This is a genomic window from Gluconobacter sp. P5H9_a, assembly GCF_018812085.1.
GTDB lineage: Bacteria > Pseudomonadota > Alphaproteobacteria > Acetobacterales > Acetobacteraceae > Gluconobacter.
Map to the genome: position 1 here is coordinate 115,344 of NZ_JACRVW010000005.1, position 57,671 is coordinate 173,014.

General features: G+C 57.9%; 55 protein-coding genes, 1 tRNA gene and 1 riboswitch (2 of these 57 cut by a window edge). Of the genes, 22 read left to right on the plus strand and 34 right to left on the minus strand.

Annotated elements, in window-relative coordinates:
- From KP708_RS07190 to KP708_RS07215, 6 genes are all read left to right on the plus strand, one after another.
- Positions 1-1,223: the end of a TonB-dependent receptor gene (locus KP708_RS07190; protein WP_202206435.1), read on the plus strand. Its footprint begins 1,309 nt before the window's first position; 1,223 of the gene's 2,532 nt are visible here — the last part of the coding sequence; its start codon lies off the left edge, out of view; its stop codon occupies positions 1,221-1,223.
- Between the two features lie 85 nt (positions 1,224-1,308).
- Positions 1,309-2,532, plus strand: coding sequence for a TIGR03862 family flavoprotein (locus KP708_RS07195; RefSeq protein ID WP_215749015.1), 1,224 nt, complete (start codon positions 1,309-1,311; stop codon positions 2,530-2,532).
- 4 nt (positions 2,533-2,536) lie between these two features.
- Positions 2,537-3,982, plus strand: a complete 1,446-nt coding sequence (locus KP708_RS07200; protein WP_215749017.1) for an ATP-binding protein — start codon at positions 2,537-2,539, stop codon at positions 3,980-3,982.
- Between the two features lie 99 nt (positions 3,983-4,081).
- Positions 4,082-6,460: a TonB-dependent receptor gene (locus KP708_RS07205; RefSeq protein WP_215749018.1), complete on the plus strand. Its 2,379-nt coding sequence runs from the start codon at positions 4,082-4,084 to the stop codon at positions 6,458-6,460.
- A gap of 10 nt (positions 6,461-6,470) precedes the next feature.
- Complete coding sequence (locus KP708_RS07210; protein ID WP_215749020.1) at positions 6,471-7,583, plus strand: glycerophosphodiester phosphodiesterase; 1,113 nt, start codon at positions 6,471-6,473, stop codon at positions 7,581-7,583.
- A gap of 177 nt (positions 7,584-7,760) precedes the next feature.
- Positions 7,761-8,111: an STN domain-containing protein gene (locus KP708_RS07215; protein ID WP_252347237.1), complete on the plus strand. Its 351-nt coding sequence runs from the start codon at positions 7,761-7,763 to the stop codon at positions 8,109-8,111.
- Between the two features lie 9 nt (positions 8,112-8,120).
- On the opposite strand, the gene KP708_RS07220 is transcribed toward KP708_RS07215, so the two are convergent.
- The 11 genes from KP708_RS07220 to tkt form a co-directional block, all read right to left on the minus strand.
- Entirely contained in the window at positions 8,121-8,648 is a 528-nt protein-coding gene (locus KP708_RS07220) for a type 1 glutamine amidotransferase domain-containing protein (RefSeq protein WP_202206430.1), read from the minus strand.
- Between the two features lie 56 nt (positions 8,649-8,704).
- Positions 8,705-10,147: an aldehyde dehydrogenase gene (gene aldA / locus KP708_RS07225; RefSeq protein WP_215749022.1), complete on the minus strand. Its 1,443-nt coding sequence runs from the start codon at positions 10,145-10,147 to the stop codon at positions 8,705-8,707.
- Between the two features lie 143 nt (positions 10,148-10,290).
- On the minus strand, positions 10,291-11,157 hold the full coding sequence (locus tag KP708_RS07230) for a LysR family transcriptional regulator (protein WP_215749023.1): 867 nt from the start codon (positions 11,155-11,157) through the stop codon (positions 10,291-10,293).
- 75 nt (positions 11,158-11,232) lie between these two features.
- Positions 11,233-11,712, minus strand: coding sequence for a YaiI/YqxD family protein (locus tag KP708_RS07235; RefSeq protein WP_215749024.1), 480 nt, complete (start codon positions 11,710-11,712; stop codon positions 11,233-11,235).
- Positions 11,696-12,274 carry a gluconokinase gene (locus KP708_RS07240; protein ID WP_046899915.1) on the minus strand — a complete coding sequence of 193 codons (579 nt, stop codon included), beginning with the start codon at positions 12,272-12,274 and terminating at the stop codon, positions 11,696-11,698. Before KP708_RS07240 ends, KP708_RS07235 begins: the two co-directional genes overlap by 17 nt.
- Positions 12,262-12,954 (minus strand): ribose-5-phosphate isomerase RpiA, encoded by a 693-nt coding sequence (gene rpiA, locus KP708_RS07245; RefSeq protein WP_215749025.1) that lies wholly within the window; start codon positions 12,952-12,954, stop codon positions 12,262-12,264. Before rpiA ends, KP708_RS07240 begins: the two co-directional genes overlap by 13 nt.
- The gene (pgl, locus tag KP708_RS07250; protein WP_046899917.1) at positions 12,951-13,691 is read right to left on the minus strand and encodes a 6-phosphogluconolactonase; all 741 of its coding nucleotides are present in this window, start codon (positions 13,689-13,691) and stop codon (positions 12,951-12,953) included. Before pgl ends, rpiA begins: the two co-directional genes overlap by 4 nt.
- Complete coding sequence (locus KP708_RS07255; RefSeq protein ID WP_252347238.1) at positions 13,688-14,548, minus strand: Cof-type HAD-IIB family hydrolase; 861 nt, start codon at positions 14,546-14,548, stop codon at positions 13,688-13,690. The genes pgl and KP708_RS07255 overlap by 4 nt, the downstream gene beginning before the upstream one ends.
- An 82-nt stretch (positions 14,549-14,630) precedes the next feature.
- Positions 14,631-15,629, minus strand: a complete 999-nt coding sequence (gene gnd / locus KP708_RS07260) for a phosphogluconate dehydrogenase (NAD(+)-dependent, decarboxylating) (RefSeq protein ID WP_046899919.1) — start codon at positions 15,627-15,629, stop codon at positions 14,631-14,633.
- Between the two features lie 2 nt (positions 15,630-15,631).
- Positions 15,632-18,502 carry a bifunctional transaldolase/phosoglucose isomerase gene (locus KP708_RS07265; RefSeq protein WP_215749027.1) on the minus strand — a complete coding sequence of 957 codons (2,871 nt, stop codon included), beginning with the start codon at positions 18,500-18,502 and terminating at the stop codon, positions 15,632-15,634.
- Positions 18,503-18,513: 11 nt separating this feature from the next.
- A complete protein-coding gene (gene tkt, locus KP708_RS07270; RefSeq protein ID WP_215749028.1) occupies positions 18,514-20,571 on the minus strand; it encodes a transketolase in 2,058 nt (685 codons plus the stop codon).
- Positions 20,572-20,692: 121 nt separating this feature from the next.
- On the opposite strand from tkt, the gene KP708_RS07275 reads away from it, so the two are divergent.
- From KP708_RS07275 to KP708_RS07290, 4 genes are all read left to right on the plus strand, one after another.
- The gene (locus tag KP708_RS07275; protein WP_371822661.1) at positions 20,693-21,712 is read left to right on the plus strand and encodes an MBL fold metallo-hydrolase; all 1,020 of its coding nucleotides are present in this window, start codon (positions 20,693-20,695) and stop codon (positions 21,710-21,712) included.
- Positions 21,713-21,747: 35 nt separating this feature from the next.
- Entirely contained in the window at positions 21,748-22,251 is a 504-nt protein-coding gene (locus KP708_RS07280) for an ankyrin repeat domain-containing protein (RefSeq protein WP_215749029.1), read from the plus strand.
- On the plus strand, positions 22,248-23,318 hold the full coding sequence (hisC, locus tag KP708_RS07285; RefSeq protein WP_215749031.1) for a histidinol-phosphate transaminase: 1,071 nt from the start codon (positions 22,248-22,250) through the stop codon (positions 23,316-23,318). The genes KP708_RS07280 and hisC overlap by 4 nt, the downstream gene beginning before the upstream one ends.
- A gap of 133 nt (positions 23,319-23,451) precedes the next feature.
- Positions 23,452-23,736, plus strand: coding sequence for a hypothetical protein (locus tag KP708_RS07290; protein WP_046899925.1), 285 nt, complete (start codon positions 23,452-23,454; stop codon positions 23,734-23,736).
- 19 nt (positions 23,737-23,755) lie between these two features.
- Here the strand turns inward: KP708_RS07290 and KP708_RS07295 are convergent, their stop codons facing one another.
- The gene (locus KP708_RS07295) at positions 23,756-24,547 is read right to left on the minus strand and encodes a glycosyltransferase (RefSeq protein WP_215749032.1); all 792 of its coding nucleotides are present in this window, start codon (positions 24,545-24,547) and stop codon (positions 23,756-23,758) included.
- Between the two features lie 197 nt (positions 24,548-24,744).
- Between KP708_RS07295 and KP708_RS07300 the strand changes: the two genes are divergently transcribed.
- The 3 genes from KP708_RS07300 (at position 24,745) to KP708_RS07310 (ending at position 26,990) form a co-directional block, all read left to right on the plus strand.
- Positions 24,745-25,992 (plus strand): aminopeptidase, encoded by a 1,248-nt coding sequence (locus KP708_RS07300; RefSeq protein ID WP_215749033.1) that lies wholly within the window; start codon positions 24,745-24,747, stop codon positions 25,990-25,992.
- Entirely contained in the window at positions 25,989-26,501 is a 513-nt protein-coding gene (locus tag KP708_RS07305) for a hypothetical protein (protein WP_215749035.1), read from the plus strand. The genes KP708_RS07300 and KP708_RS07305 overlap by 4 nt, the downstream gene beginning before the upstream one ends.
- Before the next feature lie 72 nt (positions 26,502-26,573).
- Positions 26,574-26,990 carry a hypothetical protein gene (locus KP708_RS07310; protein WP_215749036.1) on the plus strand — a complete coding sequence of 139 codons (417 nt, stop codon included), beginning with the start codon at positions 26,574-26,576 and terminating at the stop codon, positions 26,988-26,990.
- Here the strand turns inward: KP708_RS07310 and KP708_RS07315 are convergent.
- The gene (locus KP708_RS07315; protein ID WP_215749037.1) at positions 26,982-27,407 is read right to left on the minus strand and encodes a flagellar FliJ family protein; all 426 of its coding nucleotides are present in this window, start codon (positions 27,405-27,407) and stop codon (positions 26,982-26,984) included. The genes KP708_RS07310 and KP708_RS07315 overlap by 9 nt on opposite strands.
- Positions 27,408-27,427: 20 nt before the next feature.
- The gene (gene fliI, locus KP708_RS07320; protein WP_215749039.1) at positions 27,428-28,804 is read right to left on the minus strand and encodes a flagellar protein export ATPase FliI; all 1,377 of its coding nucleotides are present in this window, start codon (positions 28,802-28,804) and stop codon (positions 27,428-27,430) included.
- Positions 28,805-28,957: 153 nt separating this feature from the next.
- Here fliI and KP708_RS07325 point away from each other — a divergent pair, with 153 nt between their 5' ends.
- A complete protein-coding gene (locus KP708_RS07325) occupies positions 28,958-29,698 on the plus strand; it encodes a response regulator transcription factor (RefSeq protein ID WP_215749040.1) in 741 nt (246 codons plus the stop codon).
- A 10-nt stretch (positions 29,699-29,708) separates the two neighbouring features.
- Here KP708_RS07325 and thiD read toward each other — a convergent pair whose 3' ends face one another.
- The 16 genes from thiD to secA form a co-directional block, all read right to left on the minus strand.
- Positions 29,709-30,518, minus strand: coding sequence for a bifunctional hydroxymethylpyrimidine kinase/phosphomethylpyrimidine kinase (gene thiD, locus KP708_RS07330; RefSeq protein ID WP_215749042.1), 810 nt, complete (start codon positions 30,516-30,518; stop codon positions 29,709-29,711).
- Between the two features lie 3 nt (positions 30,519-30,521).
- Positions 30,522-31,880: a phosphoglucosamine mutase gene (glmM, locus tag KP708_RS07335; RefSeq protein WP_215749043.1), complete on the minus strand. Its 1,359-nt coding sequence runs from the start codon at positions 31,878-31,880 to the stop codon at positions 30,522-30,524.
- Positions 31,881-31,982: 102 nt separating this feature from the next.
- Entirely contained in the window at positions 31,983-33,887 is a 1,905-nt protein-coding gene (ftsH, locus tag KP708_RS07340; RefSeq protein ID WP_064273855.1) for an ATP-dependent zinc metalloprotease FtsH, read from the minus strand.
- Between the two features lie 167 nt (positions 33,888-34,054).
- Positions 34,055-35,299, minus strand: a complete 1,245-nt coding sequence (gene tilS, locus KP708_RS07345; RefSeq protein ID WP_371822662.1) for a tRNA lysidine(34) synthetase TilS — start codon at positions 35,297-35,299, stop codon at positions 34,055-34,057.
- Positions 35,277-36,164, minus strand: a complete 888-nt coding sequence (locus tag KP708_RS07350) for a tol-pal system YbgF family protein (protein WP_215749045.1) — start codon at positions 36,162-36,164, stop codon at positions 35,277-35,279. Before KP708_RS07350 ends, tilS begins: the two co-directional genes overlap by 23 nt.
- Before the next feature lie 155 nt (positions 36,165-36,319).
- Positions 36,320-36,799 (minus strand): peptidoglycan-associated lipoprotein Pal, encoded by a 480-nt coding sequence (gene pal, locus KP708_RS07355; RefSeq protein WP_202206413.1) that lies wholly within the window; start codon positions 36,797-36,799, stop codon positions 36,320-36,322.
- A 596-nt stretch (positions 36,800-37,395) separates the two neighbouring features.
- Positions 37,396-38,760, minus strand: coding sequence for a Tol-Pal system beta propeller repeat protein TolB (tolB, locus tag KP708_RS07360; RefSeq protein ID WP_215749046.1), 1,365 nt, complete (start codon positions 38,758-38,760; stop codon positions 37,396-37,398).
- A 17-nt stretch (positions 38,761-38,777) separates the two neighbouring features.
- Positions 38,778-39,773 carry an energy transducer TonB gene (locus KP708_RS07365; protein WP_215749048.1) on the minus strand — a complete coding sequence of 332 codons (996 nt, stop codon included), beginning with the start codon at positions 39,771-39,773 and terminating at the stop codon, positions 38,778-38,780.
- Between the two features lie 12 nt (positions 39,774-39,785).
- Positions 39,786-40,223 (minus strand): protein TolR, encoded by a 438-nt coding sequence (tolR, locus tag KP708_RS07370; protein ID WP_046899937.1) that lies wholly within the window; start codon positions 40,221-40,223, stop codon positions 39,786-39,788.
- Positions 40,224-40,226: 3 nt separating this feature from the next.
- Positions 40,227-40,970, minus strand: coding sequence for a protein TolQ (tolQ, locus tag KP708_RS07375; RefSeq protein WP_046899938.1), 744 nt, complete (start codon positions 40,968-40,970; stop codon positions 40,227-40,229).
- A gap of 77 nt (positions 40,971-41,047) precedes the next feature.
- Positions 41,048-41,473: a tol-pal system-associated acyl-CoA thioesterase gene (gene ybgC, locus KP708_RS07380; protein ID WP_046899939.1), complete on the minus strand. Its 426-nt coding sequence runs from the start codon at positions 41,471-41,473 to the stop codon at positions 41,048-41,050.
- 29 nt (positions 41,474-41,502) lie between these two features.
- Entirely contained in the window at positions 41,503-42,546 is a 1,044-nt protein-coding gene (ruvB, locus tag KP708_RS07385; protein WP_215749050.1) for a Holliday junction branch migration DNA helicase RuvB, read from the minus strand.
- A complete protein-coding gene (gene ruvA / locus KP708_RS07390) occupies positions 42,543-43,145 on the minus strand; it encodes a Holliday junction branch migration protein RuvA (RefSeq protein ID WP_046899941.1) in 603 nt (200 codons plus the stop codon). The genes ruvB and ruvA overlap by 4 nt, the downstream gene beginning before the upstream one ends.
- Complete coding sequence (gene ruvC, locus KP708_RS07395) at positions 43,142-43,648, minus strand: crossover junction endodeoxyribonuclease RuvC (RefSeq protein ID WP_046899942.1); 507 nt, start codon at positions 43,646-43,648, stop codon at positions 43,142-43,144. Before ruvC ends, ruvA begins: the two co-directional genes overlap by 4 nt.
- On the minus strand, positions 43,645-44,394 hold the full coding sequence (locus KP708_RS07400) for a YebC/PmpR family DNA-binding transcriptional regulator (RefSeq protein ID WP_046899943.1): 750 nt from the start codon (positions 44,392-44,394) through the stop codon (positions 43,645-43,647). Before KP708_RS07400 ends, ruvC begins: the two co-directional genes overlap by 4 nt.
- Positions 44,395-44,426: 32 nt before the next feature.
- Positions 44,427-47,165 carry a preprotein translocase subunit SecA gene (gene secA, locus KP708_RS07405; RefSeq protein ID WP_215749052.1) on the minus strand — a complete coding sequence of 913 codons (2,739 nt, stop codon included), beginning with the start codon at positions 47,163-47,165 and terminating at the stop codon, positions 44,427-44,429.
- 272 nt (positions 47,166-47,437) lie between these two features.
- On the opposite strand from secA, the gene KP708_RS07410 reads away from it, so the two are divergent.
- The 5 genes from KP708_RS07410 to KP708_RS07430 all read left to right on the plus strand — a co-directional run bounded on the left by KP708_RS07410 (position 47,438) and on the right by KP708_RS07430 (position 52,353).
- A complete protein-coding gene (locus tag KP708_RS07410; RefSeq protein WP_099211107.1) occupies positions 47,438-48,358 on the plus strand; it encodes a peptidylprolyl isomerase in 921 nt (306 codons plus the stop codon).
- A gap of 10 nt (positions 48,359-48,368) precedes the next feature.
- Positions 48,369-49,604, plus strand: coding sequence for a bifunctional glutamate N-acetyltransferase/amino-acid acetyltransferase ArgJ (gene argJ, locus KP708_RS07415; RefSeq protein ID WP_046899945.1), 1,236 nt, complete (start codon positions 48,369-48,371; stop codon positions 49,602-49,604).
- A 103-nt stretch (positions 49,605-49,707) separates the two neighbouring features.
- The gene (locus tag KP708_RS07420) at positions 49,708-50,937 is read left to right on the plus strand and encodes an NAD(P)/FAD-dependent oxidoreductase (RefSeq protein ID WP_215749053.1); all 1,230 of its coding nucleotides are present in this window, start codon (positions 49,708-49,710) and stop codon (positions 50,935-50,937) included.
- 52 nt (positions 50,938-50,989) lie between these two features.
- The gene (locus KP708_RS07425; protein WP_211499954.1) at positions 50,990-51,739 is read left to right on the plus strand and encodes a 2OG-Fe dioxygenase family protein; all 750 of its coding nucleotides are present in this window, start codon (positions 50,990-50,992) and stop codon (positions 51,737-51,739) included.
- Positions 51,740-51,792: 53 nt separating this feature from the next.
- On the plus strand, positions 51,793-52,353 hold the full coding sequence (locus tag KP708_RS07430) for a hypothetical protein (protein WP_202206406.1): 561 nt from the start codon (positions 51,793-51,795) through the stop codon (positions 52,351-52,353).
- Between the two features lie 17 nt (positions 52,354-52,370).
- On the opposite strand, the gene KP708_RS07435 is transcribed toward KP708_RS07430, so the two are convergent.
- A tRNA-Gly gene (locus KP708_RS07435) sits at positions 52,371-52,444 on the minus strand.
- A gap of 110 nt (positions 52,445-52,554) precedes the next feature.
- Positions 52,555-52,634: riboswitch (SAM riboswitch) on the plus strand.
- 79 nt (positions 52,635-52,713) lie between these two features.
- Between KP708_RS07435 and metZ the strand changes: the two genes are divergently transcribed.
- The 3 genes from metZ to KP708_RS07450 are packed head-to-tail and all read left to right on the plus strand — an operon-like array spanning position 52,714 to position 55,641.
- Complete coding sequence (gene metZ, locus KP708_RS07440) at positions 52,714-53,907, plus strand: O-succinylhomoserine sulfhydrylase (RefSeq protein ID WP_064273847.1); 1,194 nt, start codon at positions 52,714-52,716, stop codon at positions 53,905-53,907.
- Positions 53,908-53,948: 41 nt separating this feature from the next.
- Positions 53,949-54,422, plus strand: a complete 474-nt coding sequence (apaG, locus tag KP708_RS07445) for a Co2+/Mg2+ efflux protein ApaG (protein ID WP_086634393.1) — start codon at positions 53,949-53,951, stop codon at positions 54,420-54,422.
- Positions 54,423-54,474: 52 nt separating this feature from the next.
- Positions 54,475-55,641, plus strand: coding sequence for a bifunctional 2-C-methyl-D-erythritol 4-phosphate cytidylyltransferase/2-C-methyl-D-erythritol 2,4-cyclodiphosphate synthase (locus tag KP708_RS07450; RefSeq protein ID WP_215749434.1), 1,167 nt, complete (start codon positions 54,475-54,477; stop codon positions 55,639-55,641).
- A gap of 123 nt (positions 55,642-55,764) precedes the next feature.
- On the opposite strand, the gene KP708_RS15940 is transcribed toward KP708_RS07450, so the two are convergent.
- The 3 genes from KP708_RS15940 to KP708_RS07460 all read right to left on the minus strand — a co-directional run.
- The gene (locus KP708_RS15940; protein WP_015072348.1) at positions 55,765-55,893 is read right to left on the minus strand and encodes a hypothetical protein; all 129 of its coding nucleotides are present in this window, start codon (positions 55,891-55,893) and stop codon (positions 55,765-55,767) included.
- A gap of 140 nt (positions 55,894-56,033) precedes the next feature.
- On the minus strand, positions 56,034-56,723 hold the full coding sequence (locus KP708_RS07455; protein WP_215749055.1) for an ATP12 family protein: 690 nt from the start codon (positions 56,721-56,723) through the stop codon (positions 56,034-56,036).
- A protein-coding gene (locus KP708_RS07460; protein ID WP_215749056.1) for an AsmA family protein crosses the window boundary here: on the minus strand, positions 56,720-57,671 show its final stretch. 1,622 nt of this gene lie beyond the right edge of the window; only the last 952 of its 2,574 coding nucleotides appear in the window; the start codon falls outside the window, past its right edge — the gene reads right to left on this strand; it ends in the stop codon at positions 56,720-56,722. The genes KP708_RS07455 and KP708_RS07460 overlap by 4 nt, the downstream gene beginning before the upstream one ends.

Genomic DNA, 57,671 nt, shown 5'->3' on the forward strand with positions numbered 1-57,671 from the left:
GTGCTGTCACCAAGCTGACGCTGACGACAGGCGTGAACCGTCTGATGGTTGGTTACTGGTTCGAATATTCCAAGCAGATCCAGAGCGGCCCTGCCACAGGCATTGGTACCGACGGTACGCCCTGGAGCGTCTGGGGACAGGCTGCGAATTACGTCTTTGATAATGGCGCAACGTATCAGTATCGCTCAAACCTCACACAGACCCGCGTGCACACGATGTTCATCGGTGACAGCCTGTCCCTGCTGAACAACAAGCTCACGATCGAAGGCGGCCTGAAATACGCCATCGTTACCCGTGACGCACACAACATGCTGCCCAACACATCCACGGGCCCTTACATCAAGAAAACCTATTACGAGCCACTGCCAACGGCGTCGATCCGGTATCAGATCAACCCTGAGAACCAGATCTTCATCTCAGGCGCGACCAACTTCCGGATGCCTACGAACTTCTCCCTGTTCGACGCAGGCGCCTATTACAAGGGCAGCGGCTACGCGACACATGGCATCACCAACCTGAACCCGGAAATCTCGATTTCGGAAGAAGCAGGCTGGCGCTACACCGGATCGACCGTCATGGCCTCGATCACCTACTTCCACTACGACTTCACAAACCGCTTCTTCTCCCAGAGCCAGTGCATGGATGATGCCTGCTCCAACTATTTCAGCAACAACATCAATGCTGGTGGACAGACTTCAAATGGTGTGGATGCGGAAATCGGCACACGTCCGATCTTCTACCACCTGCGTCCTTATGTTTCGTTCGAGTATGTCGATGCCCGCACGACCAGCAACCTGAAGGGCGGCAGCAGCAGCTCTGTCGATTATCTCCCAACCAAGGGGAAGTTCGCGCCTGAAACACCCAAGTATCAGGTCGGCTTCAACCTGGATTACGATGACGGCAGCCTGTTCGGTGCTTACAACGTGAAATACGTTGCCAAGCAGTATTCCACATTCATGAACGACGAGGCTGTTCCGTCCTATGTCCGCATGAATCTGACGGTTGGGTATCGCTTCCACAATGTCGGCTTCCTGCAGAGCCCGAACATCAAGCTCAACATCTCCAACATCGCCAACAAGCACTATCTGGGCTTCCCACTGGGCGTGCAGACGAACGCAACAGCAATGAAGGGTATCTTCGGCAACACGGTGAAGGGGACCGCCCCGACCTACGCCATTGCAGCACCCTTCGCAGCAACCGGCTCCATCAGCGCTGGTTTCTAAAACAGTATATTCTGAGGCTGATAACCCCGGCCTCAGACGCACGTAGAACCTGACAAACGACCCGGCTCATGGCAATCAGACAGCCATGAGCCCTTTCCCCACGCCGCCAGTCGTTGCCATCATTGGCGCAGGTCCCGCCGGACTGTTCGCCGCTGAGTATCTTTCCGCCCACGGATGTCATGTCGAAGTCTTTGAGCAGATGCCCAGCGTGGGACGGAAACTGCTCATGGCAGGCCGAAGTGGCCTCAACCTGACCCACTCTGAGCCACTCGACCTTTTCATAACACGCTATGGAACGGCCCAAGACTGGCTGACCCCAGCCTTGCTGAACTTCCCGCCAGACGCCCTGCGTCATTGGGCGGAAAACCTTGGACAGGAGTGCTTTAGTGGAAGTTCCGGGCGTGTTTTCCCCAAAAGTATGAAAGCCTCTCCTCTGCTTCGCGCATGGCTAAGCCGACTTGCAGAGCAAGGCGTTCAGATCAGGACACGCCATCGCTTCAGTGGATGGGATGGTCCGCTCCTTGGCTTTGAGGCCCCTGAAGGCCCCATCACGTTTTCTGCGGATGCCACACTCATGGCTACAGGCGGTGCAAGCTGGTCCCGCCTCGGGTCAGACGGGCGCTGGGCCAGTCTGTTCCCTGCGGAAACATCCCCTTTCAAACCGTCAAACTGCGGCTTTATCCCCAACTGGCCCGATGACATCCTGCAACGCCATGACGGACAGATACTCCATTCCGTCGGACTGTCGTTTCAGGGGACGGAAACCCGTGGGGACCTCACCATTACGCCGCGCGGGCTGGAAGGCTCTGCGCTCTATGCCCTCTCAGCTTCCCTGCGCGACACCATCACATCAACTGGCACCGCCACTCTGTCGCTGGATCTCCGTCCCACTCTCTCCGAAGATGCCATTCTCAAACGCCTTTTGGCCCAGCGTCCCAGAGAGAGCCAGTCCAACCGGCTCCGCAAAGCTCTTTCTCTCGATGGTGCCTCCAGAGAACTTCTGCGACAGGCAACACCAAAACAGGCGACACCTCTACAGCTTGCTCAAGCCATAAAAGCCCTCCCCATCGCCCTGACCGGGACCGACACCCTCGACCGCGCCATCTCGACAGCAGGAGGATTACGCCAGGACGCGCTGGACGAAAATTTCATGCTAAAGGCTCATCCCGGCCTGTTTGCAGCTGGCGAGATGCTGGATTGGGAAGCCCCGACCGGCGGTTATCTCCTGCAGGGATGTTTTTCCACCGGTCTTGCTGCCGCAAAGGGCGTCCTTGGGTGGCTAGAATCGTCAGTTTCGGGTATCCGCTGACGCCATGACATCCATCGTTCTCGGACAGGGCCGCGACGGCTCAGACACCTGCATTGATTTGCCGGAACTGCTGGCCACGCGCCTGCTGGTTCAGGGTAACTCCGGCTCAGGCAAATCCCACCTTCTGCGCCGACTGCTGGAACAGACCGCAACCCTCGTTCAGCAGGTCATGATCGACCCGGAAGGCGACTTCGTCACCCTCGCAGACCGCTATGGCCATCTGGTGATTGACGTGGAAGACCAGTCCGAAGCCAGTTTGCGCGCGGCCGGTGAACGTGTCAGGGCGCATCGTGCATCTGTTGTGCTGAACCTTGAACAGGTGGACGCCGAAATGCAGTTGCGTGCAGCCGGTGCATTCCTGAACGGTATGTTCGAAGCACCACGCGCCAACTGGTATCCGGCTCTGGTTGTGGTGGACGAAGCCCAGCTCTTCGCACCGGTTGCGGGCGGTGACACATCCGATGAAGCCCGCCGCCTCTCACTCGGGGCCATGACGAACCTCATGTGCCGTGGGCGTAAACGTGGTCTGGCCGGTGTCATCGCAACACAGCGTCTGGCCAAACTGGCCAAGAACGTCGCGGCAGAAGCCTCGAACTTCCTGATGGGCCGGACCTTCCTCGACATCGACATGGCCCGCGCCGCCGATCTTCTGGGCATGGAACGCCGGGCCGCAGAATCTTTCCGTGATCTTGCCCGCGGGCAGTTCATGGCGCTCGGCCCAGCTCTCTCCCGTCGTCCGAAGCTGCTGACAATCGGCCCCGTTGAAACGGCCAGCCACAACACGGGGCCGGTGCTCGTTCCTTTACAGCCCATCGATGCCGAGGACCTGCGAGACATCATTCTCGAGCCAGTTCACGAATTCTCACCCCGCCCCCGTCGTGAGACACGTCCGCCGCCGCCGGATCTTCTCGCGCAGCTTGATGCCTATGGCGCAACGCGGGAAGCCGCCGAAGAACCTGCAGCAACGGCCGACATTACTGAAATTGATCCAGCCCAGATCTGGGACATGGTTGCTGGTGTCGCCTCTGAAGATGGCGCCGATTACAAGCCGCTTGCCACCCTTTATCAGGACTTCCAGCTTCGAGCCCGTATTCAGGGTCTGTCACGGAACATCCTTGATCTGGGCCGCTTCCAGCGCATCCTCGCTACGATCCGCGCGGGCCTGGACCGGGAGCGTGCGGAGAGCGAGGAGTGGCAGAAAGCCGAAGCTGTTGCAGTATCCCTGCCGGAAGACGTTCAGGGCGTTTTCCTGTTGCTGGCCCGTACGGCGCTCGATTCGGAAACCTGCCCGGATGACAGTGCTCTGGCCCGCGCCTATGGCACCCATTCCCTGGGACGCGCCCGCCGCCAACTGACATATCTCGAAGAAAGAGAAGTCATAGTGTTGCAGGAAACACCATTCGGCCGCCGCGTTGCGATCGTCGGCTTAGGCTGGCAAACGGCGTCATAAATCTGTCACCCCAGCTTCACACTAGGTTCACACACCCCTCACGATATTGAGACTAGTTTCCGCCCGTTCCGATTCCGCTTCGTTACGGGAAAGCTATCCATGTCATCCAAATCCCAGCGCAACCGCGCGCTGCTCTTTCTTTTCTGTTCTCCGCTGGCAGTGAGCATGGCACTGCCTTCAGCCAAAGCGGCCACCGCGTCGACAAACAGCAAGAAACACACCGCAGCACACAAGGCCGCAGCCGTTTCCGGCGGATCGGAACAGCTGGTCATCACCGCAAAGCGCACCCGCTCCGAACAAACACTTGGCCGCGTTCAGATCCAGCGCATCATGCCGGGCATCAACCCCATCAAGGCGCTGCAGATTCTGCCGGGCGTCGTGTTCAACAATGCTGACCCCTGGGGCAACAACGAGCAGAATTCATCACTGTATGTGCATGGTTTTGCCAAGGAGCAGCTCGGTTATACGCTTGATGGAATTCCCCTCGGCGACCAGGCCTACGGTAACTACAACGGCCTCTCCCCTCAGCGCGCATCCATCAGCGAAAACATCGGATCTGCCTCCATTGCCACCGGCGCAGGCGGTCTGGGCACGGCCTCCACGTCCAACCTCGGCGGTACACTCGAATTTACGACGCAGGATCCACTGCGCAAGCGCGGCGCCCAGATCGAGCAGGTCTTCGGGAGCTGGTCCACATTCCGCACCTTCGCGCGTCTCGACACGGGTGAATTCGGAAATGGCAACTCGGCCTATGTCTCATTCGCCCGTCAGGATGCACGCGCATGGGACTTCGCTGGCCATCAGGGCGGCTATCAGGTCAATGCCAAGTTCGTTCACCACAGCGCCCATGACCGCTTCTCGGTCTTCTTTGACTGGTCCCAAAAGGTTGAACCGAACGAAGACAGCGTAACCCTGCCGCAGGGCTACGGCACATATGTCCGTCCCTTCACGTATCCCAACTTCAATTACGCGAAATCCTATATCAACTCAGCCGAGTACAGGAATGCGGGCCTGAATTACCGCAACTATTATTCTGCCGCCCAGCGGGAAGATTTCCTGGCCTATGCAAAGTGGACGCATGATTTCAATGCGAACCTGCACTGGGATAACTCGATTTATTATCATCACGATCTGGGGGAAGGTGTCGTCGCCGGCCCCATTTCTGCCGCGGGCCTGCCGACATTGTTCGCAGCGTATTTTCCGGGCCAAGACCTTAACACCGTTTTCGGCGGCTCCGGCTATGCGACCCGTACAACCGAATACTGGGATAACCGCGGCGGCCTGATCTCCACGTTACGGTATCACCTTGGCAAGCATTCCATCGAAGTCGGGGGCTGGTATGAGCGCAACAACAATACACAAGCTCGTCGCTGGTACCCGCTGGATGCCAACAACCCGACCACACCATACGAACGCCAGCAGAACGCGCTGATCGACCAGTATACGAACAACTTCTACACCAACACGTTCGTGACCCATCTGCAGGACAACTGGCAGATTTCCAAGAACTTCTCGCTGGCAGCCGGCTTCAAGTCTGAGCTGGTTTACACGAACGGCACGCTGCCTGTTGCTGCAAAGGCGGGCTCGCTCTCTCCGTCCTACGCTGTCACCGCTCCGGGTGGCACCATTGCTGCGGAACGTCCGTTCCTGCCGTCCTTTGGTGCCGTCTGGAACATTACGCCGAATGAACAGTGGTTCGCCACCATTCAGGAAAACATGCGCTCCTTCCAGGACGCAGGCTACGGCAACGCCACCCCGTGGGGTGCTACCAGCCAGGCTGCTTTCGAGGACTTCAAGAAGAACGGAAAGCCGGAAACATCATGGACGTATGAAACCGGTCTGCGTGAGCACCGCCAGATCCACCTCGGCCCGCTCACATCCATCGAAGGCCAGCTCTCCTACTACCACGTTCACTTCTCGAACCGCCTGCTGGCTGTTGCCACCACACAGACGCTGTCGTCCATCATCGGCTCCGCAACCACGCTGGCAAACGTCGGCTCTGTGACGACCGATGGTATGGACTTCTCGTTCACATCCCATTTCGGCGAGCATTTCTCGCTCTACAACGGCCTGTCCTATAACAAATCCACCTACAACGATAACTACAGCACCGGCACGACAACCGTGCGGACTGCCGGAAAGAACGTTGTGGGTATGCCTGCCTGGTCTGAGAAGTTCGTCTTCAGCACCAATTGGGGCAATGCTTATGGCCAGTTCATCGGTGTTGTGACCGGCAAGCGTTATGCAACCTACACCAACGACATGTACGCGGCCCCGTTCGCGCAGTTCGACATGAACGCGGGCTACACATTCCATGGCATTCCGCACATTGCAGCCCTGCGTGTTCAGGGTAACATCACGAACCTGACCAACACCCGCGCCTGGTCCACCATCAACGCGACCCAAACGTCTGGTCAGTTCAGTGCCTTCCCGGTTGCCCCGCGCAGCTTCTTCCTGACACTGAACGCCACGCTGTAAGGACTGATCCATGCTGACGCGCCGCCGCACTTTGGGCCTGCTTTCCGCCGCCCTCCCTGCTCTTCACCTGAGCCGCTCCGCACAGGCGGCTCCTTCCCTGGCTCCAAAGCCACTGGTGTTTGCTCACCGTGGCGCGTCGGCTCTCCGTCCTGAACACACACTCGCCGCCTATGCCAAAGCCATGCTGGACGGTGCTGATTTCATCGAGCCCGATCTGGTCATGACAAAAGACGGCCATCTGGTCGTCCGTCATGAAAGCAACATCGCCGATACAACAGATGTTTCCGATCACCCGCAATTTGCCGACCGCAAGAAGACCGTCACCATTGACGGCCAGAAGCAGACCGGCTGGTTCACGACCGATTTCACCCTCGCGGAACTCAAGACACTCCGTGCGCGTGAGCGTCTGGCGACCCTGCGCGTCCATAACACCCGCTACAACGACCGCTTCGAAATCCCAACATTTGAGGAGGTCATCGAAGTTGTCGCTGCTCAGGCTGCCGCCACCGGCAAGACTTTCGGCCTTATCCCGGAACTCAAGCATTCCACGCATTTTCACAGCCTCGGCCATGATCCGGAAGCGATCTTCCTCAAGACCATCGCGGCGCACGAATATACGCGTCAGGCCCCGCTCGAAATCCAGTCTTTCGAAACGTCTAACCTCGCCCGCATCCGGGAGCAGGCACTAGCCATCAACCCGCAGACACGGTTGATGCTTCTGATGGGCGAACGCAAACAAACCCCACCCGATCTCGCTGCAGCAGGAAAAACAACCACTTTCGGCGATCTGATGACGCTGGATGGACTCAAAGACGTCCGCCGTTACGCAGACGTCATCGGTCCTTCTAACGCGGATCTCATTCCGCGCGATTCAAAGGGCGCATGGCTTGAGCCCACCTCGCTCGTGGATGACGCTCACCGCGCAGGCCTTCTCGTTCATTCCTATACAGCGCGCCCGGAGAACTACTTTCTTCCCGCCCAGCTTCGAAATGACGCAGGCCCCGCAGCCCGGAACCCAGAAGGCATGATCGCAGAGGTTCGCCGCTATCTGGATATGGGGATCGACGGCTTCTTCACGGATGACCCTGCGCTTGGTCGGCAACTTGTCGATACGACCTTCTGAGTTTCCAACCCTGACCAGTCTGTCAAAACGGTGCTCTGCCTCCAGATGATTTCTCGAGCGCAAAGCACCGTTTTTTCATGAGCCAAGCCCCGAATGGTTCTGCCCTGTCTCTTTTCTGCGACCAGAACGGCTCAAAGGCGTTTTAGACAGATCAACATGATGAAGACAGGAGACGACATGTCCATTCGCTCCCTTCCCCTCCTTGTTCTGGTCTTTGCATATCCAGTGATGGCTTCTGCGGCCTGTACCAACGATGCGTTCCCTATCGCTTTACCCATCCAGAGAATGGACGAGCGGCTTCAGGATCTTGCGCATAAAACCGGGTGCTTCATGGAGGTTGACCCGTCACTCCTCCAGGATCTGAAAGCACCCGCGCTTTCGGGCAAGCTGACAGCGCGGCAGGCCTTGACGAAGTCCCTGAAAGGGAGCCGGCTCAGATACCGCTTCGTCAAGGATCATTGGCGGATCACATTGATGCGCGGAGCGGACGACCATCCGATCCATGACTCTTTCGTTCAACCTTGGTGACGCTATCAATCATCCCAGCTTGAAATGTTTGATAATCGCCTTGTTGAAGGCAGGGAGATCGTCGGGGCATCGTGAGAAAACGTAGGGACCATCTGTCACAACGTCCACGTCCACCCAACTTGCGCCGGCATTCTCAAGATCGGTCTTGATCGCAGGCCACGATGTGATGGTGCGGCCTCGCAGTTCGTTGACTTCGATCAGGACCTGCGCTCCGTGACAGATCGCAGCGATCGGCTTGTTGGCCTTCACAAACTCCTTCACGAACGCCACGACATCGCGGTTCATCCGAAGGCTATCAGGGGATGCGAGCCCGCCCGGCAGCAGAAGAGCGTCAAAGTCGGAAGCTTTGGCATCCGCAATACCCAGATCAGCCTTGATCTTACGAGACGGGTAAATGTCCTTGTTAACCGCCTGAAACTCGCCAGCTTTTAACGAGATCACCGTAACGGTCGCGCCAGCTTTTTCCAGCGCTTCCTGTGGCGACGTCAGTTCGATTTCTTCCAGGCCATCCGTGGCGAGTGCTGCAACTTTAACCATGTTTCTGGTCCTTTCATGAAAAAAGGCAGCCCGATTGCGGACTGCCCTTCTGAACATCAGGCGTTGAGGTAAATCGTCTTGGTCTGCACATAGGCTTCCAACCCATGTTGACCGTCTTCTCCACCAAGACCACTTTCCTTGTAACCATGGTGAAAGCCTTGCGGCGCTTCACCGCCCGGACGGTTCACGTAGACCTCCCCGAACTCCAGTTCGCGCGTCATACGCAGGATACGACCCAGATCCTTCGTGAAGAGGTATGCTGACAGCCCATACCGGCAGTCATTGGCCCAGGCGAGCGCCTGATCAAAATCCGCCACCTTTATAAGCGACATGACAGGGCCAAACACCTCGTTATGAACAATGTCCATATCCTGTGAGACGTCCGTCAACAGTGTAGGGGCGTAAAAATAGCCCTTGTCATAAACACCACCCGTCAGGCGTTTTCCGCCGGTCTCCAGCGTAGCGCCCTGGCGAACAGCCTTTTCGACAATCTCATGAACTTTGTTGAGTTCGTCTTCGCTCACCTTGGGGCCCATGTCCGTTGAAGGGTCAGTCGGCAGACCAACCTTCAGAGCGTCGATCCTCTGACGAACCTTCTGTACGAAGTCGTCGTAAACCGCTTCATGGATGTAAGTGCGTTCATTGCACGTGCAGACCTGCCCCGTGTTCATGAAGCGGGACTGCACAGCCGCTTCCGCAGCCTTCTCCAGATCAGCATCTTCCATCACCAGGAAAGGCGCCTTGCCGCCAAGTTCCAGCCGAACTTCCTTCAGCGTCTCTGCTGCGGCCGCCATGATCTTTTTCCCGGCAGGCGTTGAGCCGGTCATGGTGATGAGCTTCACATCCGGATGCGCGACCAGCGGAACTCCGACTTCCGGACCATCACCCGTGACGATATTAATGACACCTTTGGGAATGCCTGCTTCCTGAACCAGCTTTGCCAGATGAAGCGACGCAAGCGGCGTCAGTTCGTGCGGCTTTACAACGATCGTATTACCAGCCGCGATGGCCGGCCCAATCTTGCGAGCGCAAAGAGCCAGCGGAAAATTCCAAGCCGTAATGGCTCCAATCACGCCAAGAGGCACACGATCAATCAGAATTTTCTCGTCCGGGCTACTCCCAGGAATGATTTCCCCCTGAAGACGCAGCGTGTTTTCAGCCGAAAACCGCAGCAGCCCGATTGCGAAATCGACTTCGGCTTCAGCTTCCTTCAGGGGCTTACCCATTTCGGACGTAATGATCTGGGCCAGAACCTTCTTGTCCCGCTTCACCAGATCTTTCAGCGCATGGACATAATCCGCGCGCTCCGTCGCTGTCTTTCGGCTCCAGGCGGGAAAGGCCGCCTTGGCTGCTGCTACCGCCTTATCCAGATCGGCTTCACCGCCCCGAGCCGCCTGGCCGACCGTTTCTTTCGTGGCTGGGTTTTCAACAGGAATCCATTCTCCCGTCTGCGGGGAAACCCATTCACCGTTAATGAAGAGATCATATTTCTGAGCCATGAGTGCTCCTGTCTTTCAGGAAGCGCATCCTGCGCCGCTCTGTTTCAGACGCATGAGACCGCTGCCGGTTCAATCGATGACCCGACACTGGCAAGAGATGCGGTTTATTAAAAGTGATGATAAATCAGTGTTTCGTTCACTATTTATGAGTCTTCAAAGATTGAACCCAGACTATTCATGAACAACCGGGCCAACACGCTCACGCGCGGCTCCCGCCAGACCGAATAGATATCACTGCCCTGAAGATCTGTGGGGTACTGCACAGCGATTCTTGTCTTACGGGCAGCCCCCAGAGTTGAAAGAACACTCTGCGGAACACACGAAATACCCAGCCCTACCTCTACGCAGGCCACAATGACGTCATAAGACTCAACGGTATGGATAAGACCGCCGCCAAAGCCCTTCTGCTCCAGCCAAGCCTCGAAATACCGGCGATACAAACAGTCTGTATTGAACAGAAAGACTGTCTGACCTGACTGAAGTGTCTGCTGTCCTTCGGGCAGAATAAGTGCCAGACGTTCGCGAAAGGCAAATGCACTGCCCATCATGGGATGCTCGATTGGCCCATCCGTCAGAGCAAGATCAATCTCGCCATCAACCAGCATGCGCTCAAGCGTGTCTGTCGGCCGGATCAGAATCCTGATTTCCACACCCGGTGCCGCCGCCAGAAACTGCGGCACTCGACTGGGTAAATATTCCTTCAGTGCGACGTCCAAGGCCCCGACAGTCAGTATCCCGCGAGGCACGCCTTCAGAAAAGAGATCTGTCAGGTGCCGTGCCTCTTCCACGACGGTTTTGGCCTGTTGGTGAAACAATCGTCCTTCCGGCGTCAGAAAGAGACGGTTCTTTTCCCGCGTAAACAGCTCCCGCCCCAGAAGCTGCTCCAGTTCCCGCAAGCGCGCCGTCACGTTGGACGCCACACAGTTCAGTTTCCGTGACGCTGCCACCACCGTTCCTGTCTCGACGACAGCACAGAACATTTCCAGCTGTGCAAGACGCAACGGATTCATGGGCGATTTTTCCTCAGCAGCAGACTCTTATCCCCAGATTCATGGAACATCTCCGGGGACGTCCCTGTGGATGTTTTATGAAGAACTGGGGATCACTCTGGAAAGGGCAGCTTTCCTGCGGAGTCGCACGATGAGCGTATCGAGAGCGGAAAGAAACCGGCTCCGATCCGCTTTTCCAAAGGATGGATTGTACGTATTCACCACCCCGGTTTCGCGCAGGTCATGCATCAGATCCCGCATGGCCGAGACCATTCCTACGGACCGATCATCGATTTCTTCACCGTTGGGACGCAGAACGGCCGCCCCATTTTCCAGACACCGCACGGCCAATGGCACGTCGTTCGTGACCACGATGTCTGCTGTGACAGCCTGCTCTGCAATCCAGTCATCCGCAACGTCTGGCCCTTCCGGCACGACCACACGCTCAATCAGTGGCGACTGGGGGATATTGATCCAGCGATTGGCAACAACCAGCGTCTGGAGGCCATAACGGCCTGCCACACGGTAAATCTCGTCCTTTACAGGGCAGGCATCTGCATCAACCAACAGCCGCATGGAGTTCCTTCTGGTTTTCTTCATCACGAAACTGCTGGATCAGCTTCTCCAGCACAACATCGGGGTGATCTTCACCACAGACATGAATAACCGGCTCGTCGTCACCCGGCTCTTCAAATGTGGAAAGCTGGCTCGGTAGCAGACTTGGCGGCATGAAATGACCTTTTCGATGGGTCATACGATCAGCCAGAGTGTCACGAGCAACACGGATATGAATAAATTCAACGGGGAGATCGCGGCGCAGTTGTTCGCGATAAATGCGCTTCAAGGCGGAGCAGGTCAGGACAGCACCGTGACCCGCTTTTACTTCCCTGCTCAGCCAGTCATGGCAGAGTTCCAGCCAGGGCTTGCGGTCTTCGTCCGTCAGCGGCTGACCCGAGCTCATCTTGTCAACGTTACTTTGGGGATGGAGCGCATCCCCTTCCTGAAAATGCCACCCCAGGCGGGTGGCAAGGCCGGTGGCGATCGTTGTCTTGCCTGTCCCGGAAACACCCATCACGACCAGAAAACGCGGCCGGACGCCTATGGCCTTACTGACGTGCGCAGTCTCTATGGTTCCCATCGCTCCACTCCCTGTTCTGTCGCAACCAGAACTTCAGACGCCATGTTCAGGAACATGCCGTGTTCCACCACGCCCACGATCGCGTCTATTTGGCGCGCCAGATCTTCCGGGTCCTCGATCGGGCCGAACGTGCAGTCCAGGATCATGTTGCCATTGTCACTGACGAACAGGTTCCCATCACGGTCGGTCCGGGGCTTAACGCCCTTGGCACCGCAGGCTGACAACCGTTCTGCCGTGCATTCCCAACCAAAAGGAATCACTTCCACGGGAACAGGAGCGCGCTCCCCAAGGTGATCAACTGGCTTGCTGCCATCCACAATCACCACAAATATCTTCGAAGCCTGAGCGACGATCTTTTCGCGCAGAAGCGCTCCGCCAAGGCCCTTGATGAGGTGCAACGGCCCCCGCTGAACCTCATCCGCGCCATCAATGGCAATATCGAGCTGACGATGAGCGGAAAAATCCGTCAGCGGAATACCCGCTTTTTTAGCCTTGCGGGCACTGTCTTCGGATGTCGGAATCCCGACAATGTGAAGGCCTTCTGCCACGCGCTCACCGAGCCGCTCGATCATGTAGGTGGCGGTGCTTCCCGTGCCGAGTCCAACCACCATGCCACTTTTGACCATATCGGCTGCACGACGGGCCGCAGTACGCTTGTGCACCTCCATCTCCGAGCTCATGCGGCGTCTCCCGTTGCGGCACGATCTGCCAGAATGACGATCCGGCCTTCACTGGTCACATTTGCAGACGGCAGAGTTTTGTCGCCCTCACGAAGACGCTGGAGCATTTCAACCTTGGATGCCCCCGTCACCAGAAAGACGACCAGCGCGCTGGAATGGATGGCAGGATACGTCAGCGTAATGCGCTCGTAGGGTGCGGTCTTCGGCGCTGCCGTTCCCACCCATGCCGTCTTTTCCTGAAGCACAGGCTCGCCCGGAAACAGGGAGGCCGTATGTCCATCCGTTCCCAGGCCAAGCATCACGAGATCAAACAGCGGACGAGCGGGGTCAAGCTCTGTCGCGCCGTATGCAGTCTCAAGAGTTTTCTGATAGGCGCGCGCATCCGCCTCGACCGTTCCAGCCGTTGGGATCGGATGCACGTTCTCGGCAGGAACCGGAACACGGCTGATCAGAACAGACTGACCAACCGTATGGTTGCTGTCTGCATGCCCTTCGGGAACATGGCGCTCATCCCCGTAGAAAATCTCAATACGATCCCACGGAATGCGCTTTGCCAGCTCTGGCTCGGCCAGCAGTTCGAACAGTCGCTTGGGTGTCGAACCGCCAGACAGGGCCACACGGAACTTACCGTCCGTCTTGGCAAAAACACCTTCCACCAGAAGATCCGCCATTCGAAGGGCTACTGCTTCTGAGCTCGGCAGTGTTTCCAGTGTGGCAGTACGGATATCGGTCGTCATGTGTTTTTGACCCTTGGCAGAATGTAGCGCTCAATGGCTTTGGCCCAGCCATCACGCTCATTGGTGTCAGTAAGAACCTGGGCAGCGGCTCTCACATCGTCTTCAGCCTGCCCCATGGCAATGCCCAACCCCGCGACGGCAAACATCGGCAGGTCGTTATGGGCATCACCCAGACAGGCCACTTCATGCGGCTTTACACCGTGGGCGAGAGCCAGCTCACGGACGGCTTCGCCCTTGTTGGCGAGCGCAGGCGTAATATCGAGCAGCATCTCGGAAGAACGACGGACACTCGCTTCACCACGAAGCATAACAGCCAGTTCCGTCTCGACACGCTGAAGCAGATCGTAATTGTTGCTCACACCCATGACCTTACCGATCCCGTCAAATTCCTGACGCAGATCCGGCACTGTGTGAGGTGTCAGCCCGGTGATGCGGCGCTCATGCTCAACAAACGGCGTCGCGGCGTCGCGCACCATCCAGTAGGACTGACGCAGCAGCCAGGTCTCGATCCCATGGACATGCAGCATGTCATGCACCACGGAGAGCACATCACGCGACAGGACACGGCTGACCGTCGGTGTTCCATCTGGCGAGAAGATAATGCCGCCGTTGAACCCCGCGTTCTGACCGCTCAAGCCGAGTTGTGAGATGTATTTTGTCATCGCAGCCGGAGGCCGCGCGCTTGCCAGACAGAGCGGAATACCGCGCTTCTGAAGCTCCTTTGCCATCGCCATCGTAGAGGGAGCGATTGTCTTTTCCGGTGTCAGGAGCGTTCCATCCATATCGGACACAACCATCCGGATCGTATCCGGAAGCGCTGGAAGTTCCGCGTGAATGGTATCTAGGTCAATGGACATACAAGCCCCTGTCGGTCGGCCATATTGAATGGGGGAGTGAGCATACTGTGCCCACTCCCCCTTGCCCATCCGTCAGAGGGGCTTATTTCTGCTCGACGTGACCGCCAAAGCCGAAACGCTGCGCCGAGAGAATCTTCTCGGCGAAGTTGTTGCCCGACCGCGAACGGAAACGGGTAAACAGGGCCGCCGTCATCACTGGCGCCGGCACATTTTCTTCAATGGCGGCTTCGATCGTCCAGCGACCTTCACCGGAGTCAGCAACTTCACCCGAGAACTCGGACAGTTCGCCCGACTTCGCGAGCGCTTCCGCCGTCAGATCCAGCAGCCAGGACGACACGACACTGCCGCGACGCCAGACTTCGGCAATATCCGCCATATTCAGATCGAAGCGTTCACCTTCGGCCAGAACGGGTGAATTCTTGCTCTTCATGATGTCAAAGCCTTCAGCGAAGGCCTGCATCATGCCGTACTCGATGCCGTTATGGATCATCTTCACAAAGTGGCCTGAACCGGACGGACCACAGTGCAGATAACCCTGCTCGGCACGCGGATCCAGATTGGTCGCATCCCGGTTCGGCGTGACGGGAACATCGCCCTTTCCAGGAGCCAGAGCCGCCAGAATTGGATCGATATAATCCGCAGCCTCTTTCGGCCCGCCATACATCATGCAGTAGCCACGTTCGAGGCCCCACACACCGCCGGACGTGCCAACGTCAACGTAGGAAATCCCCTTCGCTGCCAGCTCTTCCGCACGACGGACGTCATCCTTGTAGTAGCTGTTGCCACCATCAATGATGACATCTCCCTTGCCAAGAAGCGTGCCGAGCTGCTTCACGCAGGCTTCGGTAATCGCACCAGCCGGAAGCATGACCCAGACGACACGATGCGTGTCACCTTCAAGACCCTTTACAAGCGCCTCGACGCTGTCCACGCCTGTGGCGCGACCCTTTTCGGATCGCTCCACAGTCGCTGCCGTCACGGCAGCCGTGCGATCATGCACAACAACATCATGTCCATGCCGGGTCAGACGGACGGCAATATTGCCGCCCATACGACCCAGACCAATGATACCGATCCGCATGTTTATGCTCCTGCCACCGCTTTATGGATTGCCGTGGCAAGGGTCTTCAGGCCCTCTTCCAACGGTCCATCGATATGCACCCGGAGGGCACGACGCCCACGGGCCGAGAGAACTTCAAAGTCACCGCGTGCCTGTGCCGCCTTGACGACACCGAAGCTGAAGCCATGCCCCGGAACCGGAACATCTGCAGCATCTTTGGCAGTAACCTGAAGGAAAACACCACTGTCGGGGCCGCCCTTGTAGGCCTGGCCTGTCGAGTGAAGGAAGCGCGGGCCGAACTCGGCTGCTGTGGCAACCTTCAGCGCATCCCGCAATTCCATCCGAACGTCCTGCGCCCAGTCCCGTGTTTCACGGTTGCGCTCTATATAGGCCAGAAGGCCAACATAATCGCCCGCACCAACACGGCTGAAATGCTTCTTGAGAACGGAAACAGCGTCTCCTCCCCCAAGAACACCCGCATTCTTTTCGTCTGCGTAGAAAGACAGCTTTCCGTCGATCGCGAACGGCTCTTCTGCTGGCAATGAACCAGTTTCAGCATAGGCGTTCGTCAGCTTGCGGGTTTCAACCTTGCTGAACTCGACATCCGGCTGATCAAACGGGTCAATCCCGAGAACCGCACCTGCAACAGCAGTTGCAAATTCAAAGACAAAGAAAGCCTGCCCGATCTCGTTTTTGTTTGCCAGACGTACCGTAATCACCGGAGCCCCGGCTTCACGCAGTGCCCCAAGACGACTGTCCGGAACGTCGTCGCCCAGCAGGATGTCCACGAAAACGCGGTCCTTGCCGTAGACGTCAGGCGTGCCGAGCACTTCCTCGTCAATCGGGATCAGACCTGTGCCCTTCTTACCGGTGCTTTCCGCAATAAGCTGCTCAAGCCAGGCTCCGAAGGACGCAATGCCCTTGGAAGCAAGGATTGTCACCTTGTCACGGCCGAAGCACTTGGCGGAATGACCAAGGATCAGACCCAGCGTCACACCGGGGTTAACGTGTGCCGGTGCGCTTGGACCACAGCTCTCGACCATCAGATTGGTAATGGTCAAGAACTTGCGAACATCCAGACCGCTGACGGCGGCTGGCACCAGTCCAAAGTTTGACAGGACAGAGAACCGTCCACCAATCTTCGGATCACCGTAGAAAATACGCCAGAAGCCGTTCTCTTCGGCGACCTTCTGCATGTGGGAGTCAGGGTCCGTAATGGCGATGAAGTTATCACCCGGAGCCTTGCCCAGAGCCTGGCCGGCAACCGTCCAGAAATGCGCGAACAGAATGTTCGGCTCCAGCGTGCCGCCAGACTTGCTGGCCACGATGAACAAGGTCTTCTTGAGATCAACAGCCTTCTCATAAGCCCGAACCTGCTGCGGGTCGGTGCTGTCGAGAACATGTAGCTTCGGCCAACCTTCCTGCTGACCGAAGGTTTCGGCCAGAACCTCTGGGCCAAGGCTCGAACCGCCCATACCCAGAAGCAGGATGTCAGAGAAACCACGACTGCGGACATCACGAGCCAGAAGTTCCAGCTCTTCAATGTGCCACAGACGATCCTGAACAATGGTCAGCCAGTTCAGCCAACCGGCTTCAGCACCATTCGTCCAGACAGAGGCGTCCTTCGCCCAAATGCGACGGACAAGACCTTCCTTGCTCCACGCCGTCTCGGATTCAGCAACATCGTCGCGGATATCCGAGGGAAGGTCAGCTGTGACGTGGAGCAACCGTTTTCCCAGCACAGACTCCCGCTTTTCAGCGACCGCACCGAGAAGAGTGTCGAAGGACTCAGAGAAGGAGGCACAGCCATCCTTCACCAGCTTCGCCGTGACACCGGCCAGATCCAGACCAAGGCGCTCGGCCTCAGCAAGAACGTGACGGGCTTCTTCAATGTTTTCCGTCAGGCTCTCACGGAGCTTGCCGTGATCGCGGAACGCATCGAACGTTGCTGGCGGAATGGTGTTGACCGTCTCAGGACCAATCAGCTCTTCGACGTAAAGGACGTCAGAGTAAGCCTTGTCCTTCGTGCCGGTGCTGGCCCAGAGCAGACGCTGCGGGTTCGCACCCTTGGCAGCCAGTGCCTGCCAGCGCGGGCTCTTCTTCACGTCCAGATAATACTGGTAAGCGACCTTGGCGTTTGCGATGGCAACCTTGCCACGCAGAGCCTTGAGCGCTTCCGCATCCTTGTCACCAGCGGCGACGCGGCGATCGATTTCGCCATCGATCTTTGCGTCAATACGGCTGACGAAGAACGACGCCACGCTGGAGATGTGGGAAATGTCTTCCCCACGGGCTGCGCGGGCTTCAAGACCGGAAATGTAAGCTTCCAGAACGGCCTTGTAGGCATCCAGAGAGAACAGCAGCGTCACGTTGATGTTGATGCCGTCTGCAATCGCTTCGCGGATCGCACCCGTGCCTTCTTCCGTACCCGGAATCTTGACCATCAGGTTCTTACGACCGACAGCCTTCCACAGGCGACGGGCTTCCGTGATGGTGCCGTGCGCGTCGAAGGCCAGATACGGAGAGACTTCGAGGCTGACGTACCCGTCCAGACCCTTTGTCTTTTCGAACACCGGATAAAGGACACCGCAGGCAGCGCGGATATCATCAATCGCGAGGTGCTCATAAAGGTCTCCAGCAGAGAGACCTTCCCCTTCGAGAAGCTTGCGGATCTGAGGATCGTATTCCGTCCCCTTACCGATGGCCTTCTCGAAAATGGCCGGGTTGGAGGTGACCCCGCGAAGCCCGTCTTCCTCGACAAGCTTCTTGAGGCTGCCATCTTCCGTAAAACTGCGCTGGATAAAGTCCAGCCAGGGGGACTGGCCGTGCTTTTCCAGATCCCGCAGGACACTGCCCACTTTGTCTAGGCCGGTGTTAGAGATTGTGTCCGCCACAGGTTCTCTCCTTACTTGCTACGGGCAGCCTGACGCTTCGCGGCGCCATAAACTGCTTCCGGCGTAAAACCGAACTTGGTCAGAAGTGCAGAGGCAGGAGCCGATGCACCAAACGAATTCATGGCAATGATCGAGCCGCCAAGACCGACATAACGGTCCCAACCGAAGGCCGCAGCCTGCTCGACAGCCACGCGGCCGATCACGTCAGGCGGCAGAACGGAATCGCGGTATTCCTGGCTCTGCTCTTCAAACAGATCGAAACTCGGGATCGACACCACGCGGGCCTTCACACCTTCTGCCGTAAGCTTTTCATAAGCTTCGACAACCAGCGATACTTCAGAACCCGAAGCCATCAGAATCACATCCGGCTTACCTTCACAGGAGGCCAGAACGTACGCGCCCTTGGCCAGACCGGAAGCCGCTGCATACTTCGTGCGGTCAATGGTTGGCAGATTCTGGCGGCTTAGAGCCAGAACAGCAGGCTTGTGCGTCATCGGGATCAGCGTGCGCCATGCCTCTGCCACTTCGTTGGCGTCGGATGGGCGGATCGTCATGATGCCCGGGGTCGCGCGAAGTTGAGCAAGCTGCTCGATCGGCTGATGGGTCGGGCCATCTTCACCAACGCCAATGGAGTCATGCGTGAAGATATACGTGACCGGCAGTTCCATGATGGCCGACAGACGGATCGGAGCCTTCATGTAATCAGAGAAGATCAAGAAGCCGGAGCCATAGGCGCGGATACCGGACAGCGCGATACCATTACAGATCGAACCCATCGCGTGTTCACGCACACCGAAGTGGAGGTTGCGTCCACCATAGGTGCCACCCCACTGCGGCGGCTGGAACGATCCACCACCCTTGATGTCTGTCTTCGTGGAGGGCGTCAGGTCAGCAGACCCACCGATCATCCAGGGCAGGTTCTTGGCAACGGCATTCAGCACCTGGCCAGAGCTTGCACGGGATGCAACGCCCTTGGCATCAGCCTCGTAAACCGGGATGTCCTTGTCCCAGCCTTCTGGCAGACGGTGCTCGAAGATCGCCTCAAGCTCGGCGGCTTCCTTCGGATGCGCTTCCTTGTAAGCCGAGAACAGTTCGCGCCACTGAGCACTGGCCGCTGCACCACGCTTGCCGAGACCTTCGGCGAAATGTTCCTGGACACCATCCGGAACATAGAAATCACCGGCATTTTCCGGCCAGCCATAAGCTGCCTTCGCGCCCTTGATTTCATCTTTGCCCAGCGGTTCACCATGAGCAGAAGCTGTACCGGCCTTCTTCGGCGCACCGTAACCAATGACCGTCTTCAGAACGATCATGCTCGGACGGTCCGTGACCTTCTTGGCTTCCTGAAGGGCCTTCAGGATCGCATCAACGTCGTTACCGTCCGTCAGCGTCTGAACGTGCCACTTATAGGCCTCGAAACGCTTGCCAACGTCTTCGGTCAGGGCAAGGTCGGTCGAGCCTTCAATGGAGATCTGATTGGAATCGTAAACCCAGGTCAGGTTGCCGAGGCCCAGATGACCGGCCGTTGAAGCCGCTTCCGAAGCCACACCTTCCATCATGTCGCCATCACCACAGAAAACCGTGACGTGATAGTCGAACAGCTTGAAGCCCGGGCGGTTATACGTTTCAGCCAGCCACTTTTCAGCAATGGCCATACCCACGGAGTTGCCACAGCCCTGACCCAGCGGGCCGGTCGTTGTTTCAACGCCTGAGGTGAAACGATATTCCGGGTGGCCCGGCGTCCGGGAGCTCAGCTGGCGGAACTGCTTCAGGTCCTCGACAGTGAGAGCTGGCTGGTCCACGACCTTTCCATCCTGGATGTCCCGAACGCCTGTCAGGAACAGCGTCGAGTACAGGAGCATGGAGGCGTGTCCGACGGACAGGACGAACCGGTCACGGGCTGGCCATAGCGGATCGGCAGGATCGTAGTTCAGATCATGCTGCCAAAGCGCATACATGGCCGGGGCGAGAGCCATTGCGGTTCCGGGATGCCCGGAATTCGCACGCTCGACGGCGTCCATGGAAAGGGTGCGGATGGTATTGATACCGAGTTCAGGAAGCGTACTCATCGGTATGGGGTCTCCGGCTTGTGACGAGCGGGGGAAAGGTCAATGATGCCCCCGCACCTTCTGCAGCCACGGCATGACGCGATATCACGTCTGACGCAATGCTTGATGGGTAAACCATATTGTGAAACACGGTCTTGTGCTTGACGACAACCCGCCTCACTTCGATGGAACACGTTATTTCAACCCACCTTCGTGGCGCCCGGATAACGCTGTTTCAGGACGAACCCCTGCCCAGCGCTTCCGCAATATCCTGAAGTGGCAGCTCAGCCTGCGTCCCCGCTGGCCTGATGCCCTACCCCCTCAGAAACCCCACACCCTGACTGCTCCCGCGCCCGGTGAATGTCTCGCAACGTTCATCGGCCATGCCACCGTTCTGCTCCAGTTCGGCCGGCAGGGACGTGAACCATTACGCATCATCACGGACCCGGTGTTTTCAGAACGCTGCTCCCCGTTCCGGAGTTTCGGCCCCAGACGCGTCCGGCCACCTGGCATCTGTTTTGAAGACCTGCCGCCAATCGATCTCATTCTGGTTTCACATTGCCATTACGACCACATGGACCTCCCGACCCTGCGCATTCTGGCGCGCAAAGGTGATCCGCTGTGCATTACGTTGCCGGGAAACCGTAGCCATCTGGAAAAAGCTGGCTTGCCCCGCATTGTCGAACTTGACTGGTGGAACAGCACGCAGGCGGAAGGCGCGCGCATTTCTGCAACGCCCGCCCTGCATGGAAGTGCCCGTACTCCATTCGATCAGAACAAGGCCCTCTGGGGCGGCTTCATGATCGAAACTCAGAACAAAACCGTGTTCTTCGCCGGGGACACAGCGTGGGGCCGTCACTTTGACGCGATCCACAGCCGCTGGAACACGATTGACCTCGCAATTCTGCCAATCGGTGCCTACGAGCCACGCAATTTCATGCGTCGTGTTCACATGAATCCGGAAGAGGCGGTCATGGCCTTTGATACGCTCAAGCCCACCCAGGCGATGGCCATTCACTTCGGGACATTCCAGTTGACTGATGAAGCTATTCTGGAGCCTGCGGCACGCCTCAATCTGGCCTTTCAGGACCGTACCCGTCCCTTTAAAGCTCTGGAAAACGGGGAAACCCTGGCTCTTTCGCCCCCTCCCGCAAGCCGCTAACCTAACGGCACTATGTCCCCCTTGTGGAAACCGTCATGAACGCACAGACCGTCAACTTCACGCCTGAACAGATCACTGCCCTGTTCATTGACGCCGCCCGTGAGGGTGACACGGACCTCCTGACCCAGTTTCTGGATGCAGGAATGCTCATCGATACACCTGACAGTCGCGGCTACACGGCCCTCATTGTCTCGACCTACAACGGACATCTAGATGCCGCGCGGCTACTCCTCGCACGCGGGGCCAATACGGAATCCGTTGATCTCAAGGGAGCCACAGCCCTGTCCGGCGTCGCCTTCAAAGGCATGACGGACATTGCACAGGTCCTGATCGACAATGGGGCTCAGGTGGATCACGCAAATTTCTCGGGCCGGACTCCACTGATGTTCGCCATCATGTTTGGCCGTACGGACATGGCACGGCTTCTTCTGTCTGCGGGCGCCAATCCGGATCATCGGGACGGCGACGGCGTTTCTGCCCGTGACCTCGCAGAGCGACAGGGTGTGACTGGCTTTTTCGATCAGGAAACAGGCGCATGAGCCGCTTCTGGAACAAACGCGTCCACGCTCTGGACCCTTACGTCCCTGGCGAACAACCTAAACTAACCAACCTGCTGAAGCTCAATACGAACGAGTCTCCGTATGGTCCGAGCCCGCGGGTGCTGGAGGCTATTCGAGAGACTGCAACGGACGACCTTCGCCTTTACCCGGACCCAACTGCAACAATCCTGTGTGAAACCATCGCGAAGCGCTTCGGTGTCACAACAGACCGGGTTTTCGTTGGAAATGGCTCCGATGAAGTCTTGGCTCACGCCTTCCGTGCCCTCTTTCACGATGACGCACCGCTCTACTTCTCGGACGTCACTTACGGCTTCTATCCGGTCTATTGCAGCCTGTTTGAACAGCCCTTCAAGCAGTTCCCGCTCAACGACGACTACGAGATCGACATCAACGCTTATGATGGCCCCTGCGGTGGCGTTGTCGTCGCGAACCCCAACGCCAATACGGGTCTGGCCCTCTCGCTTGAACAGATCGAAACGCTCGCTCTTCGTCATCCGGACCGGACGGTCATCATTGACGAAGCATACGTGGATTTCGGTGCCGACTCGGCCATCGAACTGACGAAGCGTCATGACAACCTTCTGGTCGTTCAGACACTGTCCAAATCCTATGCTCTGGCTGGGCTGCGCGTCGGTTTCGCAATCGGCTCGCCGGAACTGATTGAAGGACTGATCCGCGTCAAGGACAGCTTCAACTCCTATCCGCTTTCACGCCCGGCGCAGGCAGGGGCCATCGCTGCCATCAAAGACACGGATTGGCTGGAAGAGATTACAGACCGAGTGATCGCCAGCCGGAAAACACTTGTCCCTGAACTGGAAAATCTCGGCTTCCAAGTCCTTCCATCCTGTGCCAACTTCATTCTCATGCGCCACCCGGCGCATCCGGCCGGATCGGTTGCCAGCGCCCTGCGCGAACGTTCGATCCTGGTGCGGCATCTTTCAACCCCGCGTATCCAGAACTGGCTACGCGTCACGATCGGAACTGACGAGGCCTGCACACGCCTGATTGACGCCCTGCGGGCCATCATTCTCACAAACCGATCCTGAACCACAGTTGGGCGGACTGATCCGCCCTCACGATCATGACCTTTCAGAGGCTGCCCGGTGTGCATTCGCGCACCGTTCCGCATTCAGTGATGATGCGGAGGCCTCTGGCGTTTCGTGCTGAAAGACCAAGACCATGCGCGCATTCCACGGACAGATGTCCGACAATCAGCCTATCCGCCGTAACCAGGCAGAGAAGGAAAAGCAGCTTCGGGACCTCAAGGAAACACTAGCTTCCATGAAGTCTCACACGTCCCCTGCTCTGAAAGAGAGCGTCCAGCGCCGTATCAAGGAACTGGAAACCGAACTCCGCGCCGCAGCCCGTGACAAGGCTACCCGCGCCGCCAACCCGAGCGCCCAACCGCAGGACCAGCAGCGTCAGCGCCGCGCGCCGCGCCGGAACACCATTCGCTCCATGTGAAATTGCGAACCGGGCAGTCTTACAGGCCTGCCCGGCTCCATGCCTCGCCCATGCATTGCAGACGAACCGGATGCATGCCGTCCGTTTCCGTCAGAACATAGAATGCTGAGTACTTTCCGGTAGGTTCGCCGGGCCGGCTTTTCAGCCAGTTAAAAACACTTCGATCTGCCGTCATCCCGCCCTGATCCTGCGGAAGAGGCTGATTCCAGAGATCCAGAACCTCCGGAACTCTCGTCCGATCAATCATCAGACAATTCGGGTCAACAAACCCTCCAAAAGCCTTACGGAAGAGCCCCCCGCCGGGGCCCACAGATTCCCACTGATCTTCACAAACCGGCCTTAACGTTTTGGGATGTACAAACCATCGACCTGACCAGGCCCAGTCCTTTCCATCAATCGCGTCAACAAGCGAAGACAGATGATCCGGTGCCCACCAGTTGTCATCATCCAGATAAGCCACCCGAGGCGCATTGGAGAGCTGGCTCAAGACACTCCTCAGCACGCCTCCATCACGTGCGCGGCCAAACCCTCCATGCCGCACAGACGTGGAATATCCCGGCCACAGCACCTCCACTGACCAGCCCTCCGGACGCGCCTGACAGGCACTCTCCAGCATCTCCCGCGCTCCATCTGGTGGCGTAGTATCCGCACCGATCATGATCTGCACGCGCAGGTCACCACTCTGGGCGAAGATCGACCGCAAAGCATAAAATAATGAGGGCCTCAGCAGGCTGGGCATGACAACAGCGACATCAAACGGCTGCTGGTCCGGCTGACCATCGTCAGCGAAAATATGAAGTCCAGGACGCATCCTGCAAGACTACGGCGTGCCGCACTCTCCGTCCATGCTGCTCAACCCTGCACTTAATCTCGTCCCTTCACAAAGAGCCACACCAACCGCAATAGAGCGAGGGTCCATCCACTTCAGGCCCCACCCGGCATGCTCTTGCACTTCGGTCGTGCAGCCCCCACGATGAAAAACAGAATTCCACTGCGAAAGAGCAAGATGTGTCCGCTACTTCCCAATTTTCGCACGAGCAGCTTCTTGACCGCCTTGGCGAAGTCGCAGTTCGCGTCGGACTGAACATCAAGCCGGGGCAGCAGCTCCTCATTACGGCACCGCTGGATGCTGTTCCGCTGGTCCGGCGCGTTACCGAACACGCCTACAAGGCTGGAGCATCACTCGTCACAACGCTGTACGCCGATGATGAGACGATACTCGCCCGTTACGTTCATGCCTCTGATGCCGCTTTCGATACAGCCCCGACCTGGCTGGCTGACGGTATTGCCCGCGCCTTCCGTGAAGGGGCAGCGCGCATGGCCATTACTGGTGCCAACCCAACCCTCCTTGCAGGCCAGGATCCAGAACGGATTTCACGCGCCAACCGCGCCAACTCAGCAGCCAACCGCCCGGCGATGGAAATCATCACCCAGTTCGCAGTGAACTGGAACATCATCGCCTGCGCCACCCCGGCATGGGCCGCACAGGTCTTCCCCGATCTGGCTCCGAAAGATGCACTGACAGCGCTGTGGAACGGCATTTTCAAAGCTTCGCGCGTGGATGTCCCAGATCCGGTAGCAGACTGGAAGGCCCACAACGCCCGCCTGCATGCCCGTGCCAAATTCATGAACGACACACGCTTTGACGCCCTGCACTTCACCGGTCCCGGTACTGATCTTACGGTTGGCCTTGCAGATGGCCATGCCTGGGCTGGCGGATCGGAAGAGGCACTGAACGGCATTGTCTGCAATCCGAACATCCCAACCGAAGAAATCTTCACAACACCGCACCGCTCCCGTGTGAACGGCACCGTCTGCAGTACCAAGCCACTATTCCATCAGGGCACACTGATCGACGATATTTCCGTCCGTTTTGAAGATGGACGCATTGTCGAAGCACACGCGAGCAAGGGTGAAAACGTTCTCCATCGTATTCTGGACACTGATGAAGGCGCACGCCGGATTGGCGAGGTGGCCCTTGTGCCCCACTCGTCGCCAATTTCCGCGAGCGAAATCCTCTATCGGAACACCTTGTTCGATGAGAATGCATCCAGCCACATTGCGCTAGGCCAAGCCTACACCAAGTGCATGGTCGACATTGAAGGTCTGACGCCGGAACAGCTTCTGGAGCGTGGCGTTAATGACTCCCTGATCCATATCGACTGGATGATTGGCTCGGATAAAATCGATCTCGATGGGATCAAAAATGGCAGCCGCACGCCTCTGATGCGTTCCGGCGAATGGGTAAACGCATGACTTTGAACATCAAAACGCTCACAGCGCTCGCTCTCTTCGCCAGCGCGGCTCTTCCTTTTTCTGCACACGCACAGGGCTACCCAAGCCAGACACAGGTTGATGGGCAACAAACCCAGCAGCCTGCGCAGGTTCCCCCGCAGTTCAAGGCCGATACAGAGCGCGCTATGCGTTACGCCCTGCCCGCAGACTTCATGCCGCGTGCTACGAGCACGATTGGTGAGCTCCAGGCCCGCAATATCCAGCCACCCAACTCTCAGGGGCTTGGCTTACAGGCGATGATCAGCCAGGCAGGTCAGGTTCCCGGTTTTGCCGCTGTGCTCTCATCCCATGGCTTTACGCCGGAAAGCTTCATCACGGGCATGACGACCTTTGGCATGACGCTTGCCGTAAGCAACGGACAGGTTCCAGCAGGCATGCCGTCTCCCAACCCGAACAACGTTGCGCTGTTCAAAGCCCATCCGGATCAGGTCAACGCCCTGATGCAGGCTATGGGCAACCCTCCCCACTAATTTTACGGGCGCGCTCTGACTTTATGCAGGGCGCGCCTTCTTTTCCCACCTTCTCACTGATAAAAAGCCGACATGTCTGTCGTGCTTGATCCTTCCACACTCCCTGCCGTCAACATTCTGGGGCTTGCCCAGTCTGGGGCTATTTTCCGCGCTGAACGGGAAACACCGCCCGATGGTGTTCCTGCGTTCATCACAAGAGAAGGATGGGACGAGCTTGTTGCCGCCCACGCCGCAGAACATGATACGCCGCACACCATCGTGCTTCCGGCTCTCGAAAAAGCCGTAACGCGGCTCTTAGCCCATGCCGCTCAAGCAGCATCGGAAGAAGGCGGGACTGCTCCCGTCGTCAGCCTTGAAAGCGATCTTTTCCCAAGCGACGGGACTTTGATTCTCGCCTTCGTCCGTGATGAAACGCACCCTGTTGCCTGCACACTTATCGGAACGGCACACCAACTCGCAGGCGTTCTACGTTCAGCAACGTCAGTATAAGGCCCTCTGACGCAGCGCCAGTTCATCCAGAGCTGCCTGCTCCTTACGAAGAGTGAGATAATTCGTCTCGACACGCTGCTTTTCTTTAAGTTTCTCAACCGCTTTCAGGGCGGCCTGAGCCATCAGCAGAGCTGACCGAATACAATCCCGATCAAGTGCTGCCTCCCGACAAAGCTTCTGCGCGTCAGCGATCGCACGCTGGCCAACGGGCAACCAGCGGCTGAATGCTTCTACTGCATCGTCATCAGCCTGCGGATCTGACGCCAGCCCCTGCTCCTGAACCAGTTGTAGATGCGCCTTGCTCAACACGGCTTCAGCAGCAGTCTCGCGCGCTACTGCTTCGCCAAACGCCTTCTCAACAGCCTCCAGTTCATGGCGCCGAAGGCGCTTGAGCGTATCCAATGGCATCTGCTTCATTTTACCTGCTCTCCTAGTGTTCAGGCTGCGGCATTCACAATGCTGGAAAGCTGCTCAAACGCTTCCGCACAGTTAGACCGTTCGCTCTTGCCTTGAGAAAGAAACTCTTCAAGCCTGGGCATAAGCCGCACAGCCTCATCGACGTCCGGCTCTGTTCCAGCCTTGTACGCCCCCAGACGAATCATATCGGCCATCCGTTCATAGGTTGCCATGGTCGCCCGCGCCTGCTTCGTGAGCCTGTTTTCCTCAGCTGAATTACATCCCGGTACGGCACGTGACAGAGACCGAAGAACGTCAATCGCGGGATAACGCCCCTGCTCACCAATCCGCCGATCCAGCACAATATGCCCATCGAGAATACCACGAACGGCGTCTGCAACGGGCTCGTTATGATCGTCACCTTCCACGAGAACCGTGAACAGAGCGGTAATCATGCCTTCTCCCGGATAACCAGGCCCCGCGCGTTCGAGCAATCGTGGCAGTTCAGCAAAAACAGATGGAGGATAGCCACGAGTAGCAGGCGGTTCGCCGGCTGAAAGACCGATCTCACGTAGCGCCATACAATAGCGGGTCACACTATCCATCAGCAAAAGTACGGATTTACCCTGATCCCGAAAGTGTTCCGCAATCGCCACCCCTGCCACGGCAGCATCCCGGCGCATCAACGGCGGGGCATCTGATGTGGCAATGACAACCACACTCCGCGCCAGCCCCTCAGCCCCCAGATCGTCTTCAATGAATTCACGAACTTCACGGCCGCGCTCACCGACCAGTGCAATGACCGCCACATCGCAGTTCGCACCGCGCGCCAGCATAGACAGCAGAGTGGATTTTCCGACACCAGACCCGGCAAACAATCCCAGCCTCTGACCACGCCGACAGGTTGTAAACGCATCAAGCGCCCGCACTCCCAAATCTATGCGCTCTCCAAGCCGTGCCCGCGTCGCAGCGTTTGGAGGCGCCGCACTTACAGACTGTTGCTGGAATACCGGCGCTAACGGCCCCTTCCCGTCGATCGGCATCCCGAGGGGGTCCACCACTCTTCCAAGCCAGCTTTCATTCACATCCAGACTGGCTGACTGACGCCCACTCAAAGAAATACGCGCTTCACACCCAGGCCCAATCCCTTCAAGGCTACCGAACGCCATGACCCTCGCGTGTGCATTATGAAATCCCACAACCTCAGACTGTATTGATGACCCAGAACGTGCCTTCACGTTAATTCTGTCACCAATAGAAACGAGTCCCTCCAGGCCGTGAATGGTCATGCACAACCCCGTCACATCCCGAACAACTCCAGTTGCACTATCAACGTGCACGGATGAAAGCTTTTCGAGAAGACTCTTCAATCCGCTTTTTTCGGCAACTTTCTGAGAGTTTTGGCGGTGTGACGTCATCAAACAACCATAAGGAGCGCGACCTTAACAAACCCTGAACAAGCGCTCCTCAATGACGTAATAATGAAATTTTTACGCTTTTTGATTTGTATCTATCGACAAACACAACCTTGGGTAGTAACCATTGCTTCACCAATCCGGGAGTTGAGAAACATGCGTATCCTTCTTGTCGATAGCGATCTTCAGGCCGCAGCCCATCTGTCTCAGACCCTTCGCACGGCTGCCTTCACCGTCGATCATACGTCCTCTGGCGAGGAAGCAATCGAGATGCTCCGGCATTACGATTATGATCTGATGGTGCTGGAACTGATGCTGAACGATATCGAAGGTTACGATGTGATCCGCCGCGTCCGCGCAGCCCGGATTACAACGCCTGTTCTCGTTCTCTCTGCCCTGCTCCGCCCCCAGGCCAAAATCCGTGCCTTCTCGATGGGTGCCGATGATTACATGACAAAGCCTTATGACTCAGGCGAGCTTGTTGCCCGCCTTCAGGCCGTCATGCGCCGCTCTCGCGGCTTTTCCGAACCTTGCCTGCGCATTGGCAATCTGGAACTGGATCTGAACGGGAAAAACGTCACTGTTGAGGGGAATGCCCTGCACCTGACGGGCAAGGAATATGCCATTCTGGAGCTTCTGGTTATTCGGAAAGGCTCTGTCCTGACCAAGGATGCTTTCCTGAATCATCTTTATGGCGGCATTGATGAGCCTGAGATGAAGATCATCGATGTCTTCATCTGCAAACTTCGCCGTAAGCTTCAGAAAGCAGGGGCCAGCAACCTCATCTCTACAGTCTGGGGACGTGGCTATATTCTGCGTGAAGAAACAGCGGCCGAGCCCCTGCCCGCCTCTGTCAGCCCAATGACCAGAGCCACATCTGAACTGACCGTCGCCTAAAACGTGATCTTCAGGATTGGTACCAGTCTGGCCGGATCGTCACACCATGATTGACCGGCCCGTGACCAGCTCCATATCCCGGCGCATCTGAGAGCGCGAGCCGTAGATAGGCGTTAGCTCGACGTACCGCTGCTTCAAGATCCATACCCTGTGCAATGCCCGTCGCAATGGCACTGGCAAGCGTACAGCCTGTTCCATGAGTATGACGCGTATGAATCCGCGTTGCGCGGTGTACGTATTCATCACCATTGGGGAAGACGAGGAGATCCTCGAGATCCTCTCCCGTCATATGTCCCCCTTTGAGCAGAACGGCCGTAGCTCCCCGCTCTTGCAGGGTGTGGGCTGCCCGACGCATTCCTGCCAGATCATGAATGGTCTCACCCGTCATGACTTCTGCTTCGGGAATATTGGGAGTCACGACCAAGGCCCGCGGCAAAAGACGGCTCATCACAGCGTCTACGGCGTCATCAGCCAGAAGAGCTGATCCGCTGGTGGACACCATGACCGGGTCAAGCACCAACTGGAGATGCGTGTGGCTTTCCAGTTCGTCAGCAACGGCATGAACAATGTCCGCTGTCGCCAGCATTCCGGTTTTGCAGCAATCTGCACCCAGATCATCAAGAACGACCTGCATCTGCTGTCGAACAAACGCCGGGGAGACAGCCTCCACCCCAAAGACACCCAGCGTATTCTGTGCCGTCAGAGCTGTAAGGGCGCTCATTCCAAAGCCGCCTAGAGCGGTAATGGTCTTCAGGTCGGCCTGAATCCCGGCCCCGCCACCCGAATCACTTCCCGCAACTGTCAGAACCCGGCCACGCATACGTCAGGTCTCCGTAATTGCTCTGATCGCCTCACAAACATGATCCACGACCTGAAGAACCAAAGCATCGTCTTCTGCTTCCGCCATCACGCGAATCAGAGGCTCAGTGCCGCTGGCTCTCAGAACCAGACGACCGCGCCCGGCGAGACGTTCTTCCGCCCAGGCTTTGGCAGCAGCCAGTTCGGGACTACTCAACGGATTAGCCCCTGAGTAGCGAACATTTTTGAGAAGCTGGGGAAAAGGCTGGAAGACCTGACAGATCTCACTGGCAGGCTTCTTGGTCTCCACTGAAACAGCCAGAACCTGGAGGGCGGCAATCAGCCCATCTCCGGTCGTAGCGTAATCGGACAGGACCATGTGCCCGGATTGCTCTCCGCCCAGGTTCCCACCATTCTCACGCATGCGTTCAACGACGTAACGATCCCCGACTGCCGTCCGCTGAAGCTCCAGACCATCTTCCGCAAGAGCCTTCTCCAGCCCCATATTGGACATGACTGTGGCCACAACCGTGTTGGTCCGCAGACGTCCATGCTGTTTCCAGAAGCGGGCGATCAACCCAAGAATCTGATCACCATCAACCAGATTGCCGTTCTCATCGGCGATCAGAACACGGTCGGCGTCTCCGTCCAGCGCAATGCCGAAGTCCGCGCCATGTTCCTTCACGGCAGCACAAAGCGTCTCTGGGTGGGTAGAGCCAACACCATCATTGATGTTCAGGCCATCCGGTGAGCAACCAATCTTGATAACTTCCGCACCCAGCTCCCAGAGAGCAGTTGGTGCCACGCGATATGCAGACCCATTTGCGCAATCGAGAACAATCTTCAAACCATCCAGACGCAGCCCCCGCGGGAAGGAAGCTTTGGCATTCTCAATGTATCGGCCAGCGGCATCGTTCAAACGAGAGGCACGCCCGATTTCTGCCGGTGAAGCCAAACGCTGAGACAGGTCTTGTCCCATCATGGCTTCAATCTCCCCTTCCACTTCATCGGAGAGCTTGAAACCGTCTGGGCCAAACAGCTTGATGCCATTGTCGGTGAAGGGATTGTGAGAGGCCGAGATCATGACACCGAGGTCTGCCCGCAAAGACCGCGTCAGCATGGCAATCGCTGGCGTCGGAAGCGGGCCGACAAGGATCACATCCATACCGGCGGACAGAAAGCCCGCAACAAGAGCACATTCAATCATATACCCGGACAGGCGTGTGTCCTTGCCCAGCACAACAGTATGTCGACGGCTCTGACTGCGCATGAAATACAGGCCTGCGGCCTGTCCAAGCTTCTGGGAAACTTCCACCGTCATCGGAGCAGTGTTTGCGGTTCCCCTGATGCCGTCCGTCCCGAACAGAGCCCTCTTGCTGGCCATGGTTATGAAATCCTGCCTGTCTCGATAGATAAGAAAAAGGCGCGGCACCGGAGGGGAAATTCCCCTCCAATGACGCGCCTTGCGGTGCGGTTAACGGTTTGATTAGCCTGCCTGAGGAGCCGGATCAAACGCACCCGGACGCGTCGTTGGCACAGAGGCGCGGCGATTATCCGGCAATTGCTCGTCGTCGGACGGACGCTCGATCGCCTCTCCCCGCATGATACGCCCGACATCATCCCCGGTCAGCGTCTCATACTCAAGGAGAGCCGCTGTCAGACGGTGCAGATCATCAATCCGCGTCAGAAGCAGGTGATGCGCCTGCTGGTAAGCCGTATCGATCAGAGCCTTGATCTCTACGTCGATATCGCGCGCCGTCTGCTCAGACAGATTTTTGTTCTGTGTGACAGAGTGACCCAGGAAGACTTCCTGTCCGTTATCGCCATAGGAAATCATGCCGAGCTTGTCGCTCATGCCCCATTCCGTGACCATTCGGCGAGCCAGATCGGTAGCGCTCTTGATATCACCAGACGCACCGGCACTGACTTCTTCCGGGCCAAAGATGATTTCTTCAGCCACACGGCCACCCATGGCAATCACCAGACGCGCCAGGCACCATTTCCGGCTGTAGGAAATGTTGTCTTTCTCAGGCAGCGTCATCACCAGACCCAGAGCGCGCCCACGCGGCACAATCGTGGCCTTGTGAATGGGGTCACTACCCGGCGTAAAGATCGCGCAGATAGCGTGACCGGCCTCATGGTAAGCCGTCGAGCGCTTTTCGTCTTCGGTCATGACCATGGACCGACGCTCTGCGCCCATCATGACCTTGTCCTTGGCCTCTTCGAACTGAGCCATTCCGACCGTACGGCGTCCCTGACGGGCAGCCATCAGAGCAGCTTCGTTCACAAGATTGGCCAGATCAGCACCGGAGAAGCCTGGCGTACCACGAGCAATCACTTTTGGGTCCACATCTGAAGACAGCGGTACTTTCTTCATGTGAACGCGCAGGATCTTTTCGCGACCAGCAACATCAGGGTTCGGCACAACGACCTGACGATCAAAACGCCCCGGACGCAGCAGAGCCGGATCCAGAACATCCGGACGGTTGGTTGCTGCAATCAGGATAACGCCCTCATTGCTTTCAAAACCATCCATCTCGACGAGCATCTGGTTAAGGGTCTGCTCGCGCTCATCATTGCCGCCACCAAGACCGGCACCACGATGGCGGCCAACGGCGTCAATCTCGTCGATGAAGATGATGCACGGAGCAGCCTTTTTGCCCTGCTCGAACATGTCACGCACACGGGATGCACCGACACCAACGAACATCTCCACGAAGTCCGAACCGGAAATCGTAAAGAACGGCACGTTGGCTTCACCGGCAATCGCACGGGCCAGAAGCGTCTTACCCGTACCCGGAGGACCGACCAGCAGGGCACCCTTGGGGATCTTGCCGCCCAGACGCGTGAACTTCTGCGGATCTTTCAGGAATTCGACGATTTCCTCGAGCTCAGCCTTGGCTTCATCGATACCTGCCACATCGTCAAATGTGACGCGGCCCGTCTTTTCCGTCAGCAGACGAGCCTTGGACTTGCCAAACCCCATCGCGCGACCACCACCGGCCTGCATCTGGCGAAACACCATGAAGCACAGGCCAACAAGCAGAAGAACGGGAAGATAATTTCCCACATACCGCAGGATGGAGTTCTCACCGCTATCCATTGGCTTGGCTGTCACTTCAACACCCGCGCCGGTCAGACGAGCCGGAAGGCCCGGATCCATCGGTGCATAGGTTTCGAAGGAGGTACCGTTCGTCAGTGTTCCAGAAATATTTTGTTCCTGGATAACCACCGAGCGCACCTGGTGCTCGTCCACATCATGGACAAAATCGGAATAGGCGATCTGCTGGGCAGCATGCTGGCTTCCACCGGGCTGGAAGGCGGTCAGCACTGCCATTCCGACCATGATGATGACCACCCAGATCGCAACGTTACGGCCTAAATTGTTCATCTCGTTCTCTGTCGTCCTTCAGACTGTCCGTCAGATGCAGCGGGGCTTCATCATCTCAACAGGCCGACGTCATAGTCTGCGTTGACTTCATAACATAGGCGGTCCTGCCCATGATCCTACCCCATCAAGGGCAGGAAAACGCATTTCCACGCATTTTGGCACGTTTTTCACCCGTCTAAGCCGTTTTCGCCGGTAACTGGAACCCCTCCAGCCCAGACGAATGGAGCCGTTCCGGCCCTTTCCAGAAGATCTGGTAACCCTATGACACGCCCGTCGCGCCAGAGAGCGGGGAGCGCCTGCAACGCTTCAACAGGAATTCCCAGTCGTCTGGCATCAAGACCCTGAGCCCCAGTTCCAAGAGCCCCAATCAGAGTTCCTTCAGGTACATTCTCTTGCAGACATCGCCAGCGCCCATCCCAGAGAGGCTGTCCGGCAGCACAGACTGAAGCCTCTACGGGCCGCATTTCTCTGACAAAAAGAACGCCGTCCCCAAACCGCCCTGCTGCCCGCATGATCACGCCCCCGAGTGAGCCTTGTCCCTGCTTTATGAGTGACAGGACTTTCTCACGCGATGGGCGATAACGACTGCCAGAAACCAACCGCACCAGAGCAGACACGCTGTCCTCGCAAATGCCGTCTTCTCTGAGGAAAACCCAGCCTGCGGAATGCCATACGGCCGCATGCGCCAGTAATTTGGCCAAAGCAACATCTCGCGCCTCACGCGTCCGTATAGCGTCCCCTTGCCAACTGCGTGCTTGCGACCGCTCGCTCTCCGTCAGGTCCTGTCGCCATCGAACGCGCTCAAACCGGCGATTCTGATTAGAGGGATCTTCGACCCAATTTACGCCAGCAGCCCGTAAGGTCGCTCTCAGCCGTTCCGGGTGACAGGCCAACAACGGCCGAACAATCCTGATCCGCCCGCGAATAGCGGTTTCGGCAATCCCAGCCAGCCCGGCTTCGCCGCTTCCCGCACCATACCGCATGGAGACGGTCTCATCCTGATCGTGCAGATGATGTGCAACCAGAAGGTCCAGACATCCGGCAGAGACGCAGGCCCGTTCCAGAGCATCAAATCTCGCATCCCGTGCCCGCTCTTGAAGCCGCCCCTTCGGGAATGGCGCCAAAGTTAACACCCGCGCCTCCACTCCCATTTTCGCAAGCCTGTCAGCTGTAAGATGCGCCTCTGCCGCAGAATTCGGCCGCAAGGCGTGATCAACAACGAATGCGAGAACATGCGTTCGCCAGCGTCGTGCCAACCATGCGAGCGCCAGGGAATCCGCCCCTCCGGAAACTGCCAGCCCGACAGGAGCAGATGGCACATCAGGCAGCCAAGGCCCCACACGATCCATCCAGACAGAGAATTCCTCCGCCTGAATAGAATTGTTCAGATCAATGACAGGCTGCACGTCCACGGAACGTTGCTGCTGCGGATTTCACGCGAGGCGTCGGCGTTGGGAACTCAGTCTTCAGCTTATCAAGCGCCTGACAGGCTGAATTCTTATCTCCCATAGCCAGGAGAGAAGCCGCAACGCCTAACAGGGAGTCCTGTGCCTTCGGCGTTTTCGGCGCTTTGTTGTAGGCGTCGTAATAGGCAACAGCAGACTCGCGATACTGCTTCTGACCGGCCAGAGACTGAGCCAGAAGGAATTGGGAATCCATCTTGCCGGAAGCGCTCTTGGCAGTCTTTATTGCAAAGCGCGCATTCGTCTCAGCATCTTCATACTTGCCCGCTTTTAAGGCCGCGTTCCCCAGCTTTAATGCATCAATAGCTGTCTTGGGAGCATCGTCAGAAGACGGAGACGCCGTTTCTGCTGCTTTCGGAGGTGTTGTCGAACTGCTGGCAGCAGCCGGGGCAGACGCGGCGGCGCCATTTCCAACATTCTGCGACGCAAACTGCATGTCTGAAATCTGCTTCGACAGATTAGCCTGCGTTTCCTTCTGCGCATTGCTTAGCTGATCCAGCTCCCCGCGCATCTGACGGTTCTGCTCTTCAAGGGCAGAAACACGCTCCAGAAGCTGTGCCGTCATGTTGCCGTCGGCTCCCGAGGTGGAAGAACCGCGCGACGACGAAGAGCTTGGAGCAGGCAGAGGCCCACTGTTCTGAATCTGGGAAAGCTGCTGACGGAGCGACGCAATTTCGTCCTGAAGAGCAATCGCCTCTCGGGAGGAAATACCCCCTCCATCCGACGCGTCCTGAGCCATGGCTGGCAGGACAGGACAAAGCACAGAAAGCGCCGTTCCGAGCATGACGGCACGGAGGGGACGGGACAGGGCCATGCAAGATCTCCTGAAACATAGTCAGCGCCCGGCCTGGGCGCCCTCTCGCAATGACCGGCGAGTTCGGTTGATGAACAGTCTTAAAACAGAAACGGCCGGGGGATAAACTCCCCCGGCCGTTCAAACTGTCAGTCCGTCAGACGGATGACCTGGGTTCAGCGAACCGAGGTGATCGCGTTACGGTTCTGAGCCCATGAGGCTTCATCGTCACCGTCAGCCGTCGGACGATCCTTGCCGTAGGAGATCGTCGTGATCCGGGAAGCGCTCACGCCCTTGGCAACAAGATAGTCACGAGCAGCATTCGCACGACGCTGGCCGAGAGCAATGTTGTATTCTTCGGTGCCGCGATCATCGCAGTTACCAGCGATCTGAACGCTGACCTGCGGATACTTCGCGAGCCATGCAACCTGCTTGTCCAGCGTTGCACGAGCTTCTTCAGAAAGCTGGGATACATTCAGCTCGTAGAAGATACGGTCGCCAACATTGGCAACCAGGTCAGCTTCGCTGCCCGGCGTCGGGCCGGCTTCCTGCGTGGCTGCGCCAGCGCCGGTGCTGTTGCCCGTATCGGTTTTGCCGTTGGAGCAGGCTGCGAGAACAAGCGCCAGACCAAGCGCACCAAACACCTTGAACTTCATGTGTCTCAACCCTGAGAACGGTTCCGTATCAGAAACCGAAATGCGGCATATTGCCGCGTTGTTCCGGACCACACACCCTTCCACTCAGGAACGCTCAAGAATCCTCAACGAACTCTCTGCGAACCACTGGAAAAGCACTGGCCACTAGCGCCCATACCCATGACTTAAATCCGGGGTCAAGCATCCTGTGAGGTGCTCCCCCCAAGCCAGAGAACGATTCTGTTTCGAAACCAGAAGATGCAACATAAATGTCACAGCACTTAGACAGGAATGTGGCGGAATTCTGCCAATTGCTTTGCTGAATATTCTTTAATCGCCTTATCATCATGCAAGACTTGCGCATCAGCCAAGCGTAGCTTGCGTGGCACATTGTGCCCGACAACTAGGGCGCTAAAGTCAGTTTATAGAAGATGCGATGGAAAGCTGGACTCTGGCGTCAGAGGAAAACACCTCAAATCGACTCCACGCGAAGCTCTTTCGCGCCTATTCCAAAAGCGGAATTGGTCTTTTATGCCCCTACGGTCGAGCAATCGCTCCAGACCTTCTCGGGGGAATACTCCCCGCTGACCATCGCCAGCAGGGAGGTAGAAACCTGCTCAGCCGTTCAGCGGAGACCAGGCCGGGTCAGACGCACCCGTTGCCGTACGGATCGGGCGCTCATTGAAGCCCGTGATGTCGATTGTACCGATGCCAGATGAGAACCCTGCTCCGCCCGCACTAGAGGCGCTCTGACGGCAGAACGCCAGAACACGACCATTTGGACAGAACGTCGGCGATTCAACCGTAAAGCCCTGCGTCAGAATACGCTCGCCACTTCCGTCAGGGTTCATGACGCCCAACGAGAAGCCACCGTGACCAATACGGGTGAAGGCAATCAGATCGCCACGAGGTGACCAGACCGGAGATCCATACTGGCCAGAGCCATAGGAAATCCGGCGTGCACCACCGCCCGATGCGCCCATGATGTAAAGCTGCGGGCTACCGCCACGATCGGAGTTGAACACGATCTGGCTGCCATCCGGGCTGAAGCACGGGCTGGTATCAATCGCACCACCAGAACTGGTGATCTGATGCTTGCTGCGAGAAGCCAGATCCACAACAAAAATGTCAGATCCACCACCACGCGTTGCAGACAGAACAACGCGGCTTCCATCCGGAGAAAAGCGCGGCGCGAAGGAAATGCCGTCAAACTCACCCAGCATCTGCTGGCGGCCAGAGCCCAGATCAAACAGATACACGCGCGGACGGTTGTTCGCATAGGACATGAACGCAACCTGATCGCGCGCCGGATTAAAGCGCGGCGTCAGGGTCAGCCACTGGCCGCCTGTCAGCATCCGGGAATTGAACCCGTCCTGATCCATCAGCGCCAAACGGGTGATCTGATGGCGGCGTGGACCCGTACGGGCAATATAAGCGATACGGGTATCGAAGTACCCCTTTTCACCCAGCATCCGCTCATAGATCACATCAGCAATAATATGAGCAATCCGACGCCAGTTGGATTGCGAGGCGGTGTAGGCCGTGCCCTGAAGCTGCTCGCCGGCTACAACGTTCCACAGACGCATTTCCACACGAACACTGCCGGAGCCGATTGCGCGCCCCGCAACAGCAGCGCGTGCGCCCTGAGCCTTGAGCCCGCTGAAGTCCGGAGTGCCCGTAGGTGACACATCGCCTGTCATCACCTTGAACAGACCGGTTCCAGCCAGATCGGAAGAAATGACACTGGAGATCTGTTCACCCATTCCGGCACCAAAGCTCGGAATGACAATGGGGATAGGCGCCTGACGGGCCTGATCTACGGTAATTTCAGCTTCCCCAGCCCCACCGGCCGCAGTTCCTTGTGCAAACGCGGAAAGCGGGGTTGCAAGAAGACCACCAGCCGCGGCTGTGGCACCGAGGATGGAACGGCGCGACAGCAGCGCGCTCAGAGCATCAGCTTCGGAATCGGAAATGAAGGTCATGATGATTCCTCTAGGGTTTACGGCCTGAAGACAAAACGCAGCTGATGCGTCTGGCCTAGCAGGTTGGAAGGAATGGGGAGATGGGCACAGGTCGGGCTCAGAACCGCGTCCCGCGCACGCTCCGCCAGCACACGATAGGACGGATCTGCCGCCATCTTCGCTGCCGTATCCGGAGCATACTTCACAAGACGCGCCTCACCCGTTGCATCCACCGTCACAATCAGATGCGCGACAAAGCTCGCATAGTTCCGCGCTTCCGTGTCTTCCGTGTAGCAACGCCGCACGGAGCCACCGATCGCCTTCTGATCCGCCATGGACAGAGACTTGGTGATATCGCCATTCGGCACACCGCCGCCATCCGGCGCACCACCCTGTGGCGGATTGGCCTTCGCCTTGGGTGCATGCGTCTGCTTCTGGTCAGACCGGAAACTATCCAGTGTGGCCAGCAGGGAGTGACTGTCCGCCTGCGTATTCTTGGACGCATTCGGCTGGGTCAGATGCGAGAACTTCGGCGTATCCGGCAGCTTGTCAGCTTTCTGTGTCTGCGGGCTCGGGGGAGCCACCATTGCAGACTTAGACGGCGGAGACGGCTTCGGCGGAGACGCAGGAACAGGCTCAGGCGACGGCTCCGTGATCTTGGGCGGAAGCTTCGTCGGCGGCAGAGGCTGAGGCTTGGTCTCAGGCGCTGGCGGAACCGGCTGCGGCGGCGGTGGAGGCGGAGGTGGTTCTTCCGTCGGCGCCTTCAGAGGAGGCGTCGGAGACGGAGGAGCCTCGTTCTTCACGGGCGCAGGCGCAGGAGCCGGCTTCGGAGCCGGATGGTCAGCCTTGATGGGATGGGTGGGAGGCCCTGCCTCCTCAAATTCCATCTGCACCGCCGGAGGCTCCGGCGGTTCAGGTGGTTTCTCGAACGGGATCCGCACAACCAGGTACAGGATCAGTGCCGCATGGACACCGACTGAACCCAGAAGCGCGTTGCGAAAGCGACGCCTGTCCGAACGACGTGGACGCACCACTGCGGTGTCCTCTTACTGGCCGCTCTGAGGCTGCTGAGCCAGCAGTGCCACATGCGTAAAGCCGCCAGACGTAATCTGTCCCATGACCTGCATCACGCGACCATAGTCGATATGTGCATCAGCCCGGACAAAGATCCGATGGTTCGGATCGTTCTGGGACTGGACCTTGAGCTGGTCCACAAGCTGCTCGGGTGTGATCGGGTCTTCCCCCAGATACAACGAACCATCGTTGCGCAGGGAAACCGTGATCGGCTTGGTGTCAGCATTGACCGGGCTGGCATCCGTCTTGGGCAGATCGACATTGACGCCACTGGTCATCATCGGCGCCGTCACCATGAAAATGATGAGCAGCACCAGCATGACGTCCACAAGCGGCGTAACGTTAATCTCAGACGCGGGGCGCCGACGACGGCCACCCATACGCCCACCTCCTCCAGCGGACATCCCCATGGATCAGGCCTTCCCGCTGGACGTCTCGTCCGCACGTTCTTCCGACTGACGGGAAAGAATGGCGGCAAATTCGGTCCCGAACGCATCCATGCGGTCCGCGAACTTGTCCAGCGAGTTGCTGATGACGTTATAGGCCACATAGGCCGGGATAGCGGTCACAAGACCGATCGCCGTTGCGAACAGAGCTTCGGAAATACCCGGAGCCACAACGGAGAGGTTAGTGTTGTGCATGGCAGCGATCGAGCCGAACGCATGCATGATACCCCAGACCGTTCCGAACAGTCCGACGAACGGCGCAACCGGGCCAATCGTGGCAAGGAAAATCACGCGGCGACCCAGACGGTCGTTTTCGCGCGAAACGGTGATGTTGATGGCACGGTCGATACGGTCCCGCACGCCACCGCGCGCCAGATCAATTCCGACAATCCGTGCCGAACGACGCCATTCGCCCATGGCAGCGCCGAACACGGCAGCCATCGGATGTGTCGGGCGTGCGCCATCAGATTCGTAAAGGTCGTCCAGCGAACCGCCGGACCAGAAACGGTCTTCAAATTCCGTTGCTTCGCGATTGACGCGACGCATCAGAAGGATTTTTTCCGCAATGATCGCCCACACGCCTGCACTGCACAGGACGAGCCCGACCATGACCAGCTTAACGACGATGGACGCGTGCAGGAACAGGTCCAGAGGCGACAGACCGGCCGCACCGACCGCCCCAAGCGCACTCGAACTTACCTCATGATCCACTGTTCTCTCCTGTCCAGATCCTGTCCCTTACGGGTCAGGACTCTCCATTGCACTTCGTGAGGAAACAGGAAAGTGGGTCAGACCTCTCCAGCCTCGAGTTTTCGAACAGCATCACACCACCGAGGCGGAATTTTGGCAGGTTTCATGGCTTCGGCAGAAAGACACGCCAGCTCTACGTCAATGACGACGGCGGTTTCGTTGCCATTCGTGCTGTTTCGAACAGTTTGTTCAAGTTTCAACCGCGTTGGCGTCATTGCAACCAGTGCTGTCTCGATTTCCATTTCATCATCGAGTCGCAACGGCGCGCGATACCGCACCCCAACCTGCCGCACGACAAACGCCAGACCAAAATCGCGCAGAAGCTCCGTCACCGAAGCCCCTGCATCGCGCATGGCTTCACTGCGCGCACGTTCCGCAAAGCCGAGATAGCGGGCATGATAGACGATGCCACCTGCATCCGTGTCTTCGTAATAAACCCGGAAACGGATCTTATGCGTTGCCATCAGTTTCTCCGCTCATTGGCAGTGGCTCTTCAGCCTGCCGTGTCGTCGTCGAGCCCGGACAGAAGATCAACCTGGCTCGCTGGCGGGTTCAGGCCCAGATGTCTCCACCCAGCCTCTCCCAACATGCGCCCCCGCGCTGTCCGCAGGATGAGCCCCTCCTGAATCAGATAAGGCTCGATGACGTCTTCCAGTGTGTCACGTGCCTCTGCCAGACCGGCAGCCAGCGTCTCAACACCCACAGGGCCACCATGGTGATGCTCTGCGATACGCTGAAGATAGCGCCGGTCCATCGCATCCAGACCGCGCTCATCAACTTCAAGACGGGAAAGTGCGGCATCCGCCGTCGCGCGATCAATGATCGGCTTCTTTGCGACAAGCGCAAAATCCCGAACACGGCGCAGAAGACGGCCCGCAATACGGGGCGTGCCGCGAGAGCGACGGGCAATTTCCTCTGCTCCGTCATCATTCAGATGAACCCCGAGCTTCGTGGCTCCGCGTGATACGATCGCCCGCAGCTCATCCGGCGTGTAGAACACCAACCGCAAAGGGATACCAAAACGATCCCGAAGAGGCGTTGCCAACAGACCTGCACGGGTTGTGGCGGCTACAAGCGTGAATGGCGCCAGATCAATCCGCACCGAACGCGCTGCCGGCCCTTCCCCGATAATCAGGTCGAGCTGGAAATCTTCCATGGCCGGATAGAGAATTTCCTCAATTGCCGGCTGAAGGCGATGAATTTCATCGATAAACAGCACATCACGAGGCTGGAGATTTGTCAGGATTGCCGCAAGGTCTCCAGCGCGCTGAATCACCGGCCCAGACGTCGCCCGGAATCCAACGCCCAGTTCACGCGCTACAATCTGCGCCAGCGTGGTCTTGCCCAGACCTGGCGGTCCATGCAGCAACACATGATCCAGAGCATCTCCACGGGCCTTTGTTGCCTCGATGAAGATAGCCAGATTTTCACGGCTTGCTTTTTGCCCTGTAAAATCCGCGAGCGTTTCAGGCCGCAAGCCACCTTCGGCAATATCATCCGGCAAACGTGCGGCGTCCGTTTCACGAAATTCGCTCATCGGGCGAGATCCTTCAGGCAAAGGCGGATTGCCAGATCAAGCGAGGCATTTTCGTTTTCGGCCAGAACACGACTGAGAACAGGCCAGGCCTCTGCCCGCCGAAAGCCGAGACCAGCCAGAGCCAGAAGCGCATCATTCTCGACGCTTGGCCCGGTCACCACGCCTGGCATCGGGGCGGAGGCGCCACCACCGGGCATCTTGGCGACTTTGTTGCGAAGTTCGCTCAGAATTCGATCGGCAAGACGAGGGCCGACACCTGCCGCCCGCGTCAGAGAGCCACGATCGCCGGCATTGATTGCCAAGAGAAGCTCACCGGGAGAGTTGGCCGAAAGGATCGCCAGCGCGACCTTGGCGCCCACACCTTGCACAGTCGTCAACAGGCGGAACCACTCGCGTTCGTCCGTTGTCACGAACCCATACAGAAGGATCGCGTCTTCCCGAACAACGGTTTCGATCAGGAGACGCACGACTTCCGGAGGCTGCGGAACGGATGAGAGTGTACGTGTTGACGCTGACACCACATAACCAACGCCATTGACGTCAACAATGCAGCGCTCTCCTTCGATCTGCCCGACAAGCCCTGTAAGCTGTCCAATCACGCCATCCGCCTTCCAGCCGTTACATAGGCCGCGCTTGCACGATAATGGGCATGGCAGATCGCTACAGCCAGCGCATCCGAAGCATCGGCCTTGTAGATGGCGACGCCGGGCAATAGCCGCTTCACCATCATCGTGACCTGTTCCTTCGTGGCAGACCCGGTTCCCACAACAGATTTCTTGACTGTCATAGCGCCATATTCCGCTACCGGGAGGCCTTCGTAAGCGGGCGTCAGAAGCGCCACACCGCGGGCATAACCGAGCTTGAGCGTGGAGGAGCCATTGCGGTTCACGTAAGTTTCCTCAACCGCTGCTTCGGCGGGAGCATACTCACGGATCAGGTTCTGGAGTTTCCCGTGCAGCTCACAGAGCCGCAGGGGAACCGATTCATGACCATCTGTCGCAATCACACCAGAGGCCACATGCTTCAGGCGGTTGCCATCCACATCAATAATTCCCCAGCCCATGAAACGCAGGCCGGGGTCTATTCCCATCAGACGGATCAAGCGGCGAGCGCCTGCGCCACATCGTCTGGAAGATCAAAGTTGGCGTAAACAGCCTGAATATCGTCGTTATCTTCCAGAACGTCGATCAGCTTCAGAACTGTCCGGGCCTTCTCTTCATCCAGAGAAATGCTGTTTTCCGGGCGCCAGTCGAGCTTGGCGGACTGTGGCTCGCCGAAACGACCTTCAAGAGCGTCACGCACTGCGAAGAAGTTCTCCATCTCGCAGGTGATCTCGTGCCCTTCCTCGGTCAGCACGGCATTATCCGCACCAGCCTCAATGGCGGCTTCCAGCATCTCGTCTTCAGAGGCGGCATCGACCGGATACGTCACAACACCCAGACGCTGGAACATAAAGGACACGGAGTTCGATTCACCCAGCGAACCGCCATGCTTGGAGAACGCTGCACGAACTTCACCGGCCGTCCGGTTCCGGTTGTCGGTCAGACCTTCGACGATGATCGCCACGCCAGCCGGGCCGTAGCCTTCGTAGCGCACTTCCACATAGTCTTCGCCACCAGCAGCGCCAGATGCCTTCTTGATGGCACGCTCGACATTGTCTTTCGGCATATTTGCTTCACGCGCTGCGGTGACAGCAGCACGCAGACGCGGGTTGGATGCCGGGTCAGGTAGACCGGACCGCGCTGCAACCGTGATTTCACGCAGGATCTTGGCGAACTGCTTGGCGCGCTTGGCATCCTGCGCACCTTTACGGTGCATGATGTTCTTAAACTGTGAATGACCGGCCATCGGTCGCTCCTTCCTCTACGGGTGTCAGAGGCTCAGACGAGCCTGCCATGACAGTGTTTGAACTTCTGGCCCGAGCCACACGGGCAAAGCGCATTGCGCGGCGTTTCTTCATACCACTGCTGAAGCGTCGCTGCATCCGGCTCGTTAACTGAGCCCGCAGCCGCAAACTGTACCTGCGGCGCTGCAAAGCTCACTACAGGCTCTGGCTGCGTCAGTGCAGGCGCTGCTGGCGGCGCTTCAAAGCTTTCATGGTGTGCTGAGCTATCGACCACCGGATACGGCGGCGGCTCACTCACAGCCTGGATGCGGCACATCGTCTGCGTCACACGCAGGCGCATATCATCCAGCATCGCCGTGAACATCTGGAAGGCTTCCTGCTTGTATTCGTTCAGCGGATCCCGCTGACCATACGCACGCAGGCCGATACCCTGGCGAAGCTGATCCAGCCCATGCAGATGCTCTTTCCAGACGGCATCGAACGTGGTGAGAACAACCTGCTTCTCGATCATGCGCATGAGGTCCGGCCCCATATTGGCCGTCCGGGCAGCCTGAGCCTTCTGGGCTTCAGCTTCCACGCGCTCGATCACGCTGTCAGCGTCCATGCCGTCTTCCTTCGCCCAGTCAGCGATCGGAAGCTCAAGATTCAGGACGCGGGAAATTTCAGCCGTAAGCCCGGCCGTATCCCAGGCCTCGGCAAAGGATTTCTCAGGAATATGGGCGTGAACCAGATCTTCAATGGTGTGCAGGCGCAGTTCCGCAATCACACCCGACAGATCTTCGGACGACATATATTCCTTGCGCTGGGAATACACTTCCTTGCGCTGGTCATTCATAACGTCGTCGTATTTCAGCGTGTTCTTGCGCATGTCGAAGTTACGGGCTTCAACACGCTTCTGAGCCTTCTCGACGGCCTTGTTCAGCCAGGGGTGAACAATCGCCTCCCCTTCCTTCAGGCCCATCTTCTGCATCATCGCGCCCATACGGTCGCCAGAGAAAATGCGGATCAGATCGTCTTCGAGGGACAGGAAGAAGCGGGAATTCCCCGGATCGCCCTGACGTCCCGAACGGCCACGCAACTGGTTATCAACACGACGGCTCTCATGACGCTCCGTCCCAATGACATATAGGCCGCCGGATTCATGAACCGCGCCATGATTGGCTTCAACGGCTGCACGGATTTCTTCGGTGATGCGCGCACGCTCTGCGTCATCCTCGATCCCATCCGTGTAAGCATGGGTCAGCATCTCGATGTTGCCGCCCAGTTTAATATCCGTTCCACGACCCGCCATGTTCGTGGCAATCGTAATGGCACCCGGCGCACCAGCCTGCGCGATGATGCTAGCTTCTTTCTCATGATGACGCGCATTGAGCACGCTATGCTTGATGCCGCGCTGATCCAGAATGCTGGAAAGGTACTCGCTTCTTTCGATGGACGTCGTACCCACCAGAATTGGCTGCCCCTTGGCGCTCACTTCCTGGATCAGATCTGCAACGGCGTTATATTTTTCGCCCGCAGTCAGATAGACTTCATCGTCCGTATCAATCCGCTTGACGGCACGGTTCGTCGGAATTTCAACAACCGTCAGGTTATAGATTTCGGCGAACTCATCCGCTTCCGTCATAGCCGTACCAGTCATGCCGGAGAGCTTCGGATACAGGCGGAAGTAGTTCTGGAATGTGATGGATGCGAGCGTCTGGTTTTCCTGCTGGATCTCGACGTGCTCTTTCGCTTCCAGCGCCTGATGCAGGCCATCGGAATAACGACGGCCATCCATCATACGTCCGGTGAATTCATCGATGATGATCACCTTGCCGTCACGGACGATGTAATCAACGTCCCGCGTGAAGAGCGTATAGGCGCGAAGCGACTGCTGAACGTGGTGAACGACAGCCACGTTATGAATGTCGTACAGGCCACCTTCCTGCAGAACACCGTCCTGGTTCAGGAGTTCTTCGATACGGTGTGAGCCAGCTTCCGTCAGCGTAACACTGCGCAGCTTCTCATCCTTATCGTAAGCTTCCGGCTCCAGCACCAGCTTGGCCACAACAGCATCAACTGTCCGATAAAGGTCGGAGCTATCATCTGCCGGGCCAGAGATGATCAGCGGCGTCCGGGCTTCGTCGATCAGGATGCTATCCACCTCATCCACGATCGCGTGGTTGAACGGACGCTGCACCATGTCGCCGAGCGAATATTTCATATTGTCGCGCAGATAATCGAACCCGAACTCGTTGTTCGTTCCGTAAGTAATATCTGCTGCGTAAGCTTCACGACGTTCCTCATCACCCAGATTCGGGATGATCACGCCGGTTGTCAGACCGAGGAAGCTGTAAAGAACAGACATTTCCTCGGCATCACGACGGGCCAGATAATCGTTCACCGTCACAACATGCACACCCTTACCGGAGAGCGCATTCAGGTAAACAGCCAGCGTTGCAACAAGGGTCTTGCCCTCACCAGTCCGCATTTCCGCAATACGACCGTCATGCAGAACCATCGCGCCGATCAGCTGCACGTCAAAATGACGCTTGCCCAGAACACGGCGAGAGGCCTCACGGCAGACGGCAAAAGCATCAGGCAGCAGTTTATCAAGGGTTTCGCCTTGGGCGACCCGCTCCTTGAACTCTACAGTCTTGTGCTGAAGCTGCTCGTCACTGAGCCCCTGAACCGTGGGCTCCAGAGCGTTGATCTCCGGCACACGGCGCTGATACGCCTTGAGCGAACGATCATTGGCGGAGCCGAAAAGGGCGCGTGCGAGGCGTGCGAACATGCTGAACCTTGAGATGCCGAGCACCCGGCCGGAAAAGCTCTTTCCACCATCGGAAAGACCTCCCAAACCGGGCAATGACGATTTTCACGTCAGGTGGAGATAGGACCCGTGTGCCCATGGGTCAATGGAGAGGGACCAGAGAAGGCCCTCAAAATACCCATTTCCGCTACGTGACGGAATGGTAAGGGTGCGCGCACTTGCAGGGTTGAGCGGCCTTTGTCATGGTGCAGTCCATTCGGTTTTTCTTATTCTTTATGGTCCGAGGTATTTTCATGCGGCTTTCCCGCTCCACTCTCGCCTGTGCAGCTCTTCTGGCTGGCACGTCGGTTTCGGCTCCCCTCGCATTTGCTGCTCCCGCCGCACCTGCTGCAACCGCTCCGGCCCCGGCTGCCGCACCTGCTCCGAACCCGGACATGGTGATTGCAACCGTTAACGGCGAAAAAATTACCTTGGGTGACGTTCAGCAGGCTGCTGGAAACCTGCCGCCGCAGGCTCGTCAGCTTCAGCCATCCATGCTGATCCCGCTGCTGGTCAACCAGCTCGTCGATCAGAAGGCAATCCAGATTGCCGCCGGCAAGGAAGGCCTGACCAACAAGCCTGAAGTCAAGGAAGCCATGCAGAACGCCGCCAACAGCGCGCTGCAGAATGCTTATCTTGAAACCAAGGTTGGCCCGCAGATTACGGATGCTGCCCTGCACGACTACTACCAGACGCATTACGCCAACCAGAAGCCTGAGCAGGAAGTCCACGCTCGCCACATCCTCGTAGAGACGGAAGCTCAGGCCAAGGACATCATCGCCCAGCTTAACAAGGGCGCTGATTTCGCCAAGCTTGCTGGCCAGCTATCCAAGGACAAGGGCTCCGCTGGTGCCAATGGTGGTGATCTGGGCTGGTTCAAGAAGGGCGACATGCTGCCGGCCTTCTCTGAAGCCGCTTTCTCCATGAAGCCGAACACCATCTCCCAGACGCCGGTTCACACGCAGTACGGTTACCACGTGATCCAGGTTCTGGGCTCCCGCACGGCTCCGATCCCGAGCTTTGACCAGATCCACGACCAGGTCCGTCAGGAACTGATCCGCGAGAAGGTTCGCCAGATCGTTCAGCAGGCTGAATCCCAGGTGAAGGTTGTTCACTTCGACGCACAGGGCAAGCCGGTCACGGCCGCTCCGGCACCGGCTCCAGTCAAGAAGTAAGACTAAGACCATGGCAAAGCCGATCCCCGTCTCTCCGCTGGCCCGTCCTCTTCCGGACCTTTCAACGGTTGCTGGTGTTCGGCTTTCCGCCGTCGCCGCGGGTGTCCGCTATCAGGGACGAACAGACCTGATGCTCGCGGAGTTTGTCCCCGGCACGATTGTCGCAGGCGTTTACACCAAGAACGCCTGCCCTGGCGCACCCATCCTGTGGTGCCGTCAGGCCCAGACAACTCCCTATGCGCGTGCTCTTCTGGTCAATGCCGGAAACGCCAACGTCTTCACAGGACGGGCCGGCATTCAGGCTTGCGAAGACTGTGCAGACGCGGTGAGCAAGCTGCTCGACTGCCCTCCGCAGGACGTTTTCCTCTCATCGACAGGCGTCATTGGGGAAAAACTTCCTCAAGACAGAATTATTGCGGCCCTGCCCGCTGCCCAGGCTGGCCTCTCGGAAGATAACTGGGCACAGGCTGCCCGCGCCATCATGACGACGGATACCTTCCCCAAGGCCGCACGTCGTGACGTGACGATTGGTGGCAAGCCGGTTCGCCTTCAGGGTATTGCCAAGGGTTCTGGAATGGTCGCCCCCGACATGGCCACGATGCTGGCCTATGTCGCGACGGACGCGAAGCTTCCCCAGAATGTTCTCCAGTCCCTTCTGGCCTCTGGCTGCGCGCAGAGTTTCAACTCCATCACAGTCGATTCGGACACTTCCACGTCAGACACCCTGATGCTGTTCGCAACCGGCCTGGCCGATAATCCAGCCGTTGATGACGTCAACGATCCCGCTCTCGCCGAATTTACCCTCGCCCTGAATGACCTGCTTCTGGAGCTTGCCCTGCTGGTTGTCCGGGATGGCGAAGGGGCGACGAAGCAGATCCGCGTTGAAGTCACCGGTGCAGATTCCAATCTTTCCGCACATCGCATTGCGCTCTCAATTGCTAACTCGCCATTGGTCAAAACGGCTATCGCTGGTGAGGACGCAAACTGGGGCCGTGTCGTGATGGCTGTAGGCAAGAGTGGTGAACCCGCAGACCGTGACCTTCTGTCCGTCGCCATCGGCGGAACCTGGATCGCGCGCGATGGCGGCGTTGTCGAGAACTACGATGAAGCCCCGGTCGTCGCACACATGAAGGGCCAGGACATCGAAATTACAGTCGATATGGGGCTTGATGATGGACAGGCCCGCGTGTGGACGTGTGACCTGACCCATGGCTACATCGACATCAATGGTTCTTACCGCAGCTAGAGCGATCAACACGAGAGCGGGAGCGGGGGTTGTGCAGCCCTCCGCCTCCCGTTAGCACAGGTATCGCTCCAATTGGCGGGCGCTTGGTATGAGGAAACTGTCCATGTCTGCTGCAACTCGTGTCGTTGTTCTCGGTGGCGGTGTCGGAGGTCTTGAGGCTGCTACGGCCCTTGGTCGCCGAAACAACATAGCCGTGACACTCGTTGACCGCAGTCCGGTCCATTACTGGAAGCCTTCCCTGCATGAATTTGCAGCAGGCACGATGCAGCACGACGGCAACTGTATTCCTTTCGCGGAAACGGCTGGAAAATTCGGTTTCAGCTTTGTCCAGAGCCTGCCCACCGCCGTTGACCGTACCGCTCAGACAGTCACGCTCGAAAACGGGAGCACCCTCCCCTACGATTATCTGGTTGTCGCTCTGGGCTCCCGCGCCAATGACTTCGGCATTCCAGGTATCGTCGATCACTGTCGTTTCATTGATAGTCTCAATGACGCAGACACTCTGTACTCCGAATTTCGCAAGGCTCTTCAGGCAGCGCGCGCTGCTGGTCAGAAGCTGAGCCTCGGTATTGTTGGTGGTGGCGCTACGGGTGTTCAGCTCGCTGCCGAGCTTTGCAAAGCCATTGATGAAGCGCCCGGCCTTGGCCCGTCGGTTCGCAAAACGGGTCTTGATGCTGTCCTGATTGAAACCGGGCCGCGCATCCTTCCCGCCTTCCCAGAAGCCGTGTCCACGGCGGCAGCCAGCCAGCTCGAAAAGCTTGGCATTTCTGTGCGTACGGGCGCCATGGTTGTTGGCGCTGACGAGCATGGCTTTAATCTCAAGTCCGGCGAGCAGATTCCTGCGACCCTTCGGGTCTGGGCTGCGGGTGTTCGCGCCTCTGATGCCACAGGCCTCTTTGATGGCCTGGAACGCGGCCGTGCAGGGCAGCTTGGTGTGACACAGACGCTTCAGACAACTGAAGACGCCAAGATCTTCGCGATTGGCGACTGCGCCCGCATCGACGCCGCGCCAGTAGCCCCCACTGCTCAGGCTGCCCGCCAGCAGGGCCAGTATGTCGGGCGTGTCCTGCCGCAGATCATTGCCGGCCAGACACCTGCACCATTCGTTTACAATGATCGCGGCGCTGTCGTGGCATTGGGTGATTATAACGGCTGGGGTATGCTGGATGCCAACCGCAGCTTTGGTGGGGGTCTGCTGTCTGGCCTGTTTGCACGCCTCATTCACGAAGGGCTGTACCGCCAGCATCAGGCTGGTATCGTGGGTCTGGTAAAGACGGCTTGCACGACGGCGAAAGAGCATCTTTCTCCCGTAAAGCCAGACCTCGGCGCCTGAAATCGCCCGACAGATGTGACCGTCGGGCCGTGGCATCACCAAGTGAGCGGACATGACCGACGCACATCTGCCTTCCACGTTCGATCAGACCATGCAGCGGGTCGAAAACGTCCTGTCTGACAAGGGCTTCAAATTCCTCCAGGCGGATACCATGCGTCCGCTTCTGGAGCACGAAGGCCTGACAGACTGGGACAGTTTTGCCGCCAGCTGGAACGACCTCGGCCTTGATCTCTACATGGCCGATGGGGGCCGCTACCGCCGCCGTCGCTATGCGACCTTTACGGTCAGTTCCGAAAACATCACGCGCAAACCAAATCAGCCTCACTATCAGAGCCGGGATCACAACCTGCTCAATGGCGGCATCGAGCGCTGGTTCGGACCGATTGAAGACGCGATTGCCACTCATCCCGCCATGCTGGCAGCCATTCGAACAATTGGCCGATTCGCAGATGCCCTGACACCCTCCGAATCACGCCCTGAAACGTGGCACGCAGAGGTTCACCAGTTCCGCATTGAAGCGAACCCCAACAGTGAGGGGCGCCCTACCCCGGAAGGCATGCATCGCGATGGCGTAGACTGGGTGCTCGTCCTGATGATCGGCCGTCACAACGTCGAGCAGGGTGTGACGACAATTCACGATGACCAGAAAGATCTTCTGGGCTCATTCACCCTGACCAAGCCATTTGATGCTGCAATTGTGGACGATCATCGCGTTTATCATGGCGTGACAGCCGTCACGCCACAGGATGCAGACAAGCCTGCCTATCGTGATGTGCTGGTTATTACCCTTCGCCACGAATAAACCTGAAATCTCCAATGGATCGACAGGCTTAATTCCGTGTTAAGAATAACATCATGACGATCCAGCAGATTCTTTCCCGTATCCGGCTTCGCCATCTGGCGCTGCTTACAGTCTCAGCCCTCTCGGTCGCCGCAACGGTGAGCGCTGCGACAACGCATCACCGGACGCATCATACGCGTCGGGCTAACGCCGTGGGGACAGGGGCCGCACCGGTTATCCTGTCTGCCCATCCAGGCACGCAGCTTGATATTGATGCGCGCAAACTGAACACGGACGATCTGGAAGATGCCGCCAAGCATCACGATCATCCGGTCGTGCTCGTCGGCTCTGCCCCGCTATCCGCAGGCAAGAATGATGAAGCCCTGTTCGTTCAGCTTCAGTCTGCTCGCCTCTGTGGGTCTGCTGGCTGCACCACATCCGTGTATCTGCGCCATAACGACAGCTGGAAGACGGTTCTGGATTCTGTGAACGGTGATATTTCCGTTCTCCCTACACGCCACAAAGGCATGCACGATCTTCTGGTCGGCAAGAACGACAAGTGGATCTGGGACGGCAACGAATATCAAGACACCTTGAGCGCGCCACCAATGCCCAAGATGAACGGGCCGAACTGACAATTTTCAGGAAAGTCTGGAGCGGGTGAAGGGAATCGAACCCTCGTATGCAGCTTGGGAAGCTGCCGTTCTACCATTGAACTACACCCGCGACGTCGCTGCTTATATCCCCCCCTTCGCGCCTCTGCAATCCATGCCGAAGGGGTGTTGACGCAAAACCACTCCTCGGCCCATAGTCCGCTCGTGAAATGGACATAAAGACCGTTTCATCCTCGTGATTTGAGCGGCCGGCTTGCGGCGAGGATAAATAACTGCGCTAAAGAGGCCCTGCGGTTTTCCATCCAAGATTTCCCAGGACTTCCACGGCCCGCCACATGCTTTCCGCCTATCCAGGTGGAAACCTTATGGAGGGACTGATTTATGTCTTCAGAAAACTGGCGTACTGCCACCCGTCTCCTGCACGACGCACCGAACCGCACTGAATTCGGTGAAACGTCCGAAGCCATCTTCCTGACATCGGGCTTTGTCTACGACAGCGCCGAACAGGCTGCAGCGACGTTTACGGGTGACGTTGAGCACTTCCAGTATTCCCGCTTCGGCAACCCTACTGTCGACACGTTGCAAGAGCGCCTCGCTCTTCTCGAAGGGGCTGAAGCCTGCATTGCGACCTCTACAGGCATGGGTGCCGTTTCTTCGGCTCTTCTGGCCCATGTGAAAACCGGGGAGCGCGTCGTCGCATCCCGCGCCATCTTCGGGTCCTGTTACTGGATCGTCACCAGCCTGCTGCCGCGCTACGGCATTGAGACGGAGCTGGTTGATGGTGATGACTATGAGGCATGGGAGCGCGCGCTGTCCCGCCCGACAGCCGCTGTTCTGATCGAAAGCCCGTCGAACCCAATGCTGGACGTTCTCGATATCCAGCGCATCGCAGACCTTGCTCACAAGGCAGGCGCGCTGCTGATGGTGGACAATGTGTTCGCATCCCCCATCGGACAGTCTCCCCTCAAGCTTGGCGCTGACGTGGTGCTGTATTCCTGCACGAAGCACATTGATGGTCAGGGCCGTGTTCTAGGGGGGGCCGTTCTGGGCAGCGACAAATGGATCAAGGAGACCCTCCAGCCCTTCACCCGCAACACGGGTAACGCGCTGTCTCCGTTCAATGCATGGGTGCTGCTGAAGGGGCTGGAAACTCTCAAGCTCCGGACCGAAGCCATGGCGCGCAATGCGGCAGATGTCGCAGATGCACTTGCTGGCCTGCCGGGCGTCGTGAATGTCCGCTATCCAGGCCGTAGCGATCATCCGCAGCATGAACTTGCTCAGAAGCAAATGAGCAACGGTGGATCGCTCGTCGCTTTCGAAGTCGAGAACGGCAAGGCCGGTGCTTTCGCATGCCTCAACGCCTTCGGTCTCATCGCAATTTCCAACAACCTGGGTGACGCCCGCAGTCTGGCCACGCATCCGGCAACCACAACGCATATGCGTGTTGGCGAAGATGAACGCGCACGTCTGGGCATCACCGACGGCGTGATTCGTCTTTCCGTTGGTCTGGAAGATGCAGCCGATCTGATTGCTGACGTCACCGCCGGTGCCGCTGCTGCTCACGCTGCAAAATAAGTTTTCCTGACAAAGGCTCGGGATGACATTAGAATGGCGTTATGCCTGACAAGTCATCCCAACCCCATCTCCTGGCTGATCCGGAAGCGGCAATGGCCGAAGCCATGGAAAACGCCCCCCGCTTCAGCCAGATAACGGACGACGTGACCGTAACCGTCCGCACGTTCTGGCTGGACGACCAGTCCCAGCCGGAAGACCACCGCTTTGCGTGGGCGTATCATATCTGCATTGAAAATGGTCGGAAGGACACCTTCCAGCTGATTTCCCGGAGTTGGGAAATTGTGGATGGCCTTGGACGGACTGAGCACGTTCACGGAGATGGCGTTGTTGGAGAACAGCCCATCATCGGTTCGAAAGACCAGTATGATTATACGTCTGGCGCCATGCTCACCACGCCAAGCGGTTTCATGCGCGGCACGTACCACATGCTCGAGCCGGTTTCAGGCCAGCGCTTTGACGTGCATATCCCCACGTTCAGCCTCGACAGCCCCCACGAAGCCGGGCTGCTGCACTAACTCCTGATACCTACCCTTGACGTTGCGCGCCCGGCAGCCCATTCCTGCGCGCATGCGTATTGCTGCCCTTCTTCTCGCCGCCGGTCGTGGCCGGCGTTTTGCAGCTGGCTCCCCCGAAGGTGAGGGCTCCAGCAAGCAATTCCGAATGCTCCGGGGAAAACCCGTCATCCGCCGTGCCGCTGAAGCTCTGCTTCCACACGTGGATATCCTGCTTCCCGTAGGAGATGACCCACTGCTGGCTGACAGTCTGGCAGGCCTAAATGTTCTGCCGCCCGTATCAGGCGGCGCAGAGCGTCATGACAGTGTACGCAACGGACTGGAAACGCTCGCTAATCTGGCAGAACCCCCGGATCTCGTGCTTGTCCATGACGGAGCACGCCCCTGCGTGCCGCCCGAGGTGGTTCAGAACGTCATTGAGGCACTGAAGGCCCATGCCGGTGTTATCCCTGCCGTTGCGGTCAGCGATACGATTAAGAAAGTGGAAAACGGTATCATTGTCGATACCGTCTCCCGTGAAGGCCTGTGGCGCGCACAGACCCCGCAGGGCTTTCACTTCCCGACCCTGCTCGAACTTCACCGAACCCAACGTGATGCCCGCACCGATGATGCCGCATTGCTGGAACATGCAGGCCATCCGGTCGCCATCGTTCAGGGCTCGGACAATAATATCAAACTGACAGTTGCGGAGGATCTGATGCGTCTTGAAGGTGTAATCGACGGCAACCTGCTGCCCCGCGTTGGGCTTGGCTATGACGTCCACGCATTCGAGGAAGGCCGCAAGCTGATCCTCTGCGGCATCGAAATTCCCCATACAAAGGGTCTGGCCGGTCATTCAGACGCCGATGTTGGCATCCACACGCTGTGTGACGCCATTTATGGTGCGCTGGCTGAGGGCGACATTGGCCGTCATTTCCCACCCACGGACAACGAGTGGAAAGACATGGATTCCGCCCGCTTCCTGGTTCATGCGGGCGAACGTATCCGTGCCCGTGGCGGCTTCCTCGTCAACGCGGACATCACTCTGATCTGCGAACGCCCGAAAATCGGCCCTCATGCCAAGGCGATGCAGGACCGTCTGGCAGAGCTGCTGCAAGTGAATGTCAGCCGTATCTCCGTGAAGGCCACCACGTCCGAGCGTCTCGGCTTCACAGGCCGCGAAGAAGGGATTGCAGCGACTGCTGCCGTCAGCATTATGGTGCCGGATAACGGAGACGCCTGAACGTCCGAGTTTACTTTCGGGAAAAATTCCAGAGCCCATTCTTCATCGTGGAGAGTGGGCTTTTTTTATGTCACAGTAAAAAAGATAAGCCTGACAGGTTCTCAGGCCCAATCCAGCCGTGTCTCAACCGTGAATAGCGCAGACCACGACAATAATCGGCGTTGCAGCTAGCAGAAGCCATGCCCCCATGGAGCACTTTGCTACAAGACGTGTACCCATGTGACGCATGGGACGACTGACGGATACCGACATATCTTCCTCGACTCTGACATTGCAGGACAGAGCGGAAACTGCGCCATAACTCCCCTTGGAAGCCAGTCACTAATCATCTCGTTCTGTCACAGCGCCAGATGCGCCCCGATTATGGCAAGATCATGCCCTAAACCGGGAAATCAGGTGTTTCGGGATAACTTTAGAAACTGAACAGTTTCCGCCGTATCTTTTTCCCGCATTGCCATGATGCGAATCAGCTCATCGTCCTGTCCCCAGACCAAAAGCTGCTGCCGTTCATCAGCATTTGCGACAAAGGTCGCCTCTTCCATGCTGATGGCGCCATAAACCAGCGCCAGAGACAGCAGAAGACTTCCAAAGCACTGTGTCAGCACACCCAATGCCGCAAGTTCCACTTCCCCTTGCTGAGACAGCAGACGCTCCAGCCCCGTCACGTAATCGCCAGACTGCGTTACAGGCATAAGTCCGTCTGTTACTTCCGGACGAATGCCCTGCGTCGCCAGCCAGGCAAAGACACGCTCTACCGTCGAATCGGCAGGTCCTTTGCGATAGCAGAGCCCGTCATCCAGACCCAATCGCAGAAGGGCTTCCCGCGCCTCAATCAGATCGGGACGAATCCGCTCGATCATGGTTCCGGCAATACGGGTCATGGAGAGCTGTTCAGGCGTAAAGGAGGCATCCTTTGGAATAGCCTCCCATTCTGCCGCAATCGCCTGCGCCAGAGACTGCGAAGCAACGGCCAGTACAGTTCCCTGAGGAAGCCGGATGGGCCGCCCGTCCAACTCAGGAGAGAACAACCCGTCGCACTCCCCAACTGAAACGCTCTGCCAGAATCGTTTGCGGCTGCTCAATGGAGAACTCCCAGCGCGCGCAGAATGTCACCCGCTTTGTTGTGATGATGAGACTGCTCGGACGGCGGCGGTCCAGCCTGCCCTTCACGGGCAGCCGCAAGCGCGGCTGTGCAGGGATCAGCCGGGGCTTCCCCACCAATCGAAAGCTGGAATCGGCCACCGGCATCCCTGTCCTGCTTCGCCTGTGGCGCAGACAAGGTGCCTGTTACGATAACAGGGGTGGAAGCACCGGCACCTTCGAAGTCGATACTGGGCACGAGATGCAACTGGATTTCCTGCGATCCCAGACGGACCTCACCATGCCCAGCCGTAAAGAACCGGCCGGACTGGAGCCCAATCGTGTCCAGCGTGGCAGTATCGTTAGCAAGCGCCATGTGCAGACCGATACAACGCAGCGGCCGCACTCCGCTTCCTAGAAGGGAATCCGCGCCTGGGCCAGCAATGCGGCCCAGAATCTGGCTGTCGACTTTTCCGTCCACCATAGAGACGCCCAGATGCCCGTTCAAAGACTGCCGCAGATCCTCAGCCGTCTGACCCTGACCGGACACTTCCCCCACAAGCTGGACTGGCCCCTGAAGCAGCAATGGCAGCCCCAGGCCCTCTTCCAGAAGACCGATCGGGAGTACCAAAGGCTGGAACGTCAAATGAGTTGTGACCGGCAGATGGGATGCATCCAGATCCGCCTGTCCCGACAGGGTCAGCCCCTGCCCTTGTCCGGAAATCGGCTCCAGGCGCAGATGACCGTCTGACAGGGTCAGGTGCGTGGCCAGGTTGGTGTAGTCATGTCCATAGAACACAACCCGGTCGAGCGTCAGATGAAGGTCAAGGTCCTGGGCTCGCAGACGCTTGACCCATGAAGGCACAGCCGCACTCTCCACAACACCTGCGTCAGACACGGCGGGAACAGAAGACTGATCCTGCATCTGAACAGGCTGTGTCGCTGCTTTT

Excerpts from the sequence above, each read along its gene's own strand:
- KP708_RS07210 (WP_215749020.1), top strand. The coding sequence starts at position 6,471 with ATGCTGACGCGCCGCCGCACTTTGGGCCTGCTTTCCGCCGCCCTCCCT.
- secA (WP_215749052.1), bottom strand. The coding sequence starts at position 47,165 with ATGTTCGCACGCCTCGCACGCGCCCTTTTCGGCTCCGCCAATGATCGT.
- tolB (WP_215749046.1), bottom strand. The coding sequence starts at position 38,760 with ATGACCTTCATTTCCGATTCCGAAGCTGATGCTCTGAGCGCGCTGCTG.
- KP708_RS07350 (WP_215749045.1), bottom strand. The coding sequence starts at position 36,164 with ATGGCCCTGTCCCGTCCCCTCCGTGCCGTCATGCTCGGAACGGCGCTT.
- KP708_RS07240 (WP_046899915.1), bottom strand. The coding sequence starts at position 12,274 with ATGGGAACCATAGAGACTGCGCACGTCAGTAAGGCCATAGGCGTCCGG.
- KP708_RS07280 (WP_215749029.1), top strand. The coding sequence starts at position 21,748 with ATGAACGCACAGACCGTCAACTTCACGCCTGAACAGATCACTGCCCTG.
- KP708_RS07420 (WP_215749053.1), top strand. The coding sequence starts at position 49,708 with ATGTCTGCTGCAACTCGTGTCGTTGTTCTCGGTGGCGGTGTCGGAGGT.
- ftsH (WP_064273855.1), bottom strand. The coding sequence starts at position 33,887 with ATGAACAATTTAGGCCGTAACGTTGCGATCTGGGTGGTCATCATCATG.
- gnd (WP_046899919.1), bottom strand. The coding sequence starts at position 15,629 with ATGCGGATCGGTATCATTGGTCTGGGTCGTATGGGCGGCAATATTGCC.
- KP708_RS07305 (WP_215749035.1), top strand. The coding sequence starts at position 25,989 with ATGACTTTGAACATCAAAACGCTCACAGCGCTCGCTCTCTTCGCCAGC.
- KP708_RS07290 (WP_046899925.1), top strand. The coding sequence starts at position 23,452 with ATGCGCGCATTCCACGGACAGATGTCCGACAATCAGCCTATCCGCCGT.
- KP708_RS07450 (WP_215749434.1), top strand. The coding sequence starts at position 54,475 with ATGCGTATTGCTGCCCTTCTTCTCGCCGCCGGTCGTGGCCGGCGTTTT.
- KP708_RS07310 (WP_215749036.1), top strand. The coding sequence starts at position 26,574 with ATGTCTGTCGTGCTTGATCCTTCCACACTCCCTGCCGTCAACATTCTG.
- ybgC (WP_046899939.1), bottom strand. The coding sequence starts at position 41,473 with ATGGCAACGCATAAGATCCGTTTCCGGGTTTATTACGAAGACACGGAT.
- KP708_RS07215 (WP_252347237.1), top strand. The coding sequence starts at position 7,761 with ATGTCCATTCGCTCCCTTCCCCTCCTTGTTCTGGTCTTTGCATATCCA.
- tolR (WP_046899937.1), bottom strand. The coding sequence starts at position 40,223 with ATGGGGATGTCCGCTGGAGGAGGTGGGCGTATGGGTGGCCGTCGTCGG.
- tkt (WP_215749028.1), bottom strand. The coding sequence starts at position 20,571 with ATGAGTACGCTTCCTGAACTCGGTATCAATACCATCCGCACCCTTTCC.
- pal (WP_202206413.1), bottom strand. The coding sequence starts at position 36,799 with ATGAAGTTCAAGGTGTTTGGTGCGCTTGGTCTGGCGCTTGTTCTCGCA.
- KP708_RS15940 (WP_015072348.1), bottom strand. The coding sequence starts at position 55,893 with ATGTCGGTATCCGTCAGTCGTCCCATGCGTCACATGGGTACACGTCTT.
- KP708_RS07205 (WP_215749018.1), top strand. The coding sequence starts at position 4,082 with ATGTCATCCAAATCCCAGCGCAACCGCGCGCTGCTCTTTCTTTTCTGT.
- aldA (WP_215749022.1), bottom strand. The coding sequence starts at position 10,147 with ATGGCTCAGAAATATGATCTCTTCATTAACGGTGAATGGGTTTCCCCG.
- apaG (WP_086634393.1), top strand. The coding sequence starts at position 53,949 with ATGCCTGACAAGTCATCCCAACCCCATCTCCTGGCTGATCCGGAAGCG.
- KP708_RS07315 (WP_215749037.1), bottom strand. The coding sequence starts at position 27,407 with ATGAAGCAGATGCCATTGGATACGCTCAAGCGCCTTCGGCGCCATGAA.
- pgl (WP_046899917.1), bottom strand. The coding sequence starts at position 13,691 with ATGACGACCGATATCCGTACTGCCACACTGGAAACACTGCCGAGCTCA.
- argJ (WP_046899945.1), top strand. The coding sequence starts at position 48,369 with ATGGCAAAGCCGATCCCCGTCTCTCCGCTGGCCCGTCCTCTTCCGGAC.
- KP708_RS07295 (WP_215749032.1), bottom strand. The coding sequence starts at position 24,547 with ATGCGTCCTGGACTTCATATTTTCGCTGACGATGGTCAGCCGGACCAG.
- KP708_RS07220 (WP_202206430.1), bottom strand. The coding sequence starts at position 8,648 with ATGGTTAAAGTTGCAGCACTCGCCACGGATGGCCTGGAAGAAATCGAA.
- KP708_RS07325 (WP_215749040.1), top strand. The coding sequence starts at position 28,958 with ATGCGTATCCTTCTTGTCGATAGCGATCTTCAGGCCGCAGCCCATCTG.
- ruvB (WP_215749050.1), bottom strand. The coding sequence starts at position 42,546 with ATGAGCGAATTTCGTGAAACGGACGCCGCACGTTTGCCGGATGATATT.
- KP708_RS07410 (WP_099211107.1), top strand. The coding sequence starts at position 47,438 with ATGCGGCTTTCCCGCTCCACTCTCGCCTGTGCAGCTCTTCTGGCTGGC.
- fliI (WP_215749039.1), bottom strand. The coding sequence starts at position 28,804 with ATGACGTCACACCGCCAAAACTCTCAGAAAGTTGCCGAAAAAAGCGGA.
- hisC (WP_215749031.1), top strand. The coding sequence starts at position 22,248 with ATGAGCCGCTTCTGGAACAAACGCGTCCACGCTCTGGACCCTTACGTC.
- KP708_RS07425 (WP_211499954.1), top strand. The coding sequence starts at position 50,990 with ATGACCGACGCACATCTGCCTTCCACGTTCGATCAGACCATGCAGCGG.
- glmM (WP_215749043.1), bottom strand. The coding sequence starts at position 31,880 with ATGGCCAGCAAGAGGGCTCTGTTCGGGACGGACGGCATCAGGGGAACC.
- rpiA (WP_215749025.1), bottom strand. The coding sequence starts at position 12,954 with ATGAGCTCGGAGATGGAGGTGCACAAGCGTACTGCGGCCCGTCGTGCA.
- thiD (WP_215749042.1), bottom strand. The coding sequence starts at position 30,518 with ATGCGTGGCCGGGTTCTGACAGTTGCGGGAAGTGATTCGGGTGGCGGG.
- KP708_RS07255 (WP_252347238.1), bottom strand. The coding sequence starts at position 14,548 with ATGTCCATTGACCTAGATACCATTCACGCGGAACTTCCAGCGCTTCCG.
- KP708_RS07230 (WP_215749023.1), bottom strand. The coding sequence starts at position 11,157 with ATGAATCCGTTGCGTCTTGCACAGCTGGAAATGTTCTGTGCTGTCGTC.
- KP708_RS07195 (WP_215749015.1), top strand. The coding sequence starts at position 1,309 with ATGAGCCCTTTCCCCACGCCGCCAGTCGTTGCCATCATTGGCGCAGGT.
- KP708_RS07200 (WP_215749017.1), top strand. The coding sequence starts at position 2,537 with ATGACATCCATCGTTCTCGGACAGGGCCGCGACGGCTCAGACACCTGC.
- KP708_RS07235 (WP_215749024.1), bottom strand. The coding sequence starts at position 11,712 with ATGCGGCTGTTGGTTGATGCAGATGCCTGCCCTGTAAAGGACGAGATT.
- KP708_RS07400 (WP_046899943.1), bottom strand. The coding sequence starts at position 44,394 with ATGGCCGGTCATTCACAGTTTAAGAACATCATGCACCGTAAAGGTGCG.
- KP708_RS07430 (WP_202206406.1), top strand. The coding sequence starts at position 51,793 with ATGACGATCCAGCAGATTCTTTCCCGTATCCGGCTTCGCCATCTGGCG.
- metZ (WP_064273847.1), top strand. The coding sequence starts at position 52,714 with ATGTCTTCAGAAAACTGGCGTACTGCCACCCGTCTCCTGCACGACGCA.